Source organism: Dyadobacter sp. AC419, assembly GCF_979253085.1.
In genome coordinates this window covers 72,501-130,047 of record NZ_CEEDCD010000029.1, presented here as the reverse complement: position 1 = coordinate 130,047, position 57,547 = coordinate 72,501, and the positions used below count along the sequence as shown (strand labels likewise).

General features: G+C 44.4%; 56 protein-coding genes, 2 rRNA genes and 2 pseudogenes (2 of these 60 only partly in view). 35 read left to right on the top strand and 25 right to left on the bottom strand.

Annotated features, from left to right (window positions below; translation table 11 throughout):
* Positions 1-265 carry the start of an ABC transporter permease gene (locus AC0IYG_RS28585; RefSeq protein WP_471714475.1) on the bottom strand. The gene continues 2,144 nt to the left of window position 1, outside the view, so only the first 265 of its 2,409 coding nucleotides appear in the window; it begins with the start codon at positions 263-265; its stop codon lies off the left edge, out of view.
* Positions 266-277: 12 nt separating this feature from the next.
* Positions 278-2,662 (bottom strand): ABC transporter permease, encoded by a 2,385-nt coding sequence (locus tag AC0IYG_RS28580; protein WP_471714474.1) that lies wholly within the window; start codon positions 2,660-2,662, stop codon positions 278-280.
* Positions 2,663-2,947: 285 nt separating this feature from the next.
* Here AC0IYG_RS28580 and AC0IYG_RS28575 point away from each other — a divergent pair, with 285 nt between their 5' ends.
* The 5 genes from AC0IYG_RS28575 (at position 2,948) to AC0IYG_RS28555 (ending at position 10,841) form a co-directional block, all read left to right on the top strand.
* Entirely contained in the window at positions 2,948-3,556 is a 609-nt protein-coding gene (locus AC0IYG_RS28575; RefSeq protein WP_471714473.1) for an RNA polymerase sigma factor, read from the top strand.
* Positions 3,557-3,651: 95 nt separating this feature from the next.
* Entirely contained in the window at positions 3,652-4,758 is a 1,107-nt protein-coding gene (locus tag AC0IYG_RS28570; protein ID WP_471714472.1) for a FecR family protein, read from the top strand.
* Positions 4,759-4,883: 125 nt separating this feature from the next.
* The gene (locus tag AC0IYG_RS28565; RefSeq protein WP_471714471.1) at positions 4,884-8,228 is read left to right on the top strand and encodes a TonB-dependent receptor; all 3,345 of its coding nucleotides are present in this window, start codon (positions 4,884-4,886) and stop codon (positions 8,226-8,228) included.
* Between the two features lie 25 nt (positions 8,229-8,253).
* On the top strand, positions 8,254-9,774 hold the full coding sequence (locus AC0IYG_RS28560) for a RagB/SusD family nutrient uptake outer membrane protein (protein WP_471714470.1): 1,521 nt from the start codon (positions 8,254-8,256) through the stop codon (positions 9,772-9,774).
* Between the two features lie 470 nt (positions 9,775-10,244).
* Positions 10,245-10,841: a hypothetical protein gene (locus AC0IYG_RS28555; protein WP_471714469.1), complete on the top strand. Its 597-nt coding sequence runs from the start codon at positions 10,245-10,247 to the stop codon at positions 10,839-10,841.
* A gap of 1 nt (position 10,842) precedes the next feature.
* Here AC0IYG_RS28555 and AC0IYG_RS28550 read toward each other — a convergent pair whose 3' ends face one another.
* The 4 genes from AC0IYG_RS28550 to AC0IYG_RS28535 form a co-directional block, all read right to left on the bottom strand.
* Complete coding sequence (locus AC0IYG_RS28550) at positions 10,843-11,313, bottom strand: hypothetical protein (RefSeq protein ID WP_471714468.1); 471 nt, start codon at positions 11,311-11,313, stop codon at positions 10,843-10,845.
* Positions 11,276-11,764 carry a Panacea domain-containing protein gene (locus tag AC0IYG_RS28545; RefSeq protein WP_471714467.1) on the bottom strand — a complete coding sequence of 163 codons (489 nt, stop codon included), beginning with the start codon at positions 11,762-11,764 and terminating at the stop codon, positions 11,276-11,278. Before AC0IYG_RS28545 ends, AC0IYG_RS28550 begins: the two co-directional genes overlap by 38 nt.
* A gap of 134 nt (positions 11,765-11,898) precedes the next feature.
* Positions 11,899-12,786, bottom strand: a complete 888-nt coding sequence (locus AC0IYG_RS28540) for a hypothetical protein (protein ID WP_471714466.1) — start codon at positions 12,784-12,786, stop codon at positions 11,899-11,901.
* Between the two features lies 1 nt (position 12,787).
* The gene (locus tag AC0IYG_RS28535; protein WP_471714465.1) at positions 12,788-13,102 is read right to left on the bottom strand and encodes a hypothetical protein; all 315 of its coding nucleotides are present in this window, start codon (positions 13,100-13,102) and stop codon (positions 12,788-12,790) included.
* 109 nt (positions 13,103-13,211) lie between these two features.
* Between AC0IYG_RS28535 and rpmH the strand changes: the two genes are divergently transcribed.
* The 5 genes from rpmH (at position 13,212) to AC0IYG_RS28510 (ending at position 16,916) form a co-directional block, all read left to right on the top strand.
* Positions 13,212-13,370 (top strand): 50S ribosomal protein L34, encoded by a 159-nt coding sequence (gene rpmH / locus AC0IYG_RS28530; protein WP_015813300.1) that lies wholly within the window; start codon positions 13,212-13,214, stop codon positions 13,368-13,370.
* Between the two features lie 208 nt (positions 13,371-13,578).
* Positions 13,579-13,872: a ribonuclease P protein component gene (locus tag AC0IYG_RS28525; protein ID WP_471714464.1), complete on the top strand. Its 294-nt coding sequence runs from the start codon at positions 13,579-13,581 to the stop codon at positions 13,870-13,872.
* Positions 13,873-13,891: 19 nt separating this feature from the next.
* On the top strand, positions 13,892-15,544 hold the full coding sequence (locus AC0IYG_RS28520; protein WP_471714463.1) for a S41 family peptidase: 1,653 nt from the start codon (positions 13,892-13,894) through the stop codon (positions 15,542-15,544).
* A 64-nt stretch (positions 15,545-15,608) separates the two neighbouring features.
* Positions 15,609-16,301, top strand: coding sequence for a tRNA (adenosine(37)-N6)-threonylcarbamoyltransferase complex dimerization subunit type 1 TsaB (gene tsaB / locus AC0IYG_RS28515; RefSeq protein WP_471714462.1), 693 nt, complete (start codon positions 15,609-15,611; stop codon positions 16,299-16,301).
* Between the two features lie 78 nt (positions 16,302-16,379).
* On the top strand, positions 16,380-16,916 hold the full coding sequence (locus AC0IYG_RS28510) for a DUF2480 family protein (protein ID WP_471714607.1): 537 nt from the start codon (positions 16,380-16,382) through the stop codon (positions 16,914-16,916).
* Here the strand turns inward: AC0IYG_RS28510 and AC0IYG_RS28505 are convergent.
* Genes AC0IYG_RS28505 through AC0IYG_RS28490 form a run of 4 tightly spaced genes read right to left on the bottom strand, consistent with a single transcriptional unit; the run spans position 16,874 to position 20,329 of the window.
* Positions 16,874-17,503, bottom strand: a complete 630-nt coding sequence (locus tag AC0IYG_RS28505; protein ID WP_471714461.1) for a ribonuclease HII — start codon at positions 17,501-17,503, stop codon at positions 16,874-16,876. The genes AC0IYG_RS28510 and AC0IYG_RS28505 overlap by 43 nt on opposite strands.
* Positions 17,503-18,522 carry a VWA domain-containing protein gene (locus AC0IYG_RS28500; RefSeq protein ID WP_471714606.1) on the bottom strand — a complete coding sequence of 340 codons (1,020 nt, stop codon included), beginning with the start codon at positions 18,520-18,522 and terminating at the stop codon, positions 17,503-17,505. Before AC0IYG_RS28500 ends, AC0IYG_RS28505 begins: the two co-directional genes overlap by 1 nt.
* Positions 18,523-18,528: 6 nt before the next feature.
* Positions 18,529-19,440 (bottom strand): hypothetical protein, encoded by a 912-nt coding sequence (locus AC0IYG_RS28495; protein WP_471714460.1) that lies wholly within the window; start codon positions 19,438-19,440, stop codon positions 18,529-18,531.
* Position 19,441: 1 nt separating this feature from the next.
* Positions 19,442-20,329: a DUF58 domain-containing protein gene (locus AC0IYG_RS28490; RefSeq protein WP_235127167.1), complete on the bottom strand. Its 888-nt coding sequence runs from the start codon at positions 20,327-20,329 to the stop codon at positions 19,442-19,444.
* 69 nt (positions 20,330-20,398) lie between these two features.
* On the opposite strand from AC0IYG_RS28490, the gene AC0IYG_RS28485 reads away from it, so the two are divergent.
* Both AC0IYG_RS28485 and AC0IYG_RS28480 read left to right on the top strand, forming a co-directional pair.
* Complete coding sequence (locus tag AC0IYG_RS28485; protein ID WP_471714459.1) at positions 20,399-20,773, top strand: DUF4296 domain-containing protein; 375 nt, start codon at positions 20,399-20,401, stop codon at positions 20,771-20,773.
* Positions 20,774-20,807: 34 nt separating this feature from the next.
* Entirely contained in the window at positions 20,808-21,557 is a 750-nt protein-coding gene (locus AC0IYG_RS28480; RefSeq protein ID WP_471714458.1) for a polyprenol monophosphomannose synthase, read from the top strand.
* On the opposite strand, the pseudogene AC0IYG_RS28475 reads toward AC0IYG_RS28480, so the two are convergent.
* A pseudogene (locus AC0IYG_RS28475) lies at positions 21,520-22,726 on the bottom strand (M20 metallopeptidase family protein). The gene AC0IYG_RS28480 and the pseudogene AC0IYG_RS28475 sit on opposite strands and share 38 nt — an antisense overlap.
* Positions 22,727-22,889: 163 nt before the next feature.
* On the opposite strand from AC0IYG_RS28475, the gene AC0IYG_RS28470 reads away from it, so the two are divergent.
* From AC0IYG_RS28470 to AC0IYG_RS28440, 7 genes are all read left to right on the top strand, one after another.
* A complete protein-coding gene (locus AC0IYG_RS28470; RefSeq protein WP_082217466.1) occupies positions 22,890-23,771 on the top strand; it encodes a class I SAM-dependent methyltransferase in 882 nt (293 codons plus the stop codon).
* 19 nt (positions 23,772-23,790) lie between these two features.
* Complete coding sequence (locus tag AC0IYG_RS28465; protein WP_026629626.1) at positions 23,791-24,726, top strand: glycoside hydrolase family protein; 936 nt, start codon at positions 23,791-23,793, stop codon at positions 24,724-24,726.
* 136 nt (positions 24,727-24,862) lie between these two features.
* Positions 24,863-25,681, top strand: coding sequence for a phytanoyl-CoA dioxygenase family protein (locus AC0IYG_RS28460; RefSeq protein ID WP_082217464.1), 819 nt, complete (start codon positions 24,863-24,865; stop codon positions 25,679-25,681).
* Between the two features lie 19 nt (positions 25,682-25,700).
* Positions 25,701-25,940, top strand: coding sequence for a hypothetical protein (locus AC0IYG_RS28455; RefSeq protein WP_471714457.1), 240 nt, complete (start codon positions 25,701-25,703; stop codon positions 25,938-25,940).
* A 2-nt stretch (positions 25,941-25,942) separates the two neighbouring features.
* Positions 25,943-26,167 carry a DUF2283 domain-containing protein gene (locus AC0IYG_RS28450; protein ID WP_026629629.1) on the top strand — a complete coding sequence of 75 codons (225 nt, stop codon included), beginning with the start codon at positions 25,943-25,945 and terminating at the stop codon, positions 26,165-26,167.
* 15 nt (positions 26,168-26,182) lie between these two features.
* Positions 26,183-27,007 carry a glycosyltransferase family 2 protein gene (locus AC0IYG_RS28445; RefSeq protein ID WP_471714456.1) on the top strand — a complete coding sequence of 275 codons (825 nt, stop codon included), beginning with the start codon at positions 26,183-26,185 and terminating at the stop codon, positions 27,005-27,007.
* A 44-nt stretch (positions 27,008-27,051) separates the two neighbouring features.
* A complete protein-coding gene (locus AC0IYG_RS28440; protein ID WP_471714455.1) occupies positions 27,052-27,816 on the top strand; it encodes a glycosyltransferase family 2 protein in 765 nt (254 codons plus the stop codon).
* Between the two features lie 42 nt (positions 27,817-27,858).
* On the opposite strand, the gene AC0IYG_RS28435 is transcribed toward AC0IYG_RS28440, so the two are convergent.
* Genes AC0IYG_RS28435 through AC0IYG_RS28425 form a run of 3 tightly spaced genes read right to left on the bottom strand, consistent with a single transcriptional unit; the run spans position 27,859 to position 30,997 of the window.
* Positions 27,859-28,308 carry a hypothetical protein gene (locus AC0IYG_RS28435; protein ID WP_471714454.1) on the bottom strand — a complete coding sequence of 150 codons (450 nt, stop codon included), beginning with the start codon at positions 28,306-28,308 and terminating at the stop codon, positions 27,859-27,861.
* The gene (locus tag AC0IYG_RS28430; RefSeq protein WP_471714453.1) at positions 28,308-29,468 is read right to left on the bottom strand and encodes a 1-deoxy-D-xylulose-5-phosphate reductoisomerase; all 1,161 of its coding nucleotides are present in this window, start codon (positions 29,466-29,468) and stop codon (positions 28,308-28,310) included. Before AC0IYG_RS28430 ends, AC0IYG_RS28435 begins: the two co-directional genes overlap by 1 nt.
* A gap of 26 nt (positions 29,469-29,494) precedes the next feature.
* A complete protein-coding gene (locus AC0IYG_RS28425; protein ID WP_471714452.1) occupies positions 29,495-30,997 on the bottom strand; it encodes a GH3 auxin-responsive promoter family protein in 1,503 nt (500 codons plus the stop codon).
* Positions 30,998-31,172: 175 nt separating this feature from the next.
* On the opposite strand from AC0IYG_RS28425, the gene AC0IYG_RS28420 reads away from it, so the two are divergent.
* The 8 genes and pseudogenes from AC0IYG_RS28420 (at position 31,173) to nadD (ending at position 35,917) form a co-directional block, all read left to right on the top strand.
* Complete coding sequence (locus AC0IYG_RS28420; RefSeq protein WP_019946014.1) at positions 31,173-32,198, top strand: rod shape-determining protein; 1,026 nt, start codon at positions 31,173-31,175, stop codon at positions 32,196-32,198.
* A gap of 135 nt (positions 32,199-32,333) precedes the next feature.
* Complete coding sequence (gene mreC / locus AC0IYG_RS28415) at positions 32,334-32,879, top strand: rod shape-determining protein MreC (RefSeq protein ID WP_471714451.1); 546 nt, start codon at positions 32,334-32,336, stop codon at positions 32,877-32,879.
* Positions 32,866-33,075 carry a rod shape-determining protein MreC gene (locus tag AC0IYG_RS28410; protein ID WP_471714605.1) on the top strand — a complete coding sequence of 70 codons (210 nt, stop codon included), beginning with the start codon at positions 32,866-32,868 and terminating at the stop codon, positions 33,073-33,075. Before mreC ends, AC0IYG_RS28410 begins: the two co-directional genes overlap by 14 nt.
* 29 nt (positions 33,076-33,104) lie before the next feature.
* Positions 33,105-33,575, top strand: a complete 471-nt coding sequence (locus tag AC0IYG_RS28405) for a hypothetical protein (protein WP_471714450.1) — start codon at positions 33,105-33,107, stop codon at positions 33,573-33,575.
* 232 nt (positions 33,576-33,807) lie between these two features.
* Positions 33,808-34,397 (top strand): annotated as a pseudogene (locus tag AC0IYG_RS28400) (sigma-70 family RNA polymerase sigma factor).
* Between the two features lie 84 nt (positions 34,398-34,481).
* Positions 34,482-34,772, top strand: coding sequence for a phosphohydrolase (locus tag AC0IYG_RS28395; RefSeq protein ID WP_471714449.1), 291 nt, complete (start codon positions 34,482-34,484; stop codon positions 34,770-34,772).
* Between the two features lie 9 nt (positions 34,773-34,781).
* Positions 34,782-35,348, top strand: coding sequence for a guanylate kinase (gene gmk / locus AC0IYG_RS28390; protein ID WP_471714448.1), 567 nt, complete (start codon positions 34,782-34,784; stop codon positions 35,346-35,348).
* A complete protein-coding gene (nadD, locus tag AC0IYG_RS28385) occupies positions 35,345-35,917 on the top strand; it encodes a nicotinate (nicotinamide) nucleotide adenylyltransferase (protein WP_471714447.1) in 573 nt (190 codons plus the stop codon). Before gmk ends, nadD begins: the two co-directional genes overlap by 4 nt.
* Here the strand turns inward: nadD and AC0IYG_RS28380 are convergent, their stop codons facing one another.
* Positions 35,918-36,283 carry a hypothetical protein gene (locus AC0IYG_RS28380; RefSeq protein WP_471714446.1) on the bottom strand — a complete coding sequence of 122 codons (366 nt, stop codon included), beginning with the start codon at positions 36,281-36,283 and terminating at the stop codon, positions 35,918-35,920. It lies immediately after the preceding gene.
* Between the two features lie 180 nt (positions 36,284-36,463).
* On the opposite strand from AC0IYG_RS28380, the gene AC0IYG_RS28375 reads away from it, so the two are divergent.
* On the top strand, positions 36,464-36,853 hold the full coding sequence (locus AC0IYG_RS28375) for a nuclear transport factor 2 family protein (RefSeq protein ID WP_471714445.1): 390 nt from the start codon (positions 36,464-36,466) through the stop codon (positions 36,851-36,853).
* 68 nt (positions 36,854-36,921) lie between these two features.
* On the opposite strand, the gene AC0IYG_RS28370 is transcribed toward AC0IYG_RS28375, so the two are convergent.
* The gene (locus tag AC0IYG_RS28370; protein ID WP_233854952.1) at positions 36,922-37,851 is read right to left on the bottom strand and encodes a helix-turn-helix domain-containing protein; all 930 of its coding nucleotides are present in this window, start codon (positions 37,849-37,851) and stop codon (positions 36,922-36,924) included.
* A 172-nt stretch (positions 37,852-38,023) separates the two neighbouring features.
* Positions 38,024-39,163 carry an acyl-CoA dehydrogenase gene (locus AC0IYG_RS28365; RefSeq protein WP_471714604.1) on the bottom strand — a complete coding sequence of 380 codons (1,140 nt, stop codon included), beginning with the start codon at positions 39,161-39,163 and terminating at the stop codon, positions 38,024-38,026.
* Between the two features lie 81 nt (positions 39,164-39,244).
* Here AC0IYG_RS28365 and AC0IYG_RS28360 point away from each other — a divergent pair, with 81 nt between their 5' ends.
* Together AC0IYG_RS28360 and AC0IYG_RS28355 are read left to right on the top strand one after the other, a co-directional pair.
* Positions 39,245-40,513, top strand: coding sequence for a hypothetical protein (locus tag AC0IYG_RS28360; protein ID WP_471714444.1), 1,269 nt, complete (start codon positions 39,245-39,247; stop codon positions 40,511-40,513).
* 45 nt (positions 40,514-40,558) lie between these two features.
* A complete protein-coding gene (locus AC0IYG_RS28355) occupies positions 40,559-41,770 on the top strand; it encodes a hypothetical protein (protein ID WP_471714443.1) in 1,212 nt (403 codons plus the stop codon).
* 70 nt (positions 41,771-41,840) lie between these two features.
* On the opposite strand, the gene serS is transcribed toward AC0IYG_RS28355, so the two are convergent.
* From serS to AC0IYG_RS28330, 5 genes are all read right to left on the bottom strand, one after another.
* Positions 41,841-43,133, bottom strand: a complete 1,293-nt coding sequence (gene serS, locus AC0IYG_RS28350) for a serine--tRNA ligase (protein ID WP_471714442.1) — start codon at positions 43,131-43,133, stop codon at positions 41,841-41,843.
* Between the two features lies 1 nt (position 43,134).
* Positions 43,135-44,493: an aspartate kinase gene (locus AC0IYG_RS28345; protein WP_471714441.1), complete on the bottom strand. Its 1,359-nt coding sequence runs from the start codon at positions 44,491-44,493 to the stop codon at positions 43,135-43,137.
* 71 nt (positions 44,494-44,564) lie between these two features.
* A complete protein-coding gene (ribH, locus tag AC0IYG_RS28340; RefSeq protein ID WP_471714440.1) occupies positions 44,565-45,068 on the bottom strand; it encodes a 6,7-dimethyl-8-ribityllumazine synthase in 504 nt (167 codons plus the stop codon).
* A 105-nt stretch (positions 45,069-45,173) separates the two neighbouring features.
* Complete coding sequence (locus tag AC0IYG_RS28335; protein ID WP_471714439.1) at positions 45,174-45,875, bottom strand: tetratricopeptide repeat protein; 702 nt, start codon at positions 45,873-45,875, stop codon at positions 45,174-45,176.
* 132 nt (positions 45,876-46,007) lie between these two features.
* Positions 46,008-47,312, bottom strand: coding sequence for a serine hydroxymethyltransferase (locus tag AC0IYG_RS28330; RefSeq protein ID WP_471714438.1), 1,305 nt, complete (start codon positions 47,310-47,312; stop codon positions 46,008-46,010).
* A gap of 218 nt (positions 47,313-47,530) precedes the next feature.
* Between AC0IYG_RS28330 and nagB the strand changes: the two genes are divergently transcribed.
* A complete protein-coding gene (gene nagB, locus AC0IYG_RS28325) occupies positions 47,531-49,471 on the top strand; it encodes a glucosamine-6-phosphate deaminase (protein WP_471714437.1) in 1,941 nt (646 codons plus the stop codon).
* 68 nt (positions 49,472-49,539) lie between these two features.
* Here nagB and AC0IYG_RS28320 read toward each other — a convergent pair whose 3' ends face one another.
* On the bottom strand, positions 49,540-49,704 hold the full coding sequence (locus tag AC0IYG_RS28320) for a hypothetical protein (protein WP_471714436.1): 165 nt from the start codon (positions 49,702-49,704) through the stop codon (positions 49,540-49,542).
* Between the two features lie 240 nt (positions 49,705-49,944).
* On the opposite strand from AC0IYG_RS28320, the gene mutL reads away from it, so the two are divergent.
* The 4 genes from mutL (at position 49,945) to dxs (ending at position 55,616) form a co-directional block, all read left to right on the top strand.
* Entirely contained in the window at positions 49,945-51,831 is a 1,887-nt protein-coding gene (gene mutL, locus AC0IYG_RS28315; RefSeq protein WP_471714435.1) for a DNA mismatch repair endonuclease MutL, read from the top strand.
* Between the two features lie 56 nt (positions 51,832-51,887).
* Positions 51,888-52,673, top strand: coding sequence for a rhomboid family intramembrane serine protease (locus tag AC0IYG_RS28310; RefSeq protein ID WP_471714434.1), 786 nt, complete (start codon positions 51,888-51,890; stop codon positions 52,671-52,673).
* 3 nt (positions 52,674-52,676) lie between these two features.
* On the top strand, positions 52,677-53,594 hold the full coding sequence (locus tag AC0IYG_RS28305; protein ID WP_471714433.1) for a rhomboid family intramembrane serine protease: 918 nt from the start codon (positions 52,677-52,679) through the stop codon (positions 53,592-53,594).
* Positions 53,595-53,669: 75 nt separating this feature from the next.
* Positions 53,670-55,616, top strand: coding sequence for a 1-deoxy-D-xylulose-5-phosphate synthase (gene dxs, locus AC0IYG_RS28300; RefSeq protein ID WP_471714432.1), 1,947 nt, complete (start codon positions 53,670-53,672; stop codon positions 55,614-55,616).
* A gap of 655 nt (positions 55,617-56,271) precedes the next feature.
* On the opposite strand, the gene rrf is transcribed toward dxs, so the two are convergent.
* Positions 56,272-56,383: ribosomal RNA gene (rrf, locus tag AC0IYG_RS28295) — 5S ribosomal RNA — on the bottom strand.
* Between the two features lie 90 nt (positions 56,384-56,473).
* Positions 56,474-57,547: ribosomal RNA gene (locus AC0IYG_RS28290) — 23S ribosomal RNA — on the bottom strand (it continues 1,751 nt past the right edge of the window).

The following is a 57,547-nucleotide window of genomic DNA, read 5'->3' as shown; positions in this document are numbered from 1 at the left end:
GAAAGCTGTTTTTAAGCTCGGCAGCAAGTGGAATGGGCACATTGCTGCCTATTACGACCTCACCATCAAGCGTTTGTTGCTGCATGAGCTGTGCTATGCGGTCGTAGTTTTGATGATATTTATTGAATGTCAATTCATCATAAACCCACAGACCCATCAGCATTGCAGCCGCCATCCCTATGGCCAACCCGCCAATGTTGATCGCAGAATATCCTCTGTTCTTAATGAGACTGCGAAAGGCGATTTTTATATAATTTCTGAGCATAAAAACTTGTGTTTATTCACTCTTCAAAGCCTTCACCGGATCCAGCAGCGCTGCCCTGCTTGCCTGAAAAATCACTGTTAATGTGGCAATGATGAATGTTGATCCGATGGCGGTCAGGAAAATCCATGCGCCGATTTCGATGTGGAATTGAAAGCCTTGCAGCCAATGGTTCATCGCCCACCACGCGAGCGGCGAGGCAATGGCGAACGAGATTAGAATCAATGTGCTGAATTCTTTTCCGAAAATCCATAAGATCTGCGGAATGTTGCTTCCCAGCACTTTCCGGATGCCAATTTCCTTGGTTTTTTGCGCAGCCATAAACGACACCAATCCATACAAACCCAGACAGCCAATAAAGATCGCAATCACAGAAAATGCCTGGATCAGACTGAACATTAAAGCCTCTGTTTCATAAAACGCTGCAACCTGTTCGTCCAAAAACTCATATTCATAAAGTTGGTCGGGATGCATTGCACTCCACGTTTTTTCAATGGAAGCCAATGTTGCCGGGACATTATTTGTGTTGATTTTGACCGCATAACTATTGTAATTTTCACTCGCCGAAGGAATGCAAACGGCGCTGATCTCTTCGTGAAAAGACTGGTCATGGAAGTCTTTAATGATGCCCACAATCGGGCCGACCATGTTGCCATTAACACGCAGATTTTTACCTAACATTTCCATTGGCGACGCCAGATTTAGCTTTTTCGCAAATGTCTCATTTACAAGGAATTCCTTGGTTGTATCGGAAGGAAACAAGTTTCGGCCAGCGACCAGTTTAAGGTCGAATGTGGAAAGATAATCGTTATCGGCAGCCCGCATGGAAACCCGGAATGCTTCTTCCTCCGAGCGGTTGTCGTAAAATGGCGTTGCGCCCCAGTTATTATGAGAAGATGGCGCCGAAAAACAAAGGGAAACGCTTTCGACACCCGCGATCTGCCGGAATTTTTCTTTAACTGTTTTGGCCTGATCCGGCGACGAAACGATCGGCACCATCACAATTGCATCTTTATTAAAACCGAGGTCCGATTGCTGTGCGAAATGCATTTGCCGCGCAATGACGATCATGCCAATGATCAGGATTTGAGAAATGGCGAATTGTGTGACAATTAAAGCCCTGCGGGTGTTAAAACCACCGATATGCTGCTGAGATAATCTCCCTTTCAGCGCTGTAACTGGTTGAAAACGTGCGAGGATCATGCCCGGATATGAGCCGGAAAGGAAAGTTACGATCAGGACGATGCCTGTTAAAAACAGCCACAACTGCCAGTTAGAAAACAGGTTAATACTAATTTGGGACGAAAACAAAGCATTGACATAGGGCAATGCAAGCGCAGTTAACACCATTGCCAATGCGCTGGCAATGACCGTAATCAAACTCGTTTGTGCGATAAACTGCCAGAATAATTGTCCGCGCAAACTGCCCAGCACTTTTCTCACGCCCACTTCTTTCGAAAGCTTCAATGCCTGCGCCGTGGCCAGATTGATGAAATTAACACAAGCCGTAACAATCAGAAAAAGCCCGATCATGGACAGCACCCATAGGTTTTTCTTTTCCATTGCGCCGCCATAACGCGCATCAAAGTGCACATCGGCCAGCGGCTGCAACTTGTAATGATGCACATTCTTGCTTGTAGGCCTGTATTTTTTGACGTAGGCAGGGAAAACTTTTTCGACTTCACTGGTGGAAACGCCGGGCCGGAGCAAGGCATAACAATTCATCGAGCTCTGAATGCCGCCCCAGGAATCTTCACTGGCCAGCCATTCATTATATTGTTTCAGTGTATTATAGGACACGTAAATCTCTGTCCTGCGGTCTGTGTTAACGGGCAAATCTTTCAAAACACCTTTGACCGTAACATCAATTCTGTTTTCAAAGCGGAAAGTCTGATTGATCGGATTTTGATTGCCGAAATATTTTTTGGCCAGCCGTTCTGTAATAATCCCGGTGTTGGGCTCTTTTAAAGCTGTGCGAATGTCCCCTTCGATGAGCGGATACTTAAAAATTTGAAAAAATTCTTCCTCAGCAAACGCAACCCCATCCGGCTCGCTGAACTTTTTAACATCTTTCCCCTGCTTCACAGTCACCAGCAATTCTTCAAATGTTGCTATGCGCGCCACTTTTTCTGCGAAAGTGTAATCGTTCCGAAAAGCTTTCCCCAACGGACTGGGCACGCCGGCGGTGTAGGAAATATTGTCGCGGTGCTGCTCGGTTACAATCCGATAAATGCGGTCTGCATTCGCGTGAAAATTGTCAAAGCCGAGGTGATATTTAACCAGCAAAAAGATGAGCAAACCGCAGGTCATGCCTAACATTAAACCCGAAACATTGAGGATTGCATAAGCTTTGTTGCGGTTCAAATGTCTGAACGCGATTTTAATGTAGTTACGGATCATAAGATTAAGCCTGGTTAGCGAACAGGTGAGTGAAGTGGTTACAAAAATAGCGGCAGATCCAATAAGGTGACAAATTGCACGCCAAGCGCATTTTTTAAAATTACTGACCTGACTGTCAATATCCTACTATCCGATTCTGACACCGGATTGTCCGTAATCGAACACAGTGCGTTCGTTATAGAACGGAAAAAATCAGGGTTAAATGAGCAGAAAAAAGCATTGTGCGGCTTATATCATTAATCAGGGATTAAACAACATTATCTCGGCCTGAGGGGATTTCCTTCAATGAAAATGATTGGCAGTAACATTCAGAAAGAACAGCAGGAGATTGCATTGTGGCAGGAAATGCTGGCTGGGAATGTTGCGTCTTTTGAATCGCTGATCGATGTTACTTATGATTTGTTATTTCAATATGGCAACAAATTTTGCCGCGACCGCGAGCTGATCAAAGACTGCATCCAGGACGTGTTTCTGGAAATTTGGGAGAAAAAAGGGAGTCTTAACCAAAACATTCCGCCCAAAGCTTACCTGCTCGCCTCGCTTCGCCGCCGACTGCACCGGATGATGCAGAAAAACCGGATGCTCTTTCTCGATCATTTGCTGCCGGACGAAGGTTTTGACATTGCATTCCACGCGGAACACCAGTTTATCCAAACTGAAAACGACCAGCAAATCGCTTCGCGCATTACGCACATGCTCAACGGCTTGCCCAAGAGGCAAAGAGAAGCCATTTATCTCAAATTCTTCCAGGATATGGACCGGGATGAGATCGCGGCCATTATGGAAATCCACCCGCAGTCGGTTTCCAATTTGCTTCAGACCGCATTCAAACTCCTCAAAACCCAATGGCGGTCGATTGTGTCGCTGTTACTTTTCCTCCGGTTTATCGCCTGACAACGGAATCTTCCCAAATTTTTAAAAAAAGACAAAAAAATACAGTATCCGTTTTGGGGTCGTGTCTAATGGTATTTAAATGATAACATTTTGACATGGATCAATACCATAATTTTTCTTTGGAGGATTTTCTTTGGGACCCATTTTTCAGGAATTGGGTGCTGAAACCGACCAGAGAAGATGAAGAATATTGGCAAAACTGGCTGACGGCAAACCCCGAAAAGACGGAAACCATCCGAAGTGCCCGCGAACTTGTGCTGTCCATTGCGCCGCTGCAAATGCCTTTGCCACAAACTGAAAAAGACAATGCGATCCGACAGATTATCGGCAACATTAAAAGTGAAGAAGAGCTCAATGAAGCTGCTTCCAAACTTCGCCTTTTTCAACCCTTAATGAGCATTGCGGCAGTGCTCATCGTGATAGCAGGATTAAGCTGGACGTTTTGGACCGTTAACCACAAACAGGAAATCAACTACGAAGCGCTCGTTTCCTCCGCCGCGTCTCCACTCATTGAAAAAACAAATCAGGACAAAGAACCTTTATTGATCAAACTCGCCGATGGCAGCATTGTGAAACTCGATCCGGGCAGCAAAGTGAGTTATCCGGCAAAGTTCGAACTGGGAAAAAGAGAGGTTTATCTTTCAGGAAAGGCATTTTTTGACATTGCTAAGGATCCTTCGCGGCCATTTTTTGTGTATGCCAATGAGGTTATTACCAAAGTGTTAGGGACAAGTTTCACCGTCCGCTCTTTCACAAATGAAAAGGAGGTTTCCGTGGCTGTAAAAACGGGTAGAGTCGCGGTTTTTACACGAAAAGATCCTGAGATGAATGAGAAAAAGGATTCGAGGGAACTGACCGGCGTCGTGATTGAGCCTAATCAGCAGATTGTCTTTGTCCGGGAGTCAATTAAGATGACTAAAAGCCTGATTCCCAGCCCGGAGCTTATCGATAACAATGTTGCGAATTACGATTTTGAATTTGACGAAACGCCCGTTTCGGATGTGTTTTCAGAACTGCAAAAGGCCTATGGCATTGAGATCATTTTTGACAAAAACATCATGAATGAATGTCCGATTACGGCCAGACTTTCGGAAATGACACTTTATGAGAAGTTAGACCTTATTTGTAAGGCAGTTGGCGCCCGTTATGAGCTGATCGACGGCCGCATTATCGTGGAAGGAAAAGGTTGTAAAAATATTTGAAACAATGGCCGGTAATGGTGGAACATTACCGGCCGGGGAAATAAGCTTTTGCCAATAATCAATTAACAAAACTGTTCAAAACTATGAAAATACCAGTACAGTTCAATCGTAAACTGTTAGTTCTTATGCGGATAAGTTTGGTTCAGCTCGTCATTGCAATGTGGTTCATGGGAACGGCTGCGGCTGTTGACGTGCGCGCCCAGGAGCTGCTGAGTAAGAAGATCAGTTTGCAGGCGCAGGAACAGGAAGTCAAAAAAGTGCTCAGCCTCATCGAAAAGCAGGCTGGCGTGCGGTTTATTTTCAGCTCCAAGCTCATTCAGTCGGGCAGGAAGGTGAGCATTCAGCAATCCAATCAGGAATTGTCGAAGGTGCTCAATGATTTTCTGGTGCCACTGGGCCTTACTTATGAGGTTTCAGGGAAAAATATTGTGATCCGGCCTTCGGAAACAAAATCGGCGACGGATAATGCTGAGGCATCCATTAAGCCAGATCTGATCCGGTCCACGGAAATCACAATTAAGGGCAAAATCACAGATTCCGAGACAAAAGAGCCGCTTCCTGGCGTAAACATTCTCGTTAAGGGAACACAATCGGGAACGTCCACGGACGCAACGGGCAGTTATACATTGTCGGTGCCGGATGCGAACACAGTGCTTGTGCTGAGCTTTGTAGGTTACGAGCCGCAGGAAGTCAAAGTGGGTAACCGTACGGAAATTGACATTCTGCTGAAAACCGATCAGAAGTCATTGGAAGAAGTGCTTGTGGTGGGTTATGGAACGGTGAAAAAGAGTGATGTGACGGGTTCGGTTTCCTCTGTAAAATCGCAGGAATTGACTGCATATCCAGCATTAGGAACGGTTCAGGCGTTGCAGGGACGTGCGGCGGGGGTTCAGATCCAGTCTAACAATGGTGAGCCGGGATCCAATTTCAAAGTGCGGATCAGGGGCGGAACTTCTATTAATGCCAGCAGCGATCCGATTTACGTGGTGGACGGTTTTGTCGGCGGCGCTATTCTACCTCCGGAAGACATTGAGTCCATCGAAATCCTGAAAGATGCCTCGGCAACAGCTATTTACGGTTCAAGAGGTGCGAACGGGGTGATTATGGTGACGACCAAAAAAGGACAGTCGGGCAAGCCAAGAATTGAATTCAACACATCCTTTTCCACACAAAGAGAAATCAACAGGCTCGATTTGCTGAATGCAAGTCAGTTTTTGGATTATGTAAAAGAGGCCAGGCCTAATGTGGTTTCGCAAGGAGCAGACACCGATTGGCAAGATCTGATTTTCCGTAAAGGTGCCATTCAAAACCACCAGGTTTCGGTTGCCGGCGGCAGCGATGCGGTCAAATATTATGTGTCGGGAGCTTATTATGATCAAAAAGGCGTGATCCTGAACTCGGATTATAATCGATTTTCGATCACTAGCAACATTGACATTCAGGCTGCGAAACGTTTAAAACTGGGCCTTAATCTGTTTGCACAACGCGTTTCCCGCAATCAGGCGAGAACGCAGGAAGGATCCAGCGGACTTACGCCGGGTGTCACTTCTTCTGCATTCAAATTTGAACCAGATCAGCCGATTGTAGGCGCTAATGGCCGTTTTACAGTGGCCCGATTGAATGACCCAATCGACAACCCGTATGCCATAGCAACCCAATTACAAAACGAATCGCTGAATGACCGTGTACAAGGCAACTTTTATGCTGAATACAACATTTGGGACGATTTGAAATTCCGTATCACATTAGGCGCAACGACAAACAGCGGCAGAACAGGCGAATTCACGCCTACAACACTGAATGATGGGCGCAATGTGGGCGGCTCGGCGTCTGTGAGAGGAAACAAAAGCACATTGCTGCTAAACGAGAATTATTTGACATATGCCAAAAAAATTGGCACGAATCATGACATTTCTGCCATGCTGGGTTATTCCTATCAAACTTCTTCCAGCGAAAACTGGGGCGGAACAGGCCAATCCTTCATCACGGACGCGGTTTCTTACTGGAACCTGGGTGGCGCTTCTGTTTGGCAAAGTCCTAATTCGAGCCTTACGGAATGGCAGCTGGCTTCCTTCTATGCCCGGTTGACTTACGGTTTGCTGGATCGCTATCTGTTCACTGCCAACATTCGCCAGGATGGTTCTTCCAATTTTAGTAAAAATCACAAATGGGCGACATTTCCTTCCGGCGCGTTTGCGTGGAAACTTTCCAGTGAGCCATTTATGCAGAATGTAACGGCAATAAGTCAATGGAAATGGCGCGTGAGTTATGGATTGACTGGTAATCAGGCTATTGAGCCTTATCAAACCATGTCACGGTTCTCCAATGTTTACACCATTATCAACGGCGTTCCGGTAAATGCGGTAAGGCCTACGACGGTTGCAAACGACGATCTGACTTGGGAAACGACGCATCAATTGAACATTGGAACGGATTTCAGCATGCTGAACAACCGCCTGAACATTACGGCGGATTATTATCGCCGGGTTACGAAAGATCTGCTTTTCAGTGTGCAATTGCCTCAGTATTCAGGTTATAGCAATCAGTTGAAAAACATTGGTTCGGTTGAAAACAAAGGTTTTGAATTGACGGTTAACACGCGGAATTTGGTTGGCGAATTCAAATGGAATACGGACATTAACTTCTCGCTGAACCGCAACAAAGTTTTGTCGTTGCCAAACGGAACGGACATTCTTTATGCTTCCGGACCGGGACATTTGGTGGGATTGGGTCAAACGCAAATCCTGCGTGAAGGCCAGCCGGTGGGATCATTTTACGGCTGGATTTATGACGGCGTTTATCAGGAAGGCGACAGCTTTATTCCAGGCGGTGGTTTTGAAACGGCTGCGGGTGGTGAGAAATTCAGGGATATTGATGGTAAAAAAGATACGAACGGCCAGCTTACAGGCGAGCCTGACGGCATGCTCAACAGCGACGACCGCACGATCATTGGCAATCCGCACCCGAAATTCATCTGGGGATTAACCAACGATTTCAGCTGGAAAGGCATTGATCTCAATGTTTTCTTCCAGGCGTCGCAAGGCAATGATATGTTGAATTACACGCTGATGGAATTGAACCTGCTGTCCGGGATCAACAACGCTACTACAGAAGCATTGAACCGCTGGACACCGACCAACACCAACACGAATGTGCCGAAAGCAATGGCCGGACGCACACGCCGCGTTTCTACACGCTGGGTGGAGGATGGAAGTTTTATTCGTTTGAAAAACATTGCGTTGGGTTACAACATTCCAAAACCGGTTCTGGACAAGCTGCATATCAGCAAGTTGCGTATTTACGCTAGTGCACAGAACATTCTGACATTTACAAAATATAAAGGTTTTGATCCGGAAGTAAATTACTCTTCTGATGATAACAGCACGAACAGTAACCGTAACCTGGGGCTGGATTATGGCAGTTATCCAAACGCCAAATCCTACACCATCGGACTGAATGTTGGTTTCTAATTCCTGACTCTTAATTCGACTAAAAATGAAGCATTTAACAAATAGATTTTTACTTTTTATCACCATAGCCTGCTTCTCACTAGGCTGTGCCGATCTGGACGAAAAACCAGTGGGTTTACTCGCGCCCGAAACATTGTTCCGGACTGCAAAAGATGTTGAAACGGCGGTTTTTGGCGCTTACGGCTGGATTGCGACGGAGCGGCTTTATGGTAGGCAGTTTGTTTCAGCATTAATGTTGCGCAGCGATATGGTCGACATTGGTGACCGCGGAACGCCGGCTGAGCGGCAGCAGGTTAATGACTTCAATATGGATGATAATAACAATATGGTCAACCAGTTCTGGCCAACGTGGTATCAGGTGATCAGCGCTGCCAATGCGGCTATTTCGGGTGGAGAACAATTGGGATTGCCGGAAAATGAGATCAATCCATTGCTGGCAGAGGCGCGTTTTGTGCGTGCGTTTGCTTATTTTAATCTGGTGCAGGTTTTCGGCGATGTTCCTTACATTGATTATTTCATCAGTAATCCCGAGGCAGTGAAGGCCATTTCAAGAACACCAGCGGCAACGGTTTACGGCAGCATTATCTCAGATCTGGAATTTGCGAAACAATGGTTGCCCGAAAAACAACCTTCCGAAGTAAGAAGCCGTGCTTCCAAAGGAACGGCTGCTTCTTATCTGGCGTCGGTGCATCTGACATTGGGAGATTATGCAAAAGCTTATGCGGAGGCCAAATATGTGATTGATAACAAAGACAAATTCGGTTATGCATTAGAAGCGGATTTCCAGACATTGTTCGTTGCCCCACAAGCGCCAAACATGAAAGAGCACATTTTCGATGTAGACTTCCTGGGTTTGAAAAACGGTGAAGGTGGCGCAAATGACGACATTATGGCGCCTATGACTGGTGTGCGTGGTGGCGACGCACCTCGCAGCGGATGGAGCGTGCTTGTGCCTTCCATGAATGTGTTCAACGCCTGGGACAACCGCGATTATCGCAAACAAGTAAGCTTCGACGACTCGCTCCTCATCGGCGGCAAGCTCGTTCCTTACACCGAATTTCCCAACACAAAAAGGCCGCACATTGCTAAATACGCCCGTTTTGCAGGAACAGCTAACTCAGAAGGCCGTTACTCAGATCAGAATTATGCAGCGATGCGTTATGCCGAAATCCTGCTGATCGCAGCAGAAGCGTCGGTAGAAGTCAATGGCCCGAATGCAGAGGCGCTGACTTACATCAACGAAATCCGCGCAAGGGCTAGAAACTGGGCCGGCAAGCAAACCACCTTCCCAGCCAATGTCACAACCGGACTAAGCAAAGCCGCCCTAATCGACCTCATTTTGGAAGAAAGACGCATCGAGCTGGCCTTCGAATACAAACGCTGGTTCGACATCAAACGCCGCAAGCTGGGCGAAACCGCCTTTTTGGGACCCAAATCCTTAGAACCACATACGAGCTTCAACCCGGCAAGAGATTATCTCATGCCGATCCCACGGGTCGAGTTGCAAGTGAACCCGAACTTAGGCCCGCAGAACCCCGGATATTAAGGCCAAATCCCAGAGGGATGCAACATTGGTAGCCGCAGCGCGGTAGAAACCATGTGTGAATGAACATCAAAATCCCGGAGGGATGCAACAATGTGTAGGCCGTTGCATCCCTCCGGGATTTTAATGTATGACGAATGATTTTCTACCGATATTATATCCCTCCGGGATTGGAATTTGTATTCATGCATTTTACCGCTTCGCGGCTAATCTAAATCCCAGAGGGATGTATTATTGGTAGCCGCGGCGCGGTAGAAAACCATGCGTGAATGACCATCAAAATCCCGGAGGGATGCAACAATGTGTATGTCGTTGCATCCCTCCGGGATTTCCTTTGATCAACATCTGCCCTATTCTGCTACAAACCCAACGTATACACTCTGGGGAAATAGCTGCACGAGAAGTTACAAAAGTTGGCTTTACATGCTTGGAACAGCGTTTTTATAGTCTTTTTGTAACTAGAAAACAGAAAAATGGAAGAGCATCCTCGCAAAGGGAATATATTCAAATACATCGCTTACGTCTTAATCGCCGCGGCTGTCATTGGTTTCGGCTATTATTTTCTCACTCCTAAAAAGCTGACTGCCGCAGAAGGCAAGAATATGCTTTTATTCATTGATAACCAGATCATTGACATTGACCGGAACTTGAAAAGTGATATGTCTAAGCAGGACATTGCGACTCGGCTTTCCTGGCATAAATCGAATACATCGCTATTTAATGAAGTCAAAGGCAGTAAGGACAAGGTAATTAAGCCCAAAGTTGAAATCCTTGAAAAGAAGATCATTGAAGTGCAGACGAAGGAATTTCCCGAGTTAAGAACCGCTTATGTTGAATCTAAAAAAGAAGTGCTAGGCGGACAGAAAATTAACATTGCCGTTTCTGGGCCGAAACAGGATACATTGACTTTTACAGGCGAGCTGTTTGCCAACGAAAAAACCAAAGACGCTTTCCTGGCTAACATTAAGCCCATCATTCAGGACCTTCGTTTCAAGAAAGTCGTTTACAAATGGTCTGACAAAGATTCTTCGGACTTCAAGGTAAGGGCGAAAAAGGACGCTGAAATTTAATTTACTCCACTGGCGGATTGTCTTTTTCAGGCGTGTTCGGGAAAAGATATTTGGTAACGACGAGGAAGAATGTGGTAATGTTGACCGTCGCGGTGGTGATCAATGCGATGAGCACTGCATCGGAAAGCTGGAACTTGAAACTAATATATTTGACGCCTGTTCGCAGCAATGGATCGAGGAAATTGTAGCAATAGATCTCGCCAAGACCATTTAACCACACCAACATAATCACCATAACCAGCCACACCGAAACCATCCAGAAAATATATTCGGCGTATTTTTTCCTTTCCCGGATATTTTGGGACAAGCCTTCGAGACTTACCTGTTGAAGCAGCGTAAGGAAGGTTTTTTCACTAATGTCTTGTTCGGTTGATTCCGGCGATGCGGCGGTTACCCAGTTGCGTAAAGTATTTCTGTCGACTGACAGTTTTGACTCAGACAGCCGGGATTGGGGATTTGATTTGCTGCTCAAAATAATTTCTAATCAGGTTATCGTCAATTACACCATTCTCTCCAACCTTCTTATAAGTAACGTCCCAGGGCGAATTCGCTGCGTGGGACCAGTTTGATAACGTGATGGCATCAACGTCTTTTGTAATTTCCCAGGTGTTATTAATTGCCTCAATGGCCGAGGGAGTCAGTTCTGAAAAATTGGCCAGCGGCTGCGAATTAACGGTAATTGAAGTTTTCTCTATAATGGGCGAATTGCCCCATTTTTTGTAAAGCTGATAAATCGTCGGCACAACCGGCCCGAATTTCCACGCCAGGAACTTCTCCCGGATCAACGGATCTCCATTGTTTAATGCCAAATGCAGCCCGTGCGCAAAAAAGACCATTTTCTGCAACTTCATCTGCGTCACAGGATTATTTTCCTTTACGCCAAGGTTTACAAATTGCCCGGCTATTAAAACAGACGAATACATAGTGAATGTGAGGTTATTAAAATCATATTGAATATATGCAATGTACACAGTATCAGCACAAATAAACGCACCAAATTTCAAAAAAGTTTAAGAAGATTTGGCAACAGGCCCCGAAAAGCCTGTTTTCTATGCCATTATAAAAATTGCAGAAACGATGTTCCAAATTTCACTGTGATCATGCCGCCATATTCCGCCTTATTAAAGCTGTCCAGACCTTTGGTTCGAACACTCAAAAACGGCGATATCCCTATTTTAACATTCGGATTGTCGGTTATGGATGGATAAAAGAAAATCCAGGTTTCGAGCCTGAGACGGTTGAGATTGCCAAATGGTCCGTCTTCACCAATGTTTCCGGTGAAATCATAATAAATGGTGGGAGAATAACTGAAATTTCCTTTTCCCGGATAAATCTGCATTGAAAACGCCGGTGAAAATACGGGCTGCACACTCGGCGGATCCACAATAATGTCGGACGTAGTAACATATCCGGCCGGATTAGGCGCGCTGATCACACTGACTTCCGAGGCAGCATTCCAATTATAGGCATAACGCAACCGAAACTGCGGCGAAAACTGAGCTGCGCCGGATTGTCCTTTGGAGAAAAACCCTGCATATTTCACTTCAAACGCATAAGAATCCTCTCCATTGCTTACTTCCGCAGCTGGATTTGCACTTGGATAAAACGTAAAATTATCATGTCCGTATTCGAACTGGCCCGTAAAAGAATGCCTTGAAATCCGCCCCGACTCCTGCGTATTGTCCTTCGTAAACTGCGCCGCCAGCACGCTTTTCCAGGTGGACGTAAAGCGGTCAATTTGAAGCACATTTTCCGCTTCGTTTGTTAACGGCAAGCGGATGGATGGCCTTAATGTGAAAGTTTTGCCGCTTTCAACCTTTTCCCAATTCAGCTCCGGACCGGCTTCGATAAGCCCTTCTTTAATAGAAGTTGTGGCATTCACATATGGCGATACTTTTAATTTCACTTCCTGCGCCAGCGTCAGCAACGGGCATAGGAGCAGCATGCTACAATAGTATATCTGTCTCATAATAACCGTCCTGTAATTTTAATGTTAAACTTTGATCGTCCGCTGTGCCTGGCAAGTCTATTCCGAGGTTAAAAGAAGCATTGCCGATGCCGACAACACGCACTTTAATGCGCACTTGCGCAATGGAAATGGTGCCGTTCCAGGTGCGTTTGCTGGTGCCGTCGGCCTGGATTACCTTTACGCCATTGACGAATGCATAAAACAATGTGATGCCGCCGCTGACGGGCTCGAGCATGAGCGTGAAGTCCCTGGTGGCGTCCAGGGATAGCGAGAGTGCCTTTTTCTTAGTCATTAATTTTAGTTTTTGATGAAATGTTTACTAATATAATTTTTTTCTCTTACCTTTGCAAGCCCAAATTAGGGGTAGACAGAGATTTATAGCGCAATAATTTGATAATGAGATGAAACGTACCTTTCAACCATCGAATCGCAAGAGGAGAAACAAACACGGTTTCCGTGAAAGAATGTCCACTGCAAATGGGCGTAAAGTAGTAGCTGGCCGTCGCAAGAAAGGCCGTTGGAAACTGACAGTATCAGACGAAAAACGTCATAAGCAATAACAGAGGTTTGAAAGTTTGAGTAGAAGACGCACCGTCTTTTCATAGTCTGCTAAGTTCGATTTAACTCAAACTTAGCAGACACTTTTTTCTACAAGAGCTTGAAAAAAACATTTGGTAAAAATGAACGCTTATGCAGCCCCCGATTAATCGGACGGCTTTTTCAGAGAGGTAGCACGGAGGTCCAAACGTTCTACCTTTTTCCTTTAGGGTGCTTTATATTATTGAAAAAGAGTCGCCTCCCCCACTTCCGCAAGTCCTTTTTTCTGTTTCCAAAAAATCATTCAAACGCGCTGTCGACCGGAATCTCATCCGTCGCCGCTGCCGTGAAGCTTACCGTTTGAACAAGGAATCGCTCCTCGCATTATCCACGGAATCAAGACCTTCCTACATTGCTTTTTTGTATCTTGCAAAAGAAATAACCTCTTACGACGTTATTGAAACGGCCATGAAGCAATCGCTCAAAAGACTCGAAAAATTGCCCCGCGCCGCTCAAAAAAACTAAATCTATTTCCTGAACATACATGAAAAAGTATCTTCGCTCCTTCTGGCTGGCCATCCCGGTGGTTGCAGGGCTAACCTTCGTTTCGTTTAAACACGACGACCGTTTATTCGAAATCGCGCGGAACCTGGACATTTACGCCACTTTGTTCAAGGAATTGAACGCCTATTATGTGGATGAAATCAATCCTAACCAGCTCATAAAGACAAGCATAGACAATATGCTCCGCTCTCTGGATCCGTACACGGTTTATTATGCCGAGGACGACATTGAGGATTACATGACCATGACCACAGGTAAATACAACGGAATCGGCGCAATCATCAGTTCGGCCGAAGGCAAGCATACGGTGATGATGGTTTATGAAGACACACCCGCTCAGAAAGCCGGTTTGCAACTGGGTGACGAGATCGTTAAAATCAACGGAATCGATGTGTCAACTAGGGAAGATTTTGATACGGGTAAGCTTTTAAAAGGACAAACGCAATCCAATGTAACGCTTACATTAAAGCGCTACGGCAACACCAAACCCCTCGAAGTTTCCCTGAATCGCGACATTGTAAAAGTGACTAATGTGCCTTATTACGGCATGATCAGCGAAGATGTGGGTTACATTGACCTGAAAGATTTCACCGCAACTGCTTCGCGCGAAGTGCGCAATGCATTTCAGGAATTGAAAGGAAAAGGAATGAAATCGGTCGTGCTGGATTTGCGCGATAACCCGGGTGGTTTGCTAAATATGGCGATTGAAATCTCCAATATTTTTATTGCAAAAGGCGAAGAGATCGTTTCTACAAAAGGCAAAGTAAGCGAGTGGAACAAAACTTACACTGCATATAATCCCGCATTAGACACAGAAATTCCAGTTGTGGTTTTGACTAATAACCGCAGTGCTTCGGCGGCGGAGATCGTTTCGGGTGTAATTCAGGATTATGACCGTGGCGTGCTCATCGGACAGCGCACTTACGGAAAAGGGCTTGTGCAAACGACGCGTGATCTGTCATTCAACACCAAAATGAAGATCACAACAGCCAAATATTACATTCCAAGCGGCCGCTGCATTCAGGCGATCGATTACAGCCATAGAAATGATGATGGAAGCGTTGGTAAAATCGCTGATTCTTTAATGACAGAGTTCAAAACGAAAAACGGTCGTTCAGTCTTTGACGGCGGCGGGATTTTGCCAGACATTCAAACTGAAAAAGAAACTTACTCGCCATTGGCAACTTCACTGGGCAGAAATCGTCTTTTCTTCGATTATGCTGTGAAATTCCACTTCGAGCACCCAACCATCAAACCAGCCAAAGAATTCAGCCTTTCCGATGCGGATTATGCGGCTTTTACAAAATGGCTTGGTGACAAAGAATACGATTACACCACGCAGGTTGAAAGAGATTTGAATGATCTTGAAGCATCTGCTAAAAAAGAGAAATCTTTGGAAGTGATTGAAGATCAGCTTAAAGCATTGAAATCGAAACTTTCACACAGCAAGGATAATGATTTGCAAATCTTTAAACCGGAGATTAAAAAGATCCTGGAAGAAGAAATTATCAAGCATTACTATCTGGAAAAAGGTTTGAGAGAAGCTTCATTCAAGCAGGATCCGGAAGTCAAAGCGGCCTTGGCGCTGTTTAAAGAACCGGCTCGTTATAACGAGCTTTTGAAAAAGAAATAACTTACCCTTCCCTGTCAGCCTGAGCGGACCGGGCCAGTATCGATTCTGCTCCTTTTTTTATTATATGCTCCTACTAAGTATCGACACCTCCATTCGCGGCTGCTCGGTTGCGGTTCACGAAAATTCCGTTTTACTAGCCAGCTACGATCTCCATACCGACCGGTCGTCGTCGTCTATGCTTACTACGCTTATGGAAAGTGCCGTTAAGCATGCTGGATTTACATTAAATGATCTGGACGCCATTGCAGTTGCGAAGGGACCTGGCTCGTACACGGGTTTACGCGTGGGCGTTTCATCCGCGAAAGGACTGTGTTATGCATTGGATAAGCCAATGATCGCGATTAATACATTGGAAGCGATGGCCTTGCAATTAAACGCCTTTTATCCTGAACATTTGCTTTGTCCTATGATCGATGCGCGCAGGATGGAAGTTTATGCGGCAGTTTTTGACGCTACGAACAACTTCGTACAGTCAACACAAGCCGTTATTTTGGATGACAATTCTTTTCAGGAACTGCTTGCGGATAATAAGGTCGTGTTCTTTGGCGATGGCGCTGTTAAATGCCAGAAGTTGCTAAGTGACCATCCTAATGCAATTTTTCCAAAAAAGGACATTCGTCCTTCGGCTGTAACGATTGGCGAACTGGCTGCTAAGGCTTTTCAAAATGAACATTTCGAGGATGTTGCTACATTCGAGCCTTACTATTTGAAAGACTTCATGTCGCCGCCTTCCAGGAAAGCAAGCTCTTTAGCTTGACGAAATTGGTTTTCTGCTTGATCAAATAAACAAACTGCGCCTTTTTCGTGTTAGCATTTCAAGTAAAGCAATATGAAGATGGAAACTGAAGAAATTGTAAACCGGGTTGCGGTTAGCGGCATTGTGTCGCTGGATTTGGAAGAGCTGTATCATCCCGGCGAGCGTGTTTTATACGATATCAAAGACAATTTGTGGCAGGGAATGATCCTGAAAGAAAAGGATTTCAGAGAATTCCTGAAAGCACATGACTGGACGCAATATCAAGGCAAAAATGTTGCGGTCACTTGCTCAGAAGACGCCATTGTGCCAACCTGGGCTTATATGTTGCTCGCGGTTCAACTCGAACCTTATGCGAATGCAATCGTTTTTGGCGACCTGAATGCATTGGAGGACAAATTGTTCGCAGATGCGATTAGCAAGCTTGACATTAGCGAATACGAAGGCAAACGCGTGGTTGTGAAAGGATGCAGTAAAGTGGCTGTTCCCATTTCTGCATATGTTGAAATCAGCCGGTTGCTTAAACCAATCGTGCAAAGCCTGATGTTTGGTGAGCCTTGCAGCACGGTTCCGCTTTATAAAAAGCCTAAATCTTCCATTTCCTCTTCCATCGCCTGATCGCATTCGGGCTTCAATAATTTGAAAGTCATGCGGTGATACGGGCACGGGCCGTGTAAGCCTATCGCTTTTCGGTGGTGAATGGTAGGGTAACCTACATTCGTTTCCCAGCCATAATGCGGGAACTGGCCGGAAAGTCTGGACATTAGTTCGTCCCGGTAATTTTTGGCCAAAACAGAAGCCGCCGCGATGGAAAAATAATGTGCGTCGCCTTTGATAATGCACGTGTGCGGGATCATTGGGTAAGGCGTGAAGCGGTTGCCATCTACGAGCAAATGTTCTGGTTTTGTGTGCATCTTATCCACGGCGCGATGCATAGCCAAAAAGCTGGCTTTCAATATATTAATCCTGTCAATTTCCAGATTATCGACTTCCGCAACTGCCCAGCAAATGGCTTCGCGAATGATGTCTTTTTCCAGTTCAAGCCTTTGAACTTTGGTCAGTTGCTTGGAATCTGTTAGATAGGAATGCGTAAAATCTCTTGGTAAAATTACCGCTGCAGCCACCACCGGGCCAGCCAGACAACCTCTGCCCACCTCATCCAGTCCAGCCTCAACCGCGTCGAAATTGTAATATGCTTTCAGCATTAATCTTCAAGAATATTTGCCATGAATGTACTTTTTGTTCCAATCGCAATCAGCAGGAACAACACTGCCCAATATAAATAGATCCGGTAAAAATCAGTGACATCACGGGAAACGACGTCCCTGGATTTGACTTTTTCCAGCTGATCGATCTGTTTAAAAACGCCTGCGAGCGCACTGTTATCCGATGCACGAAAATATTTCCCATTTCCCAAACCTGCAATATTTTTCAGCTCTGTTTCATCTACTAACGCATTCGAAACGGCTGCACTGTCTGTACGTGTTGATTTTTTTTGCTTGCCCACCGAAATCGTGTAAACCTTCACGCCGAATGCATGCGCCAATTGCGCAGAAGTTGCAGGTCCAAGATTTCCGGACGTGTTGTCGCCGTCGCTGATCAAAATTGCCACTTTACTTTCCCCTGGCGTTTCACGCATCCGGTTTACGGCAACAGCAAGCGCACTGCCGATTGCTGTTCCGGCCGTAGGAACCATTGCAGGACTTATTTCATCCAAAAACCCGTAAAGCAGCTCGTAATCCGTGGTTAGCGGGCAAAGGGAAACAGCTTCTCCTGCAAAAACGATCAATCCGATCCGGTCTTGCAAGCGTCCTTTGATAAATTGCCGGGCAACCAGCTTTGCCGCTTCTAACCTGTTGGGACTCAAATCTTTTTCCATCATGGAATCCGAAATATCCAGCAGCAGCATAATGTCAATGCCTTCCGAATATTGATCGGTTCTTTCCGAAATCACCTGCGGACGTGCCAGTGCAACGAGGATCAATGCAATGCCAAGTCCTACGCAGACCGGCTGAACGAAACGCAGCAATGTCTGCCAGTCCCGCGCGCCTCTGACGGGATTATAAGTGATCACCAGGCGCTGCTTATGCTTCCTGTGCAAGGCATTACGGAGCCAAAAAAGAATCGGAACAAATGGCAGTAAATACAAAAAGTATGGATACACCCATTCGTAAGACCGAAAGGCCTCAAATCCAAACCATTGTAATGAAAACCACTTTTCCATCATTAATTACGACAAAGGTGTGTCCAGGATGAATCTTCTTTTATTGCGATAAATGCGCGTGGCACCGTTTTTCAGCACTTCAAGGGATTCGGCCATATTTTTGGAAATTACTTGACCGTATATAATGCTGTCCATGTTTTTCAATGCTTCTGCAAGCGCGTCGTCCGGCATGTTATCGACGATTTCCCGTGTTGTATAAGTTGCAAATGGCTTCTTTTCGAGCCTTTCCAAATAGTTTTTCCAAACAATAATCGCCTTTTCTGCGTCCTTAATGTTGTTCCGGTCACGCGCATTTCGCATAAGCCGGTTGAAGGAGCGCAGATATTCCAGATGTCGCCGCTGCAACTTGATCAGCTGCCATTGTTTGTAAATATCTTGTCCAAAAACCCAATAAATACTGCCCACAACGCCAACAATCAATGCAATGCTGCCCAGCAAAATAGAAAAATTGAACTCGCTGCTTAAAGGCAATAAGCTCGTTTCGGGTGTCAGGCTGGCCGTTGCCGTTTCAACAACATTGCTTTTTACCAAAAAAACTGAATCCGGTTGGGCAAAGACGGCCGTACAATCTTTTTTGTAAAAAACATAAACGGGCATTTTGAGCGTCTGGACTTCATCTACATCAAAAGAAATCAGCTGATATACGGCGCTGTCCAAGCTTCCGCGGTCGTCGGTGCTGGACGTGAACGACCTTTGGGAAATGATTTCGAAAGGAGAAAAATCGTACAATGTATCCGGGAAAAAGATCTCCGTTTTTGGATCGTGGCGAACGCTGAGCGAGAAATAGACGGGTTTGCCGACTTCAATGCTATCTGTCAGGAAAAGGCCCAACGGTTTTATTTTTTGACCAAAACCCTCTGTTTGAAAAAAGATATTGACCAAAAACAATGTAAACAGCAAGGCGAAGGATCTGACCATTTTACGACGATGCACTACTTTTTGTATAACGTCTCACCTTAAATAAATGGATGAGTGCAGGCACATAATCCTCTTGCGTGTTGATTGAAATGTAGTCGGCGCGATTCTGATGACAAAGCCTTTCGAGTTCGGAGCTTCGTTTTGAAAACCGGCTCGCCATTTCTTCCTTGTATTGTTTTGAAGATGTGTTGACCCAAACCGTGCTTTGCTTTTCAGCGTCGTAAAGCGGAATAATGCCCAAGCCGGGCAAATTTACTTCACGGGAATCGTACAAATGAATGACGATGAGGTCATGCTTGCGAGCTAATGCTTTGAGGTTATGCTGGTAATTATTGTCAATGAAATCGGAGATCAAAAAGATCAGGCTTCGTCTTTTAACAACATTTAACGTTACTAAAATCGCCTCAGCAATGTTCGTTTTTGTGGATTCCGGAACAAGCTTGTAAAGTTCAGAAATGACGCCGTAACCATGCTTCATGCCATCCGACGGCCGGATATAGCGTTCATTTTTATCAGAAAAACAAAGCAAACCAACACGCGAAGCTTCCTGAATGGCGGACAATGTTAACACGCCGCAGATTTCTTTGGCAATGTCAATTTTAAGCCTTTTCAGCTCTCCTACTTGCTGGGAAGCGCTCACATCGAGCATGAAGAAAGCGGTTTGCTCTTTATCCTCTTTGAAGATCTTGACAAATGTTCCGTGACCTTTTGCAGAAGTGTTCCAGTCAATGGCCCGCACATCGTCGCCATACTGATAAAGCCGGAGGTCGTCGAATTCGAGGCCTGATCCTTTGAAAACGGAATGAAAATTGCCATAGCGTTCGCTCGTCACCGCCTTCCGCATGCGAATTTCATACTTTCTTAGCTTTCCAAGGAACTGTTCAAACATTAGTTTTGCGAAAAAATTATCACCTTTGTTACCCGGCGTATCTAAACAAAGATATACAATTTGCGTTTTATGAGGTGTCCGACACTTAATTTCCCGAACGGTTTAATCCATTTTCTGACGGTTGCGTTTCTGTTTATCGGCTGCGTAAGCGACGAAAAGCCGCCTAAGGACACGATGAGTGAGGAGCAAATGGCCGCCGTTCTCACTGACATTCATTTGGCGGAGTCGCGGGTGAACCGTTTGCAGCTCCGGTCGCTGGATTCATCGCTAATGATCTTCAACAAGCTGAAAAGCGACATTTGGAAAAAGCACAAAGTTGATACAACGGCTTACCGCAAAAGTTACGATTACTATATGACGCGCCCGGAAATGATGACGCGGATCTATGAAAAAGTGAACAAGAAAATTGAGATCCGGGAGAAAACCAATAATATTAAGCTCTGAAAATCACACATTTAACTTAACCCTGTCCCAAGTTGTGAATAATAGTATTGTAGTAATCCCTACCTACAACGAGATTGAAAATGTTGAAGCGATCATACGCAAAGTATTTAGCTTGAACCAAGCTTTTGACTTGCTGATCATTGATGACGGATCTCCTGACGGCACTGCCGCAGTGGTGAAAGAGCTTATGAAAGAATATGCAGGAAATCTCCATTTGGTTGAAAGAAAGGGAAAGTTGGGATTGGGCACAGCGTATATACATGGCTTCAAATGGGCGATGGAGCGGGGTTACGAGTATATTTTCGAGATGGATGCCGACTTCTCACATCCACCCGAAGACCTTGTCCGGTTACACCATGCATGCGCTGTAGAAGGTCACGACGTGGCCATCGGCTCGCGTTACATTACTGGGGTTAATGTGGTTAACTGGCCAATTAACAGGGTGTTAATGTCCTATTTTGCAGGATATTATGTGAGAATGATCACAGGAATGCAGATCATGGACCCTACGGCCGGCTTTATCTGCTACACGAGCAAGGTATTGAAAACCATCAACCTGGACAACATTCGCTTCATCGGTTATGCCTTCCAGATTGAGATGAAATTCAACTCCTGGAAATACGGTTTCGACATTGTGGAAGTGCCCATCATTTTCACGGACAGGACCAAAGGCGCTTCCAAAATGTCAAAAGGCATTTTTAAAGAAGCGATCCTTGGTGTGATCACATTGAAAGTCAACAGCTTTTTTAAGCGCTATATCCCGCATGGCCAAGCTCAGAAATAGCCAGCCAGGACATTAATCCGGTTGAAATTTCCAATGCGCTTTCGTCAATGTCAAATGTGGGCGTGTGCACGCCGGAAATAATGCCGCGTTCTTCATTGCGGGTTCCTAATCTGTAAAAACAGGAATCTACAACCTGTGAGTAAAACGCAAAATCTTCGCCAGCCATCCAAAGATCGAGGTCAATGACGTTTTCTGCTCCCATATAATCTGTGGCTGAACTTCTGACACGTCTGGTAAGCTCAGGATGGTTTTTCAGGAATGGATAACCGTGTACAATTTCAAATTCACAGCTTCCGCCCATGGCTTCGGCGATGCCTTCTGCCATTTTTTTCATTCTTTTCAAACCATCTGCCCGCCATTCTTCATCCATGCAACGCCACGTTCCCTGAATGGTCACTTCATTTGGAATAACATTGGTAACGCCGTCCGCAATGAATCTTCCGAATGATAGCACGGCTGGATTGGCAGGATTTCTGTTTCGACTGATAATTTGCTGCAATGCAACAATGATATGCGAGGCCATTAAAACCGGATCCACCAACTGGTGCGGAGCCGCTGCATGGCCGCCTTTTCCTTTTACAGTCAAGTAAAGTTCGTCGGTGCTGGCCATATACATGCCTTCGCGGAAGCCGATTTTTCCAACCGGAATGTTCGGTGCAACGTGCTGACCAACCATGCTCGCCGGTTTTGGGTTTTCCAAAACACCTTCTTTAATCATTAACGAAGCGCCACCCGGCGCTTTTTCCTGCAGGCTGAAAAACCAGCTTTATAGTCCCTTCAAACTCTTCGTTTAATTGATTTAAAATCCTTGCAGTTCCCAGCAAAGAAGAAGTATGCACATCATGCCCGCAAGCATGCATTACGCCCGGAACGGTTGATTTGTATGGAACATCATTGGCCTCAAAAATCGGCAGCGCATCCATGTCCGCACGCAAGCCAACCACACGTTTTTCAGGATTTCTGCCTTCAATGATCGCGACAACGCCCGTTCCCGCAACGCCTTCCTCGGGTTGCAGGCCAATTGCAGTTAGCTCTGCCGCAACATATTTCGCCGTTTTATATTCTTCAAAAGACAATTCGGGATTGCTGTGCAAATGACGGCGGTGCGCTATAATATCGGCGGATTGATCTTTGGCGAGGGCTTTTATTTTTTCTTGCAGCTGAGACATAATTCAATTAAAATCTATTCTGAGAGACTGATATCGATACAAATCATTCAAAGGTAACAATAAATATTGTGCAGCCCTTTTGCTAATAAGCGGCTTGATATTGAATGTTGTTCCAAAGAAAAAAGTAATTTTGACCAGATATATATCAATCAGCCAAGCACAAATGAATCAAAAGGAATTTCTAGAATCGTTGGTTTGTCCGCTTACAGGAACCGCACTAACAATCGCAGAAGACGGAAAATCACTGAAAAGTGAAGACGGAACAATATATGAAGTAGGCGACACAGGCATTGTTAACATGCTTTATCCCAAAGAGTTATTGCCAGAAGATGCGCGTGAGCAATATTTGTACGATCAGGCAGTCCTTCGTTATGACAAAGGCGTTTCCTGGGTTTTTGAAACATTAAACCATTCGGACGAAGCGGCGACAAGACAATTCTTTATCGACCTTATGGAATTGAAACCGGGGATGAAAGCGCTCGAAGTCGGTGCTGGAACGGGTAAAGATTCTGCATTGATTTTGGACCGCGTAAGACCAGGCGGAACGGCAGTTTTGTCAGATCTTTCTCCTAATATGCTGAAAAGAGCACAGGAAAAACTGTCGACCGAAGATGTAAATGTGCATTATTTCCTTGGAAACGGCTCTTACCTGCCATTCCCTGACGACACTTTTGATGCGGTGTTCCATTTTGGAGGCATTAATACATTCTCTGAAAGAAAACGTGCATTCGACGAGCTTACACGCGTGGTTCGCCCGGGTGGCAAAGTGGTTGTGGGTGACGAAAGCGTTGCGCCCTGGTTACGGAACACGCCTACTTACGCTACATTGTTAAAAGCCAATCCGCTTTTCCGTGCCGAAGTGCCGCTGGAAGACGTTCCTGCCAACATTGAGAATTTTAAGCTGCATTATGTGTTTGGAAATGCTTTTTATGTGATGGAATACAGGGTGACTGCGAAGGCTCCGGAAGTGGACATTGACCTGCCGATCCCGGGCAAAGATTTCGTGGATAACTGGCGTTTGCGCGCTGAAAAGGCGGTTGATTAATCAATAACATTATCATTACATGTGGGTTAAAAAAGGAGTTATATATAAGCCGGACGGAACATTGCCGCATAGTTTGTCGCACGCACAGGTTCCGTTTGCATATAAGCACGAAGATTTTTTACGCATATATTTTTCGTCCAGAGACAAAGACGGCCAATCGCGCCCGACGTTCATTGATGTAGATTACGACGATCCCAAAAAGATCCTTTACATCCACGACAAGCCAATTTTAGAATTAGGCGGCCCGGGCGAGTATGATGAAACCGGTGCTATGCCTTCCTGGTTTGTAAACCGTCCGAATGGCGACATCTGGCTTTATTACACCGGCTGGAACCGCACCTGGAATTCTTACAGACTGTCCATGGGACTGGCTGTCAGCACAGACGGCGGCATATCATTCAAAAAAATGTTCGTAGGCCCGATCATGGATCGCAGCATTCAAAACCCGCTTTGGGCAGCACAGCCTTCGGTAATGATTGATGAAGACGGAACCTGGCGGATGTGGTATATTTCCGGCCATAAATGCGAATACATTCACGATTATCCCGAGCCTTTTTACAGAGGTCAGTCTGCCACGAGCAAAGACGGGATTCACTGGGATATCAGTGACATTCCAGCATTGGATTTTGACGATTTTCTGCATGCAGTGGGCCGTCCGAGCGTCTTCAAAGAGGATGGCATTTACAAAATGTACTATTCTTACCGCCACACGCGTGATTACCGCACGGACCGTAACCAGAGTTACAGACTTGGTTATGCGGAATCTGTGGATGGCACGAACTGGGAACGTAAGGATAATTTGGTAGGAATCGCTAAATCTGAGAATCCGGAGGATTTTGATTATCAAATGATCGATTATGCTAACTTTTACCAGCATAACGGCAAGAAATATCTGCTTTATAATGGCAATGGCTTTGGCGCTGCCGGATTTGCTTATGCGGTCTGGGAAGACTAAGATCTTATTAAAAGGCAACAAAAGTCAGTTATTCGATTTCAACAGAAACATAAATTTGAGAACTTATTCAGAGCCGGTTACATTATCAGACTGATTAGGTTCTCAATTTTTTTCAAACCACATAAAGTGTCATACAATGAGCACACTTCAAGAGCAATTCAATAATGACGGCTATGTCCTTTTAAGAGATTTTTTGGACAAAGACGTTGTCAATAACATTTACACGGACGCCAGAAAAATATTCGCAACCCAAATCAAGCACGTCACTGGCAAAACGCCGGACATTGACAACCGCGATGAGTTTGAAAATGCAATGTTTGAGTTTTTTGAAAAAGACTTCAATGCATTCGTAAACACAGGCAAGACCGTTCAGCATACATTCTCGCTGCATAGACTTGGCCTTGATCCAAAAATTGAAGACATTCTGAAACAAGTTGGTCTTTCCAGCCCGATCATCGGTGCACGTGCTGCGATGCAATTCAACAGCCGTTTCTTGTCAAAAGACGGCAGCAAACACTGGAAACTGGACGCACACCAGGACTGGCGCACTGGCCAGGGCTCATTGGATAGCACCGTAATCTGGTTCCCAATGGTTGACGCAGGCGCGGATATTGGTGCTTTGCAGGTTATTCCAGGCAGCCACAAAATTGGTTTGCAGGAATCAAATACATCGGGTTACCAAGGCGGGATCACCACCACGTTGAAAGAAGAAGATTTCGTTCAAACCGAATTCAAAGTCGGCGACATTCTCGTCTTCTCCGCCTTCCTGATCCACCAATCCGGCAACAACATTACCAACAACATTCGCTGGTCTGTACAACTCCGCTACAACAACCTCGACGAGCCAACATTCATCGAAAGAGGCTATCCAATGGCATACATTTACAAGCCGGAAACGGAACTGGTAACGCCTAATTTCCCAAGCGTGGAGCAATTGAAAGAGGTTTTTAGCTGAAATTTTAGCTAGAATCTTCATGAAACACACACAGTATTTCTTGTTCACAAGAGAGCGAAGCGATCGCCTGGGAATAAAAGATGAATGGATTGAACAAGTCTTTCATTTTCCGGAAAAAGAGGAAATACAGGCAGACGGTCGGATAAGGCGCTGGGCAAAAATCGAGGAGAACCAAAAATATTTACGCATTGTTCTGCTCGACGACGGTGAAACCGTCCACAACGCCTTTTTCGACCGCTCATTTAAAACCGAAAGCTAGTTATGGATATCAGGTATTTTCAGGACACGGACACGCTTTTACTGGTTTTTAATCAAAATGAAGTTGTGTCTACTGACGATGTAAATGAGAATATGCTTGTCGATTTAGATGCAAACGGCAATCCTGTTTCACTGACTATCGAACATGCGCAGCATATGACAAATGTGCATGGGTTATCCTTCCAGCAGATCAGCCAAGGTTCTGTTAAACAACTCGTTAATATCTAATTCTTTCCATTTCCTTTGAAACTTTCCGTTTGCGTTCCGACCTATAATCATGAGCGATACATTGGGCAGATGCTTGATGGGGCTTTGATGCAGGTGACGGATTTTGAATTTGAGATTGTGATTGGCGATGATGCTTCTACGGATGCTACGCCTGACATTATTCGATCATATCAGGAAAGAAACCCGGGAAGGATTCGGGCATTTTTACATTCGGAAAACCAGGGACCTAAGGAGCCCAGGGAATTTGCAGGGCGGAATAATGTGCTGCAATTGCTGAAAGCTTGCAAAGGCGAATTTGTGGCGATGTGCGAGGGGGATGACTATTGGACTGATCCGCTTAAATTACAGAAGCAAGTCGATTTCCTGAATGCCAATCCGGATTTTGCTTTATCCCACCATAATGTTCTGGTGACCTACGAAGACGGGTCGTCAGAACATTTTTTTAATACGCCGGATCAGAAGATGGTTTCATCTATTGAAGACATTCTGGAAGATAAGTGGTTTATGGCCACAGCAAGCTGGGTTTACAGAAACCATTTTCTTCAAAATGAGTTTGCAGACTGGCATGCAAAAGCCGCTGCCGGCGACTGGGCTGTGATCATTCAATTGGCTGCGCAGGGTAAGATTGGTTATTTTCCAGAGCCTATGGGCGTCTATCGCAAGCATAGCGCGGGGCTGAGTAATGTTCACGCAAATACGAATCAAAAGTTTTGGCAGAACCGACGCGATATGTTTCAGAATGTTGGTAAATGGTTGGGTAACAGATATGATGCAGTGATTACAAAGACATTGGCGCGCTACGACGAGCAACTTTCCTTATTTGAAAAAATTGGCAGTTAAAATTAATAATCTTTAATTTGTACTGTTTTCAACATCAGCAATCCATGAAGCTAAGCGTCGTAATACCAGCATATAATGAGGAGGAATCAATTACACACACTCTGACATCGCTGCACCAAACATTAAATAAATACAATATTCCTCACGAAATATGCGTCACAAACGATAATTCCAAAGACGGAACACTTCGTGTGCTGGACGAGCTTTCGCTTCAAATTCCAACATTGGTTTACTACACAAATCCCGGCCCGAACGGCTTTGGATATGCGGTAAGATATGGTTTGGAGCGTTTTAAAGGTGATTGCGTGGCCGTGTTTATGGCCGATATGTCAGATGATCCGGAGGATTTGGTAAAATATTATTATAAAATGCTGGATGGCGATTATGACTGCGTTTTTGGATCGCGTTGGGAAAAAGGCGGCAAAGTCGTCGATTATCCAGCATTGAAAAAAGTGATCAATCGCGTTGCCAATTTTATTGTTAAAATGGTAATGGGGATCAAATACAATGATACAACCAACGCATTTAAGCTCTATAAAAGAGAAACTATTGAAGGAATTAAGCCGTTTCTCGCTCCACATTTTAACCTGACCATTGAACTTCCTTTAAAAGCAATGGTGCGCGGCTATAATTACGCTGTGGTGCCAAATAGCTGGACAAACCGTAAATACGGCGAATCAAAGCTTAAAATCAAGGAAATGGGAAGCCGCTATTTCTTCATCTTAATGTATTGCCTGATCGAAAAATACTTCTCGCAAGGTGATTTTATGAAAAAATCAACTGCTCCTAAAAAAGAAGTCAGCCGCTGAGGAACAGCCGCTGATCGTCAGCCGCTGAGGTCAGCTCCTAGCCTATTTTATCCATTCCTGAATAAAAGTCATTTTATGGGCGATGTAAGAAATCGCAAGCCCCCATACGATGGCGCTCGTGGACATCCACAGGAATATTGAAGGACGCGGCACTTTAAACGCAACTGCCAGGATAGGCCCGAAAAGTGGCGTAAACAATGGCGGCGTCAGAAATGCAATGCCGATGATTCCAAACCGCTTCCAAATGTTAACCGCAATGCGATTCGTACGGCTGAATTTTTTTGGCGGTGTTTTTCTGCGTTTTTTAATGAAATCCTGAATTGCTCCGCCTACATATGTCAGCACTAATACGCTGAACATCATGCCTATTGCGGAACAAATGGCTGTTTCAATCCAGGTTAATTTCAAAACAACGCCTGCAATGGGTCCGCCGAAAAATTTGAGCGTGCTGGCAAGCGCTACTGACAGATATTTTAGAAAGGTGGTTTTCATTAAACTTTAACCTGTATCAATTCGGAAGCAAAACGCCTTGTCGCCTCATTTGTTTGAACGTAGTCGGAATACGTTGGACTGGAAATGTAAGATATTTTTGAGAGGCTTTCTACGATAATGTCCGAGATGTCAAGAAATCCGATCTTTTCCTGTAAAAATGCTTCCACTGCAATTTCATTAGCAGCATTGACAATACAAGCTGCATTTCCGCCTTTTTCCAAAACTTCATAGGCAATCGCAAGATTCCTGAATGTGTCAAGATCCGGTTTTTCGAAGGTTAAGGAAGGATAATCCATGAAATTGAACCTGGGGAATGACGATTTCAGGCGAGCCGGATAATGCAATGCATACTGAATCGGCAGCTTCATATCAGGAAGTCCCATCTGCGCTTTAATGCTCCCGTCCTCAAATTGAACGAGCGAGTGAATGATGCTTTGCGGATGAACGATCACGTCTATTTGCGAAGCATTCAGATCAAATAACCACTTCGCCTCGATCACTTCCAGACCTTTGTTCATCAGCGTCGCCGAATCGATCGTGATTTTTGCGCCCATGCTCCAGTTCGGATGCTTTAAGGCCTGTGCGCGCGTTACACCTTCCAAAAATGCTTTATTTTTCCCTCTAAAAGGACCACCTGAGGCTGTAAGGATAATTTTTTCCACCTTATTTTCCTCTTCACCCACCAGACATTGAAAGATAGCGGAGTGCTCCGAATCAACTGGGTAAATGCTGACATTGTATTCCCTGGCAAGTGCAGTTATCAATTCGCCGGCAACAACGAGCGTTTCCTTATTTGCCAATGCTATATTTTTCCCGGCTTTTATGGCATGAATGGTCGGCAAAAGTCCGGCGTAACCCACCATTGCGGTGAGCACCGTATCAATGTCTTCGGATTCTACAACGGAAACCAGTGCGTCAATGCCGCTGTAAACCTTGATCCCGAGCGGAGAAAGTGCTGATTTTACTTTATCAAAATGCTTTTCATTGCCTATAACAACCTCTTTGGGGCGAAACTTAGCTGCCTGCTCAATCAACAAATCTGCATTATCCTGTGCGGTAAGCAGCGTCACCGAGAAAACTTCCGGATTGGCTTCCATCACTTCCAATGCCTGCGTTCCTATTGAACCCGTTGATCCGAGAATCGCTATATTTTTTTTCATCCTAATGCTTACGTTAAGTGTCCGGCTTATGACCGGTTAATTTTAATCAGCTCGTCCGCAATTTTCCGGTCGTTTGACAATCTTGGCACTTTGTTTTGCCCGCCCAATTTTCCGTTGGCCCGCATGTAATCTATGAAGGTATTTTTCCGCAAAGGCACCAGTTCAAGTGTCCGCAGAATATTTCCTTTGATCAGATCCTGGTAATAAATGTTGAGTTCCGTCAGTCTTCTGTCAATGTCTGCCACAAACTGCTGCGGATTATTGGGCTGGACGCCGAATTCGACAAGCCATTCATGATAAGGAAGTCCGCCGGATTCCGAATTTACCATTGGCGCCACCGTAAATTCAATAACCTCCACTTCCGGATGGCGTTCCATGGCATAGCGCAATGCTTTTTCAATTTCCTCCCCGATCACATGTTCGCCAAAAGCAGAAATGAAATGTTTAATTCTGCCCGTAACAAGAATTTTATAAGGCTTAATGGACACAAAACGCACCGTATCACCTAGTGAATAGCCCCAAAGGCCAGCATTGTTATTGACAACAACCGCATAATTTTTGCCAATCTCAACTTCTCCGATAGATAATCGCACTGGTTTTTCGTCGAAGTAATTCTCCACCGGAATAAATTCATAGAAGATGCCCGTGTCCAAAAGCAGCAGTAAACCTTCATCCTGCTGCGAATCCTGATAAGCGAAAAACCCTTCCGACGCGGGATATAACTCGATGGAATCGATACGCTTACCAATCGATTCGTATAGCTTAGCCCGGTAAGGCTCGAAGTTTACACCACCATAAATGAAAAGAGAAAATTCCGGGAAAACGTCTTTGATCTTTTTGCCCGTGCGTTCCGTGATTTTATCAAAATACATTTGGACCCAGGGCGGAATGCCTGAAATCAGCGACATAGGCTGATCAATGGTTTCATCAATGATCTTGTCAAGTTTCGTTTCCCAATCCTCTATACAATTAGTTTCATAGCTCGGCATCTGGTTGGACCTAAGATAACCTGGTATGTGGTGATTGGAAATGCCTGACAAGCGGCCTGTCAGCACGCCACCGGTTTCTGTCAGGACAGGGCTTCCGGATAAAAAAATGAGCTTATTGTCCAGGAATTGGGCTTTTCCGGTTTCTGCTATATACGTCAAAATGGCATTGCGAGCCGAGTTGATGTGGTTTGAAATGGAATCTTTGGAAATCGGAATGTACTTCGTTCCGGAGGTTGTGCCTGACGTTTTGGCAAAATATAATGGCTTCCCTGGCCAGAGGACATTGCTGTCGCCCTTTTTAACTTGTGCAATGTATGTGCTGAGGTCCTCATAATCGTGAACCGGAACCGCTTCTTTAAAATCGGCATAAGACTGGATATCCTTGAAAAAATGGTCTTTCCCAAATGTTGTTTCAGAAGCTTTTTTTACCAAATCCTTCCTCCACTTTTCCTGCACTTCAATGCTTCTGGAGATCCATTCTTGTTGTTGTCGTACGATGTATCGAGCCAGTGGCTCACTCAATAGTGATTTGATTCCCATAGTGAAAACAAAGGTACGCAGGTTTTGTAAATTCTATTCTACAAGGGCGTTCCAGAGGCGTTTTCAGGCCTAAAATGGCCATATGCTGAAATTTTTTAAATGCCTTTGTTTGTGGTTATTTATCTGTAATTTTGCCATCCTGAAATCAAAGTGAGCGAAAATTTTAAAAAAATATATGGGATTGTTTGATTTTTTGACTAGCGATATAGCGATCGATTTGGGGACTGCTAATACCCTGATCATCCATAAAGATACAGTAGTTGTTGATGAGCCTTCGATCATTGCCATGGATAAAACCACCGGCAAAGTTTTAGCAATCGGACACACAGCTATGCAGATGCATGAGAAGACCAACGAGAATATCAAGACGATCCGCCCACTTAAAGATGGTGTAATTGCTGACTTTACTGCTGCCGAAATGATGATCCGCGGGATGATCAAAATGATCGATACGGGCAGCCGTTTTTTTACACCTTCACACCGCATGGTGGTTTGCATTCCTTCCGGGATTACAGAAGTTGAGAAACGCGCCGTAAAAGATTCTTGTGAGCACGCAGGTGCAAAAGAAGTTTACATGGTTCATGAGCCGATCGCAGCTGCCATCGGGATTGGAATTGACATTACGCAGCCAAATGGTGTAATGATCGTGGACATTGGCGGTGGAACAACGGAAATCGCGGTTATCGCATTGTCAGGGATTGTTTGCGAGCAGTCTGTCCGCATTGCAGGCGACGTTTTCACGAGAGACATTGTAGATTATATGCGTCGCGAACACAACCTTTTGATTGGCGAGCGTTCTGCTGAATTGATCAAAATGGCCATCGGATCCGCTTCTCCTGAACTTGAAATTCCATTAGACGATTATCAAATCCGCGGTCGTGACTTGATGACGGGGATTCCAAAAGAGATTCGCGTTACATATAGTGAGATCGCTTATTCTCTTGATAAATCTATTTCAAAAATTGAAGAGGGCGTTATGAAAGCCCTTGAAATCTCTCCTCCTGAGCTTTCAGCTGACATTTTCAAAAACGGAATCTATCTTACTGGCGGCGGGGCACTTATTCATGGCCTTGACCGACGCATTGCTCAAAAAACAAAACTTCCCGTTCACATTGCAGACGATCCGTTAAAGGCTGTTGTAAAAGGAACAGGCGAAGTCCTTAAAAATCTTGAATTATATAAGCCGGTACTGATTTCGTAGTATTGGATCGTTCACGATGTGAACATTCTAGCCCATGCTCCAACTCGTTGATTTCGTTGTCCGGAATCGTTTCTTTTTGGTTTTCGTCTTGCTGGAAGTTCTCAGTATCTGGTTGGTTGTGCGCAGCAATACATATTGGGGGCGCCACTCTATTTCAACACTTCCAACCATTACGTTGCGAAGACGTTGGCATTTTCTAATTCAGCAAAGGAATATACAAAGCTGGACGAGGTTAATTCAGCATTAGCCGCCGAAAATGCCAAGCTTCGGGCCGCTGTAACGGCATTAAGTCAGAAAAAGCCTTCTGACTCGCCGGCTGGTTATGTTCCGGATTCGACATTTGCGTCACGGTTTACATTTACCGTTGCCAAAGTAGTCGATAATGAGACCAACAAGAGCAACAATGTCCTTACCATAGACAAAGGGCTGAGCGACGGCGTAAAGCCGGGCATGGGCGTGATTTCGGCCACTGGAGTTGTGGGAAAGGTCCGCTTCTGTTCTGAGAATTATTCTGTTGTGACGTCCATTCTGCATTCGCAGTTTATGGTTTCGTCCAAGCTGATCCGCAGCAATGAGATCGGCTATGCCAAATGGGCTGGAAAGGATCCGAATTTGATCGATATGATCGACGTTTCGAAATACACGAAAATCTTCAAAGGCGACTCGGCTGTCACTTCCTGATCAGAATTCCGTTTTCCCTCCGGGCATTATGGTTGGTCGCGTTGAAACCGTTGCTGTGCACCCTAATCAAACGTTTTATAACATTACATTAAGACTTTCGACTGATTTTCGAAACCTTTCCTACGTTTATGTGGTACAAAATCAACAACTTGGGGAGCAGGACAGTCTGAAACTTCGTACTATAAATACCAAATGAGTTTACGAGAGGCGATACAATATTCCCTGATGATCCTGCTGTATCTGCTTTTGCAGATCTTCTTTATGCGGAATGTCGTATTGTTCAATTATGCGTTCTGCTTCATCTACATTGCAGGAGTTTTGCTGTTGCCGGCAGATGTTGACAGGTTGTATCTTTTGCTTATTGCTTTCGGCATAGGCTTCACGGTGGACGTATTTTCGAATACTTTCGGGATGCATGCCGCAGCCACCGTTTTGATCGCCTACTTCCGACCGTTCCTCATCCATTATCAGATGAAATCCCGTGGAGCAGAGCGGGCCGAGGTCGGTCTGCGTGCGCAGGGGCTGGGGGCTTTCCTGGGTTATATTTTTCCGCTTATCCTCGTCCACCATTCCGTATTGTTCCTCATCGAGATCAATCATTTTGGAATGATCCTTTATACCCTCATCCGCATTGGTGCCAGCGCACTGTTTACTACATTATTAATTATCCTCCTGGAACTTTTTTCCAAACGTTAATATGACATTTTGACACGAAAGTTTCGTGGCTCGAAATTTGATGTTGATACATCAAATACGGCAGGAGGCAATTCAATTTGGAATATTTTAGGAAGCTGTTCCGATTGATTTAATTTTTATCGTGAAATAATGGCTATTAAGTAGCTTCAATAAGCCATTCATCAAATTTTAATTTGTACGATTTGGAGCTGTTGTTAATCTTTGTAAATTCAGCATTCCTATGTTAGTTGCCATGTCAGAAACGCTCACGACTAATGAATACACGGATGACCTTCGTTATGAAGTTTTTAACCGTGAGTTCATGCCACACATTGACTCCATGTACAACTTCGCTTTTCGCCTTACAATGGACGAAGACGATGCCAACGACCTGGTTCAAGATACATATTTAAAGGCTTTTCGTTTTATTTCTTCTTTTGAACAAGGCACTAATGCAAAGGCGTGGCTTTTCCGCATTCTAAAGAACAGTTTCATTAACGATTACCGCAAAAAAAGTAAAGAACCTTCCAAAGTAGATTATCAGGAAGTCGAAACGACTTACAACTCTGTAAAGAGCTTCTGATACAACATATACGGTCGATCTTCGTGCTGATGCGGTTCAGGAATTAATTGGTGATGAAGTGGCAAATGCATTGAATGCACTGCCGGTTGACTTCCGTACGGTCATTATTCTTTGCGATATTGAAGGCTTCACTTATGAAGAAATGGCGAAGATTCTTGACATTCCAATAGGCACTGTAAGGTCCAGATTACACCGTGCGCGTAACTTATTGAAAGAAAAACTTGAAGAGTTACGCAAGTTCAATGGGATATGATTCATAGGTTGTGAAACTTTTTTTGTAACCTCTTCGGTTATAGTGTACAACTGTACATATATTCCATTATTCTATATTTTTCATTTTAATAATGAATGCATCCCTTACAACGCCTTCAGTATCTGACGAGGCGCAAAAACAACCCATGAAGCAGAAATGCGAGCATCACGCTGAGTGCATGAAGGTAATTCAGGCAATCCTTGATGATGAAGCAACCGAAGCGGAGAAGGATCACTTTCGTGAGAACATGGACAAATGTTTACCTTGTATTGAGTCATACAGACTCGAAAAATGCATCAAAGACTCCCTTAGTCTGAAAATCGAAAAAAAGCCGTGCCCTGAGAGCATCCTTAAAACAATTATTTCAAAAATAAACAGTTAATCTGTTCGTGTGAAAGGTAAGCTTATCATATTCTCCGCGCCATCAGGCTCAGGAAAAACTACAATAGTAAGGCATCTTTTAAAAACATATCCAAATCTTCTGGCTTTCTCTGTCTCCGCATCAACCCGGGAACGGCGTGACCATGAAGTTGACGGAAAAGACTATTATTTCCTGCCAAAGCGAGAATTTCGCGAGCGCATTGCAAATAATGAGTTTGCCGAGTGGGAAGAGGTTTATGCGGGGAATTACTACGGCACTTTTAAGACTGAAATCGAGCGCCTTTGGTCGGAAGGAAAACATGTTTTGTTTGATGTTGACGTAAAAGGCGGACTCAAACTCAAAGAAATTTATCGAGAAGATGCATTGGCTGTTTTCGTGAAAGTTTCGTCCGAAGCTGAAATTATCCGGAGGCTGAGCGAGCGGGGCACCGAAACAGAAAAATCACTTGAAACGCGCCTGGGCAAGGTTCGTTATGAACTTAGTTTTGAGGATAAATTTGACGTTGTGCTCGTGAATGATGATCTTGAAGAAACACTCAGAAAAGCTGAAAAGCTGGTTCTGGATTTTATTCAATGAAAATAGGCCTCTTTTTCGGATCATTCAATCCCATCCATATTGGTCATCTGATCATTGCCAATACAATGGCTACTTCGACAGATCTTGAGCAGGTTTGGTTTGTAGTCAGTCCGCAAAACCCTTTCAAGAAAAACAGCAGCTTATTGCACGAGTTCGACCGCTTTGACCTTGTTCAGCGGGCAATTTCAGACAATGTTGCATTTCGTGCGTCAGACGTCGAATTTCGGATGCCTAAGCCCAGCTATACAATCGACACGCTGGTGCGCATGCAAGAGAAATTTCCGCAGCATGAGTTTAAGCTAATCATGGGAGAAGACAATTTGGCACAGTTTCCGAATTGGAAAAACTACGAGAAAATACTCGAATACACAGGCCTTTACGTATATCCCCGCCCGAATTCAAAGCCACATACATTTGCCAGTCACCCGAATGTCAGGTTTGTAGAAGCGCCGCTTTTGGACATTTCTGCAACTTACATCCGGTCTTGTCTGCAAAAAGGGAATTCGATCCATTATCTTGTTCCTGAGCCGGTTGAGCAGCTTATTAAGATCAAGAAATTTTATCTCTGATCAAAGTGGGCGCGTCTGATAAGTAATCTCGCTCAAAAGTCCCACTGCATTGAATTTCAGGATCACCTTAGGCGCTGTTGACTTGGCTTGAATGTTCGTGCATTGCGGACCTTTTGAAAGGAAATAAACGTAATATTTCAGGTTTCTTTCGCCTAATTGTTGAATGTCAGGTCTGCCGAGCAATTCACCGATATTGTCTGCAAATTTCCCTTTGAGCTCACCTTCCGCTTTTTTGAAATCCTTTGCAAGTCCCGCCCGCACATTGTCACACCCACCACGATCACTGCGCCATTTTTTAAGATCGCAGGCCGCCCAAATTGTCCGGAGCTGATGAGCACGCAGCGATGCCGAACAGGGACAATCCAAGGCATATTCTTGCAATCAATCTATTCATTTAAGTATTCGTCATTAGATTCAAATCAAAGACGAATCTAATCATATAATTTCAGCAGGTGAATTTGTTTTGATACTTTTAAGCGTATCACAAATGCTCTTCTGCTATGAAAAGCTTCATATTGCTCGTTTTCGGATTGATTTTCTGCATAAATGCGCAAGCTCAAACAAGCAATGTTCAGCCCATCGACGGAACCGATTGCTCAAACCTGTTTTTTCAAAGCATTATTGGAAAAAGATGCAAATGCATTATCGAACCTGATTTCAAATGATTTCAGCGTGATCGGATTGCAGGGCCAGCCCATACAAGGAAATCAGCTGGTGCAGGCCATTTCGCAAGGCATTATAGTCGTGGAATCGGGAATGCTTTCAGGGGCAAGAACGCGGACATATGGAGATGTGGCAGTCGTAACCGGACTTTGGAATGTAAGGGCCCGGATCGAAAACAATGGCTTCAACGGAGAATTGTCTTATATGTCGGTTTGTGTTAAAGCCGGCGGCCGCTGGAAAATAGTGGCGGTGCAGTTTACGCCGGTTCAATGATCGTATTGCCTATAAAAAGAAAGAGGACCGCTTGGCCCTCTTTCTCTTTTTATAGGCTGTTTCTCAGTCTAAACATTCATCAGCGACTCACGACGACGCATTTTACCAGCTGGAATTCCGAACATCATTTTGAAACGACGGCAGAAATAAGCTGTGTCTTTGTAACCCACATCTGAACCGATTGCACGAATGCTTTTCTTAGATGTACGAAGCAAGTCAACGGCTTTTTCCATACGCTGATATTCAATGTAATCCTGTGGGTTAATGCCCGTCAGCATTTTGAAATATTGCCCTACATAATCCTCTGACACATTGGCAACATTAGCTAAAACCTTATTGGAAAGATCTCCGCCCAAATTGTCTTTAATGTAAGCGAAGATGTCGATCAAACGCGGATCTTTGAAATATGTGCTGTTGGTTACTAATTGCTCAACAAACAATTTATTTTTCAGGATGTAACGAATGATTTCGATGACAACCTCCTCTGTTTTAATTTTAATGATACGGCCTTTTCCAGGCGTATCAAGCATATCTTCCGTCAGGATCTGATTGATTGTAATCGCGATCTGATCATCTCTCTTGATCAAAAACGGCGGAACGTCCAGAGAGGTGAAGAAGTTAACTGTATCGAAAACCTTTGCTTCAAATGAAATCAATCCGAATGAATTAGGCAGTTTTCCGATCAATGCCGGATCGTGGCCTGCCTCAATATAATTGTCACGGTTGGTCATGAACTCCTCATTGGAAACGGTCTTGGCAGTCTGCGTGTTACCATAAGTAACCGTAGCATGCTTGCCACCAGGAATGAAAAGCATATCACCTTCTTCAACCTTCTGCGATTCCTCTGAACCAAAAGAAACTTCGCCGTCGTATAAGATTGTTAACGAATTCTGAACGTCGTAAAAGTTCTTGATGGTTATCGGTTGCAAAATTCTGATGTGACGCGCTTTCACAAACTTTACCCCCAGCGACTCAATAATCTTATTATAGTCTTCCATACTTGATATATTTAAGGGCCCTTCTGACCGCTGTTTCAATTTTTGTACAAATCTAATAAATTGTACAAAACTAATACAAGTATATATTGACAAAAAACTGAAAAAAAGTGATATTTCTGTATCATTTTAATCCAACATTTAGAATAAAACGATCCGGATAGTAAATTTCAAGTTATTTCAGAAGCTCGCGAGCGATTACAAGTTTTTGTATTTCAGAGGTACCCTCATAAATCTCCGTGATTTTTGCATCGCGCATTAGACGTTCAACGTGATATTCTTTTATGTAACCATAGCCTCCGTGAACCTGGACGGCTTCGGTTGTCACCCACATGGCTGTTTCAGATGCATAAAGCTTTGCCATTGCAGATGCTTGTATGTAATCTTTCCCCTCATCTTTGAGCCGGGCCGCCTTATAGACGAGCAACCTCGCAGCTTCCACCTTTGTTGCCATTTCTGACAACTTGAACTGGATTGCCTGGTGTTCACTGATGGGTTTACCAAATGTCTTCCTCTCTTTTGAATATTTCAGAGAAAGCTCAAATGCGCCGGATGCAATTCCAAGCGCCTGGGCCGCAATGCCGATCCTGCCGCCGTTCAGTGTGCTCATTGCGAATTTGAAACCAAAACCATCTTCTCCAATTCTGTTTTCCTTCGGCACTTTTACATCCGCAAACATTAATGAATGTGTGTCAGAGGCCCTTATGCCCATCTTGTCTTCCTTTTTGCCAACAACAAATCCCTCCAATCCTTTCTCTACAATAAACACATTGATGCCCTTATGTTTCAATTCCGGATGGGTTTGCGCGATGACCAGGCAAATGCCCGCTGTGTCGCCGCTTGTGATCCAGTTTTTCGTTCCGTTTAATAAGTAATGATCTCCCTTATCAATGGCCGTCGTTTGCTGCGAAGTTGCATCCGAACCAGCCTCAGGCTCCGACAAGCAAAATGCGCCGACAGTCTGCCCCGAAGCAAGCTTAGTCAAATATTTTTCCTTCTGTTCCGGCGTTCCAAAGCGTTCAAGGCCCCAGCAGACCAATGAATTATTTACTGACATGATCACGCCGGCAGAAGCATCCACTTTTGAAATTTCTTCCATGGCAATCACATATGACAGCGTATCCATGCCGCCACCGCCATATTCGGGCGACACCATCATGCCTAAAAAACCCAGCTCACCCATCTCCCGCAGCAGATCTTTGTCAAACTTTTGCACATTGTCCCGTTCGAGAACGCCCGGTAACAAACGTTTTTGAGCAAAATCACGGGCTGCCTCACGGACACTCTCATGTTCTTCACTGAGGTTGAAATCCATTCCAATTAATTGTGAACGATATGGCATGATATGATTGTTTAAAAACTTGTCTTAAGTTTGCGCTCAAATTTTGCTGCAAAAATGCCAGTTCTTACTGTTTTTTATATAAAACTTCTCATCAATCTGCTGCTGACGATTGGCATAATCTGGACGATCAGCAAAACAAGTCTTTTCGCCAAATGGCAAAGGGAAAATGAAAAACTTGTTCTGGGACTTGCATTCATATTGCTTCGACTGATCCCGTGGATAGGCATTTTCCTCATCATTAACGAAGATCCGCGGGGAGACATTCCATTCTTTTTTTATAAAGCCGAAGCTGCAAAGCGCGGCGGATTCGTTTACAGAGACTTTTGGTCTTACCACGCGCCGCTTTATGCCTACATCATTAGTTTACCGGTGTGGCTTTGGCACAATTCCCGTGCCATTGTGTTGTTCATGGTCCTGATGGAAAGTTTCATTCTCTGGCTTACTTACAGCACTTATAAGGTCCGGATTTCCAACGCATTGCAACTGGCAGTAATCTATTATATGCTTCCCGCAGGATTCATGTATATTCTGGTTGATGGCCAGGAAGAAGTCTGGTTTTGGGGCGCGGCGTTGATCATCTGGCGCTTTACCATTAAAAAACCGGTTAACTACGAAGTCGGCATTGGTCTGCTTTATGCATTGGCGCTTCTTACGATCAAGGTAACCTTTATTTTCTTATTGCCTGCACTTTTGGTGGTGGTTAAAAAGCCGGTTAAAATGCTTTTGGTTATGGCGGCTGTTGGGCTGCCTGCTGTTGGATTTTTATACTGGCAAATCGGGGATTTGTTTTTGATGCCTATCCAGCATACGGAGCAATTAATGACGCCTAATCTGTTCTCGATAAGCAGACCATTTGTCGAGCTGATTTTCACGGTTAATGAGAAAAAATCGACCTTAATTAACTGGATCGGCCTGTTATTCACCGTTTTTGTTCCTGCATTTATGGCATATAAAGCGCGTCACAGACACATTAACGAAATCCTTCCGGGGATTTTCATCGCATGTTTTGTTTGCATGATGATCTTCCAGGCCAGTGCAATGGGTGCTTATCTTATAGCTTATCTGATGGCGGTGCTTTTTGAAATTATCGACGTTCGCAAAACATTTCACGTTGTTGTGCTTTTGGCTGTAAACTGGCTTACGGTTGTCCAGCCTTTTGTTTGGGTTTATATCAAACAACCTGCCTACACTTCATTAGGCATGTTCGGCAACACGTCTTATCTGTTCGAATATTTGTTGCAAATACTGAATGTGCTATGCTTTTTCTGGATTTTGCGTGAAACTTACCGTAAGGTTGTTTTTGGAAAACTGATTACTGCATGAGCATTGTCCTCGCCAAATTCGGCATCAGCCTGATCTCCATATTACTTGCTGGAATCGTCATTTTACAGAAAGAACGCACTCACAGAGTGGTTTGAAAATAAACCTGCCGGTTCTGCGATTGCAATCGGCTGGGTTATTTTTCGGCTTGCTCCATTTGTGCTGATATATGTAGTCGCGGGAATGGAACCAACTTCCGATGTAAATGGATTTTGGGACGAAGGGAGTAAAGCATCATTAGGCCAAGTCGTTTACCGCGATTTCTGGTCGCCATATTCGCCATTATACGCCTATTTTTTAGGGCTATTTTTGAAATTCTGGTATAGCCCCAAAATGATCGTTTTGGTGATGGCCATTATGGATGGCGCCGCACTTTGGGCTTCCTATCATTTCTTCCGCCCATTTCAATCGCGTGGCGCATTTTTGTTCAAATCGCTTTTATATTATTTGCTTCCGGGAGCGCTTGTGCTTTGCATTGTCGGCGCGCAGGAAGATGTCTGGATGTGGCTGTTTGTCATTCTGGCTTATCTCGTTCGCGAGAGAACATTGCGTGTCGAATGGTATGCATTGATCCTCGCTTTTGGATTGCTTATGACAAAAGCGATTTTCGTTCTGATCCTGGTGCCCTTATTTATTCTGGAAAAGGAAAAAGTTAGAATGCTTATCCCAATGATCATTGTCGGCATTCTCTCGCTGGCCGTGCTGTATCCGTTGGTTGGCTGGGAATTTATGCAACCGCTGGACGAAGCCAAAACATTGCGCGCACCGAACATTCCTTCCATTCTCAACCCGTGGTTTTTTAATCAAATCGGTGTTGGAGAAAAATTCTGGAACTGGATTGGTCTCGTAATCTCGGTCGGCTTGGCGTGTCTGGCCGCATTGAGGCTCAAAAACGCGGATTTCAGGATCATGCTTTCACGTGTGTGGATTGTGCTTTATGCGACAATGATGATCGTGCAGCAAAGCGCTTATAGTAATTACATTTTCCTGTTTCTGATCCCGCTTGTCTTTTATGTGATTGATTGGAAAAACTGGGTTCAGGTAACGCTGCTACTGATATTTAATGTGTTATGCGTTGTGCATCCGTCATTCTGGTGGCGGCTTGGCATGCCTTGTTATATGACGCCGCTGGATACTTTTTCTTCATTGCAGCTATTTATCGACTATGCTATGCAGGTTTGCATTGTGTTACTTACGGGATATTTTATCTGGCTCGCTTTCCCTAAAAAAGTCATCGCTATTTCAAGTTCAAGATCTTAACTTGTCCTTTATCCAATAAAAAATGCCTTCGCGACTAAGTGAAGGCATTTTTTATCGAATCAAATTATTTTTACTCTATTATTTCAAATCCACAATAAGGGACTAGAACTGCCGGAATCTTAACCGTTCCGTCTGCTTGCTGATTGTTTTCCAGTAATGCGGCAACAATGCGAGGCAATGCTAATGCTGATCCGTTTAATGTATGAAGCAATTGCGTTTTCTTATCGGCAGTTTTATATCTCAACTTCAATCGGTTAGCCTGATAAGTCTCAAAATTCGAAACCGAACTGCATTCAAGCCAGCGCTCTTGACCAGCGGACCAAACCTCGAAATCGTAAGTTAATGCGGATGTAAAGCCCATATCACCGCCGCAAAGCCGCAGAATGCGGAAAGGCAATTCAAGCTTGGTTAGCAGGCTTTTGACGTGCTCAACCATTTCATCCAGCGCTTTGTAAGAATCCTCGGCTTTATTGATCTGAACAATCTCAACTTTATCAAACTGGTGCAAACGGTTCAAACCTCTCACGTGAGCGCCCCAGCTGCCCGCCTCACGACGAAAGCAAGGCGTATAAGCCACATTTTTGACGGGCAATTCACTTTCCGCAACAATTACATCGCGATATAAATTGGTAACCGGAACCTCAGCCGTCGGAATCAGGTAAAGATCATCCTGCGCGTCATGATACATTTGGCCTTCTTTGTCAGGCAACTGGCCCGTAGCAAAACCGGAATCTGCATTTACGACGATCGGCGGTTGCACTTCGTTATAACCCGCTTTTCCAGCCTCATCAAGGAAAAATGCGATCATTGCGCGTTGAAGCCTGGCCGCTTTTCCTTTGTAAACCGGAAATCCTGCGCCTGAAATCTTGTTTCCCAGCTCAAAATCAATGATCGGCGCCTGGTTTTTTCCAAGCTTTTTAATCAGCTCCCAATGCGGCAATGCACCTTGTGGTAAAACCGGTTTGTCACCCGCTTCAAGCACATTTACATTGTCCTCCGCTGTCCTGCCTTCCGGAACGCTTTCATGCGGCAAATTTGGCAGCTTAACGAGCTCTTGCAGCAATGACGCCTCCACTTCCTTGTGCGCTTCATCGAGACTTTTTGACTGCTCTTTTAATGCGGCTGTTTCTGCTTTTGCAGCATTGGCTTCATCCATCGCGCCTGCTTTCATCAGTCCACCAATTTCCTTCGCCTTCGCATTGGATTTCGCCAGCGTCTCGTCCAGATCCTGCTGTAACTGTCTGCGCTTTTTGTCAAGTTCTATAATGTGATCAACAACTTCCGCAGCGTCTTTAAAATGCTTTTTTGTCAATCCCGCAATGGTAAAATCCCTGTTATCGCGGATGAAATTCGTTTGTAACATATTATGGTGCTGTAAAAATGTCCTTCATTGCATCTTCGTAGTAAAATAACCGCTCATTAAGTACATTCAAGGCTTCTGCCTTGTATTTGGAGTGAATAAGCAGTGATAAATTGTGTTCCGAAGCACCATACGAAATCATTCGTATAGGAATGTTTTTCATCGCATCGAGCACTTTTAGTGCGATTCCTTCTTTGTCTGCACTGAAATTTCCTACAATGCAAATGATATTTTGATCGCGGTCATGCTCTTCTAAATCAGCGAACTCACGAAGCTCCGCGCTGATCTGTTCCAGGTTTTCTGAATTGTCAATGGTCACAGAAACCGAAACCTCGGAAGTTGTGATCATATCGACAGGTGTTTTATATTTTTCAAAAATCTCAAACACCCTACGAAGGAAGCCGTAGGCGTTCAGCATACGAGTCGAGTGGATGTAAATCGCTGTAATGTTATCCTTTGCAGCAATCGCCTTAATGTCGCGATCAGAAGTCTGATTCGCAATCAATGTTCCCGGCGCTTCAGGCTGCATGGTGTTTTTCAATCTTACCGGAACACCTCTCAACTTAGCTGGAGTGATGGTGCTCGGATGAAGAATTTTCGCACCGAAATAGGCCAGTTCAGCAGCTTCCTCGAATGTCAATTCTCTAATCGGGAAAGTGCGTTTTACAATGCGCGGGTCATTGTTATGCATGCCGTCAATGTCGGTCCAGATCTGAATTTCGTCTGCCCTGATCGCGCCGCCAATGAGCGATGCAGTGTAATCAGAGCCGCCTCTTTTCAAATTGTCAACCTCTTCACGTGGATTTCTGCAAATGAATCCTTGCGTAATAATGGTCTGCTTGTCTGTATATTGATTTAAAATCGTAACCAGCTTTTCTTCAATGGTCGCAAGCTCCGGTTCGCCGTCTGCATCAATGCGCATGAAATCCAATGCCGGTAACAACACTGAATTCTCACCTTTTTCTTCAAGATAGGCCTGGAACATTTTCGTGCTCAGAATTTCACCTTCAGCAACGAGTTCTTTTTCCTGCTTAATGGTAAAAGGCTTTATGCCAATCAGCGATTTGATGAACCCAAACTCTGTTTCAACGATTTTTGTGCCTTCTGCCAAGCCTGATTCTGTTGCATATAATTCTTTGATAAAAAGATTATAATGCGTTTTAAGATCCTCGGTTAAAGCATTTGCTTTGGCATCATCATAAGCTTTGGCCGCCTCTCCTATTGCAATAAGCGAATTAGTAGAACCAGACAATGCGGATAAAACCACTATTTTACGATTTGGATCGCCATTAAGGAGTTCGCGGATCGAATGCATGCGTTCCGGTTTTCCTACCGAAGTGCCGCCAAATTTCCAGACTTGCATGGAGTTAATGTTGAATTTTGAATGACTGAATGAGTGAATGGTTGCTGGTGCGTTGAACGCGGAGTAATTTTTTAGGATTGTGCGACTGCGATTTGATGCCAGAGTCCTAGCATTTTGATCGCGGTCATAGCAGCTTCATCTCCCTTATTTCCGTGAATGCCACCTGCACGATCCAATGCTTGTTCCATTGTATTAGGCGTTAGCACACCAAAAATGACCGGTTTCCCTGATTTTAAACTTACATTGGTTATGCCCTGCGCCACGGCATGATTGATATAATCATTGTGTTTGGTTTCTCCCTGGATTACCACGCCTAATGCGATTACGGCATCAATGTCACGTCGTTCCGAAAACCATTGTGCGCCTAATGTCAGCTCGAAGCTTCCGGGAACATTGCCTCTTTCGATATTTGCAGGCTTTGCACCATATTGGATCAATGTTTGATAAGCTCCTTCAAAAAGCCTTTCCGTGACCTCACTATTCCACTCAGCGACCAGGATTCCGAACCGCTTTGCGCTGATGTCCGGCAAACCGTCCGTATTGAACACACTTAAATTCTTATCGGCACTTGACATAACTTATAATCAGAGGATTAGTGAATGAAATGATGATTTTGCAAATAAAAAAAGGATAAAACCTTTGTCGGCTTTATCCTTTTCAGAAACAGTAATGGTTAACCATTATTTGCCGACCTGTCCCTCTAACACACCCATGTATTTCTTCGCGTTAACCACTTCAGATGAAAGTGGAAACTCGTCAATAACACGTTTATATGTGGACACAGCGTCAGCTGGTTGATTTGCCTTTTCCTGTGCAACTGCTAATTTCATCAAATAAACCGGCGTGAAATACTCGTTCTTTTCGTAATCCGCAGCCTTCTTATAATGTGTAATTGCCTCAGCAGGTTGATTTTTTTCCAGATATGCGTCACCGATCAATGATTGTGCACGCGCGTGCAGCAAAAGATCTGATGAGCTGAATGATTGCAAATGATTGATTGCATCATCGTATTTTCCTTGTTTCAAAAGTGCAACTCCTGCGTAGAAGTTAGCAAGATTGCTCGCGTCCGTTCCTTTGTAAGAATCAGCAATAGATAAAAGTCCTTCGTTACCGCCGCTTCCATTCAATGCTTTTTGCAAAGAATCGGCCTCAAAATCGTAAACGACACTTGCAAGTGCATCCTGAGCCGTCCCCTCTTGTCCGTCAATGTAAAAACGATATCCTGCAAATGCAGCAACAGCCAATACAATTGCCCCCGCTATGCCTAAAACTATCTTGCGATTTTTAATAAAAAAAACCTCTGCTTTATTGATTTGGCCAGCTAGTGCTTCCGGAGTTTCAATAATTTCAAGCCCGGACTCGTCCGTGTTTTTCTTGCTCATATCAATTAATTCGATTTTGGAGTGCAAAGTTATGAAAAGTAAACGAAATTTTATTGCTAAAAAATACCGGAATAAACAAAAAAAGCAGCGCACCGGAAAACCGATGCGCTGTCGCTATTTGAAATCCTAATTTCAGATATATAAAGGGAATTGCTTCATCCAGTTATTGATCTCTGTTTTCACACCAGCGATTTTTGCATCCTGATCATGGTTAACAAGCACTGAATCAATGAAATCCACAATGCGCTCCATATCAGTTTCAACCATGCCGCGTGTTGTTACAGCAGCGGTTCCTACACGGATACCAGAAGTGATCATTGGCGACTTGTCATCAAAAGGAACCATGTTCTTGTTGATTGTAATGTCAGCCTTAATCAATGTGTTTTCTGCCAATTTCCCGGTTAAGCCTGGGTTTTGACCATTTTTCGTGCGCAGGTCGATCAGCATCAAGTGGTTGTCTGTTCCTCCTGAAATAATGCCGTAACCTTTGTCAACAAATGCTTTGGCCATTGCCTGCGCATTCTTTTTAACCTGAACTGCGTAATTATAGTAACCGTCGCTCAATGCTTCTCCAAATGCAATTGCCTTAGCAGCAATGATATGCTCCAACGGTCCGCCCTGAGTTCCTGGGAAAACGCCTGAATCCAAAAGCGATGACATTAAGCGCACCTGACCTTTTGGTGTTTTGATGCCGAACGGATTTTCAAAATCGTTACGCATCATAATGACACCGCCACGTGGCCCGCGAAGCGTTTTGTGTGTCGTTGTGGTTACAATGTGGCAATGATCGAACGGATCGTTCAGCAAACCTTTGGCAATTAAGCCTGCCGGGTGAGCGATATCCGCCATCAACAATGCGCCAACTTGGTCAGCGATCGCGCGAAGGCGTTCGTAATCCCAGTCACGGCTGTATGCAGAAGCGCCGCAGATCAAAAGCTTCGGACGCTCTCTAACAGCAGTTTCCTCCACTTTATCCCAATCGATCAATCCTGTTTCAGCTTCTACTCCGTAAAAAATAGGCTGAAAATATTTTCCTGAAATGTTAACCGGCGAGCCGTGTGTCAAGTGACCACCGTGCGCCAGGTTGAAACCCATAATTTTATCACCTGGATTAAGGCAAGCAACGAAAACGGCTGTGTTTGCCTGTGCACCCGAATGTGGCTGCACATTTGCCCAGGTTGCTCCAAAAAGTTCTTTTAAGCGATCAATAGCAATCTGCTCGATCTCATCTACAACTTCACATCCGCCATAATAGCGCTTTCCTGGCAATCCTTCCGCATATTTATTAGTCAAAACACTTCCAGAAGCTTCCATAACCTGTCTGGACGTGAAGTTTTCAGAAGCGATCAGTTCAATGCCTGATTCCTGCCGATGCTTTTCTCTATTGATAAGATCAAATATGGTGGTGTCACGTTCAACGCTTGTGAGTGTAGACATGGGTTGTATTGGGAAAATGGTGTGATGTTTTTGTAGATTCGGCTACAAAAATAAGAGTATATTTCTTAACATGTTCTTTTTAAATTTTTTTAATAATATTCGTTTTCAATCGTATTTTTGCCAAATACTTATTCTGCCCCTGATCTATTCATAAACCTTTGTAAAACAAATTCAAGCTTAACATGAGCCAGCAAACGGTGAATCCACAAACAATTTTAATGCAAGCTTCCAGTAACGGGAAAGGTACACCCGGAACGATTGGCCAGCCGATCACTTACGAAAAAATACCAACTCAGATTTTCGCAGACTCCAAGGAAGCATCTAATGCTGTTGCGAAAGAGATCGCCGATTTGATCCGTCAGAAGCAAAAGGAAGGTAAGAAATGTGTTTTGGGTTTGGCTACGGGATCTTCACCAAAGACGGTTTACGCGATTCTCGTGCGCATGCACAGAGAAGAAGGTTTGAGCTTCAATAATGTTATTTCTTTTAACCTGGACGAATACTATCAAATGGAGCCTGACTCCATTTACAGTTATCACCGGTTTATGAAAGAGCAGTTGTTTAATCACGTTGATATTCCGTCAGAAAACTATTTTATACCTGATGGAACAGTTCCTCCGGCTTTATTGCGTGATTACTGCACCTCGTATGAAAACAAAATAAATGCCGTTGGCGGATTGGATTTCCAGCTTTTGGGAATCGGGGGAAATGGTCACATTGGTTTTAACGAGCCGGGATCATTGATCAATTCTCGCACAAGGCTGATCACGCTTGACCATTCTACACGCGTTGCTGCGGGAATGGAGTTCGGCGGATTGCATAATGTGCCTCGCAAAGCAATTACACTTGGCGTTGCACCTATTTTGAATGCACGCCGCATTGTCCTGCTGGCCTGGGGAGAAAGAAAAGCGTCTGTAATTCGCGGCGCGGTTGAAGGTCCGGTTACTGAACTGAACCCGGCTTCTTACCTGCAAGCGCATCCGGACGTTTCGTTTGTGGTTGATGAAAGTGCTGCTTCTGAATTGACCCGCATTAAGACGCCTTGGGCTGTTGACTCGGTGATTTGGGACAATAAAATGATCAAAAAGGCGATCACGCATTTGTCGCGCACGCTTAGCAAGCCGATTTTGAAATTGACGGATAAAGATTACAATGATAATGGTATGAGTGATTTGCTGGCCCAATATGGTTCTGGCTATGAGATCAATATCAATGTATTTAACCAATTACAACATACAATTACAGGATGGCCAGGCGGCAAGCCAAATGCGGACGATACGCATCGTCCCGAAAGAGCGCAGCCTTCCAAAAAACGCGTGCTTATTTTCAGCCCGCACCCGGATGACGACATTATCTCGATGGGTGGAACATTCCAGCGTTTGGTAGACCAGGGTCATGAAGTGCACGTGGCTTACCAAACTTCGGGTAACATTGCCGTTGCGGACGACGAAGCATTGCGCTTTATTGATTTCGTAGTTGACTTTAACAAAGGCTTTGCCATTGACAGCCCAGCTGCAAATAAGTTGTTTTTGGATGCAAAGGAATTCTTGAAGCATACGAAGGACAGCGAAATTGATACGCCTGAGATCAGAAAAGTAAAAGGATTGCTTCGCCAGGGTGAGGCAAAGGCAACTTGCCGTTTTGTGGGCATTCCAACAAGCCAGGCGCATTTCCTCAACATGCCTTTTTACGAAACAGGAACGGTTCAGAAAAACCCGATCGGAGAGGAAGACATTAAGATCATTGAAAACCTGATTGAAGAGATCAAGCCGCATCAAATTTATGCAGCGGGTGACTTTGCCGATCCGCACGGAACGCATAAAGTGTGCTGGGATGCCATTGAAGCAGCATTGCAGCGCTCAAAACACAAGAATTTCATGAAAGACTGTTGGGTATGGTTATATCGCGGCGCCTGGGCTGAGTGGGATATTTATGAAATTGAAATGGCTGTTCCAATGAGTCCTGATCAGGTTTTGAAAAAACGCCAGGGAATTTTCAAACACCAGTCACAGAAAGACGGCGTTGTTTTCCAAGGCGAAGATTCCAGGGAATTCTGGCAGCGCGCTGAGGAACGCAACCGGGCAACGGCACATTTGTATGACGAGCTCGGCCTGGCCGAATACGAAGCAATGGAAGCCTTTGTAAGATGGAAATTTTAAGGTGACCCTGATAAATGCAAAAGCCCGGTGTGTGAACATCGGGCTTTTTATTTGCTATATATTGAAGATTACAATTCCATATCCATCCACATGCGATGGGCCATTTTCTCGACCATTTTAACGACGCCTTCCACGGCACCAAAGATTATACAAAGCGGCAAAATTATCGGCAGAAATATCAGCCATTGTAATGCCATCGTAAAATTAAATCGTTTCGAAACAGGCGTTTTCATATCAGGTTCAGGTTATTAACATAGGAGTTTGACATCCCAAGATAGAAACTTTATTTATTGCCAACAAAGTATTTCAATAAAAACGTTCGAAAAATGTAGAAAATTTCGATAAAGAATGTAATTATTCCCTTCCATTTTTCGGAAAAAACAATCTCCGCCAGCTTGCGAACCACCAATGTTGACCCGGCTGTAAAAAAAATTTTGTTTATTTGTTATAGCCAAATAAATTAAAATTCCGAAATGCCGTCTTCCGACATCATACAATTATTACCAGATTCCATAGCCAATCAAATTGCTGCCGGCGAGGTTGTTCAAAGACCTGCATCGGTTGTAAAAGAGCTTATGGAAAATGCCATTGATGCGAAGGCAAACCACGTTCAAGTCATTCTAAAAGAAGCTGGCCGAACATTAATTCAAATCATTGATGACGGTTCGGGCATGTCAGAAACGGACGCCCGAATGTGTTTTGAGCGGCACGCAACATCTAAAATCCGGCAATCAGAAGATCTTTTCAGAATTCGAACGATGGGTTTTCGGGGCGAGGCGCTTGCCTCCATTGCTGCCGTTGCGCAGGTTGAACTGAGAACGAGACAGGAGTCCGACGAGCTGGGCAGCATGATCCGGATCGATGGTTCTGAAATCAAAGCGCAGGAAGCAGTTGCGTGCTTAAAAGGGACCAATCTTTCGGTTAAGAACTTATTTTTTAACGTTCCGGCCCGACGGAATTTTCTCAAATCCAATTCCGTCGAAATGCGTCACGTGCTGGACGAATTTCAGCGTGTTGCGCTCGCGCACCCGCAAGTGGGTTTTACATTGCATCATAACGACACGGAGGTTTTCAACTTACAGTCCGGCAAACTGGTCAGGCGCATTGTTGACATTTACGGGAAAAGTTATCGGGAGCAGCTTGCATTTTGCCAGGAAGACACGTCCTACATTAGCGTGCGGGGTTACATTGGTAAACCTGAATTTGCCAGAAAAACACGTGGAGAGCAGTTTTTCTTTGTAAATGACCGCTATATCAAGCATAGTTACATGCATCATGCGGTGATCAGCGCATTTGACGGCACCATTCCCGAGGGAAGCCATCCGTTTTATGTCCTGTTCATCGAAATTGACCCGTCACACATTGACATTAACATTCACCCGACGAAAACAGAAATCAAATTTGATGATGAAAGGTCTGTTTACGCAATTGTAATGGCAGCTGTGAAAAAGGCTGTGGGTGTATACAATCTTTCTCAATCGATTGATTTTGACGATAACATTAACTTTTTGAATCCGACATCTTCGGATCAAAACCATAACCTGATTCCAAGAACTGTTATGCCTGACTGGGCTGCGCAGTCCAAAAAGAGTGAAGGCGGAGCGTCCAGATCAAATCTGACGAATTGGAACAAGCTGTTTGAAGGATTGCAAAATACAGAAGACCGCAACCGGGAGTTGGCCGCTTTTGAAACCAATGCGACAACTGTTTCCCGGCCTTCTTTTCAGGAGCATTCAAAAACTGTTGCGAGCAAGGTTAACCGGATGGCCTCGGAAGTTATCGCTGCGCCGGAAAGCGATGCCGTGATTTTCCAGCTGCATAACCGCTATATTCTTTCGCAGGTGAAGGACGGAATTATGCTGATTGACCAAAAGGCGGCTTATGAACGCATTTTGTACGAGCGATATCGAAAAATGCTTACCAACAGAAATGGCGCTTGCCAGCAGCTGCTTTTTCCAAAAACAATCCGGCTGACGCATTCTGATATGCAGCTCGTGAGTGAAACCAAAAAAGAGATCAGGAGCCTGGGATTTGAATTTGATGAGTTTGGATCAAATGAATTGATTATCCGCGGGATTCCGGCTGACTTGCCGGAGGAAAGTGAACAGGATCTTTTTGAGGAACTAATTGAGCAATTAAAGCAGAGTTATTCCGATTTGAAACTGAACAAACCGGAAAGTCTTTCGCGCTCTCTGGCCAAGCGTTTTTCTGTGCGTTATGCGGTTAAACTTTCCATGGTCGAAATTCACACATTAATAGACCAGCTTTTTGCGTCAACCGATCCAAACAGGACGCCGAGTGGCGAAGCGATCATTGTTCTCCTTACAATGGACAAGCTGACAAGCATTTTTAAAGCATGACGAACAAAAACAATGGGTGAAGAGTTATTGAATATAATCTTGATTAAACACAAAATATGTTATCTATAACGCCTACTGTCAAGAACTTACTGATTCTTAATATACTTTTTTTTATAGTTGATTCTTACGTTTTCAATCTTACAAATGTGTTTGCGCTGCGGTCAGTGTTTTCCCCAGCATTCTATCCTTTCCAGTTTGTAACCTACATGTTTTTGCACGGTGGCTTTGGGCATTTGTTCAGCAATATGTTTGGTTTATTCATGTTTGGGCCACTTTTAGAGCGTGTTTGGGGACCAAAGAAATTTTTATTCTTTTATTTCTTCACAGGCATAGGCGCGGGAATACTTTTTTCAGGAATTGATTATTTTGAAAATAGTCAGGTAAAAGCTGCTGTTGAAATATTTACTCAAAATCCGACGCCGGACAATCTGGTGGAATTCATGAGTAAGCATGCGGAAAGAATTTATGAAGCGAACCTTGATTTTTTGAACAAATTTGAGGGCAATCCGACAAATTCTGGCTACATTCAACAAAGCGTAGATTTTGTAAATTCCTATTACCAGACATTGATTAATACGCCTTTGGTTGGTGCTTCGGGAGCAATTTTCGGCATCCTAATGGCGTTTGGTTTATTGTTTCCTAATACTGAGCTTTTTCTTCTTTTTGTTCCATTTCCAATCAAGGCCAAATATTTCGTTGCTTTTTACGGCCTTTACGAATTGTACGCAGGATTTCAAAATGCTCAGTCGGACAATGTGGCGCATTTCGCCCACATAGGAGGAATGCTATTTGCATATATATTGTTGCGTTATTGGAACACGCGAAAAACAAATTTCTATTGAAAGATGAGCAATATTGTTGATGACGTAAAGAGAGAGTTCGCCAAATCAGAGAATGCACTCGTTAAGATAATTTTAGTTAATGTCGCAGTGTTCCTAATATTGCTGTTGCTGAAGATTATTCTGACACTCTCCCAATCTGCAAATGTCTATTACGCAGTGATTAACACACTGCAATTGCCTGCTGCAACCAATGAGTTTTTATACAAACCTTGGACATTAATCACTTACTTTTTTACACACGACGATATATTCCATATCCTGTTCAACATGCTTTTCCTTTATTGGTTTGGTAAGTTGGTGGATGAATATTTAGGAGCAAAACGGGTGATTGCGCTATATATGCTTGGTGGCATTGCCGGCGGGTTGATTTACATGGTGCTTTATAATGCGCTGCCTTATTTTCAGGCTCATGTGGAAGGATCCAGAATGTTGGGAGCTTCTGCCGCGGCTTTTTCCGTTGCAGTCGGTGCGTCAACGTTACTTCCGAATTATACTTTCAATCTGATATTTCTCGGGCCTATCAGAATTAAGTTTATAGCCCTGTTTTATATCATTCTTTCCTTGGCACAAACTGTCGGACCTAATGCAGGTGGAAATCTGGCACATTTAGGAGGAGCACTTGTCGGTTACGTATTTATCAAACTACTGCAAAGCGGCACTGATCTTGGAAAACCGCTTTATGCTGTAATGAATGGCTGGTCGAGGCTATTCCGCAAGCGGCCATCTATGCAAGTAACATATCGCGAAAGGCAAGTTTACAGAAGCACGAGTGTTTATTCGTCGGCTTCTGCTTCCGGAACGATTGAAATGCCTGATCAGACGGAAATTGATTCGATTTTGGACAAAATTTCAAAGTCGGGTTATGAGAGTTTGACAAGAGAAGAAAAGCAAAAGCTGTTCAAGGCGAGCCAGCAAAAATAAAGTCAGACTAATAGGCTTAAATGCTTAATTTTGTCTGCTTGAATGTCCCTCAATTTTGATCTCAAAAGCTTGAATATGCTTATAACGCCGGGAAAATTATTAGCTAAAATTAACTCTCCTGAGGACCTACGAAAGTTAGACAGTTCCCAGCTTCCGCAAGTTTGTAACGAATTACGCCAATTTATCATTGACAATGTTTCTGTATATGGAGGCCATTTTGGCGCCAGTTTAGGCGTTGTTGAGCTTAGCGTTGCGTTGCATTATGTTTTTAACACGCCCGATGATCAATTGGTCTGGGATGTAGGACATCAAGCTTATGGTCATAAAATTCTCACTGGCAGACGTGATAATTTTCATTCTAACCGAACATATGGTGGCCTTTCAGGCTTTCCACGTCGTAGCGAAAGCATTTATGATGCTTTTGGTGTAGGACATTCGTCAACATCAATTTCTTCGGCCCTTGGAATGGCCGTTGCTTCTGCATTAGAGAAAAACTTCGAAAGACAGCACATTGCGATTATAGGAGATGGTGCCATGACTGCGGGAATGGCATTTGAAGGCATGAATCACGCAGGTGCAACGGATTCGAACTTGTTGATTATTCTGAATGATAACTGCATGGCGATTGACCCAAATGTGGGAGCGCTTAAAGAGTATCTGACAGACATTACGACTTCCCAAACCTATAATAAGTTCAGAGATGAAGTCTGGAATTTGCTTGGTAAGATGAGCAATTTCGGCAAAAGTGCGCAGGAGATTGTTTCCAAAGTGGAGACGGTTATGAAAACTGCGATTCTTCGGCAGAGCAATCTGTTTGAGTCATTAGGATTAAGATATTTTGGTCCGATCGATGGCAATGATATCAGTCATTTAACGGAGGTTTTGAAAGACCTGAAAAGCATTCCCGGACCAAAGCTTCTGCATTGCCTTACTGTTAAGGGAAAAGGTTATGGACCTGCTGAAAAAGACCAAACAAAATGGCATTCTCCTGGTGTGTTTGATAAGATAACCGGAGAAATCAAAATCAAAGTTTACGATCAGCCTCAAGCACCGAAATATCAGGACGTGTTTGGTAACACGATTGTTGAGTTAGCTAAACTGAATCCTAAAATAGTCGGCGTAACACCAGCAATGCCTTCGGGATCCTCATTGAATATTATGATGGATAAAATGCCGGATCGCGCATTTGACGTTGGCATTGCGGAACAGCATGCAGTGACGTTTTCTGCGGGTATGGCTACCCGCGGCGAAGTGGTTTACTGCAACATTTATTCAACCTTCATGCAGCGCGCGTACGATCAGGTTATACATGATGTGTGCATACAAGAATTACCCGTTATTTTTTGCCTTGATAGAGCAGGATTAGTCGGAGCAGATGGCCCGACGCATCATGGGGTCTATGATATTGCTTACATGCGATGCATTCCAAATATGGTAATTGCATCTCCAATGAATGAACAAGAGCTCCGCAATTTGATGTACACAGCGCAACTCGACTCTTTTCAATCGGGCAAGCAAGCATTTACAATTCGTTACCCTCGCGGTTCTGGCGTTATGCCGGAATGGAGCACCCCATTTGAGGAAATCCAAATTGGAAAAGGGAAAAAGCTTAAATCCGGTGATGATTTAGCAATCCTGTCATTCGGCCCACTTGGAAACTATGCTATGAAAGCAAGTGAGCAATTAGAATTACAGGGCGTATCAGTTGCAGTTTATGACATGCGCTTCGCAAAGCCATTAGATGAGGCTATTTTACACGAAGTATTCGAAAAGTACCAAAGAGTTGTGACGATAGAAGATGGTTGCTTACAGGGCGGTTTTGGCAGTGCTGTTATCGAATTCATGGCAGACAACGGATATTCATCCATTATAAAACGACTCGGCATTCCAGACATGATCGTCGAGCACGGAGAACCAAACGAACTGTACCGAGAATGCGGCATCGATACAGCAGGCATAATAAAAACTGTTCATAAGTTTTTAGACACAAAACTTAGTGCGAAGGCGGTTGTTTTAAATTGACGATCTTACGTAAGATAAAAAGGAAACGAGGTGGTCAATGGTTGACCACCTCGTTTTTTGTTGGATCACGAAAATTAGATTTTACATTCTTCTGTTTAGGGAGTTAAACTTCACTTATGAGAAATGTTCACTTGATTCAATTAGCATCTAATTGAGATCCCGGCTGCCATTACTTGAAGTCTATGAGGCTTTTAACGAGACCTTTCTACGGTCTGCATTGAATGAAAAAGCGCCACATCTAGCATCATAGTTCTCCCACCACATTTTGTTATTAGAAGTCTATTTGGATGCTAACGCAACCTATTGAGAGTATGACCTAAGATGTAGATCATTCATTTAAGATGGTAGCACTTAAGTAATATAAGTGCAGTCGGCGCAGCAAGGCTTCCTTATAGTCTTTTTGCCGGAGTTGTACAGGCCACGCAATCGTATCTCTAATCAGGGTCCTGTTTCAACCGCTTGTGACTGTGGTCGCTTATTCAAGCATAATAAGATTTGTGATGGGGAGCACTGATTTCATCGGTAAAGCCCTTAAAAGTGCCTACCGCCGATTCAGAGAGCTAAGCATAAGTCTCTGTTTGGTTAATAAGAAGATCTACCAAGCCCTAGAGCAAAAAAAGCCTTACATTTCTGCAAGGCTTTTCGGTTGTTGGTATTGTGGCGGCTACCTACTTTACCAGGTTTGATCCAAGTATCATCGGCGGTTCTGGGCTTAACTTCTCTGTTCGGGATGGGAAGAGGTGAACACCAGGCCAATAGCCACCAACAAGCTCTTTGTTGGTTTTATCACTCAACAATATTTTTGAGTAATCAATGTCATATTGGAAGTAGAAGAGATCAAGTAAATTAAGATTTTAATGTGCAAGCTGTTGGGTAATTAGTACTGCTCAGCTGAATGTATTTCTACACGTACACCTGCAGCCTATCAACGTCGTAGTCTACAACGACCCTTATGTGGAAGATTCATCTTCGGGCTAGTTTCGCACTTAGATGCTTTCAGCGCTTATCTATTCCCCACATAGCTACCCGGCCATGCCACTGGCGTGACAACCGGTTCACCAGCGGTGGGTCCACCTCGGTCCTCTCGTACTAAAGGCAGCCCCCGTCAATCTTCCTACGCCCACCACAGATAGGGACCGAACTGTCTCACGACGTTCTGAACCCAGCTCGCGTGCCACTTTAATCGGCGAACAGCCGAACCCTTGGGACCTTCTCCAGCCCCAGGATGTGACGAGCCGACATCGAGGTGCCAAACCTCCCCGTCGATGTGAGCTCTTGGGGGAGATCAGCCTGTTATCCCCGGCGTACCTTTTATCCTTTGAGCGATGGCCCTTCCATACAGAACCACCGGATCACTATACCCTGGTTTCCCACCTGCTCGACCCGTCGGTCTCACAGTCAAGCCTGCTTGTACTATTGCACTCCACACACGGTTACCAAGCGTGTTGAGCAGACCTTTGGAAGCCTCCGTTACACTTTTGGAGGCGACCACCCCAGTCAAACTACCCACCATGCACGGTCTCCGACTTAGTCGGATTAGATCCCAGGCCAGCGAAGGGTGGTATTTCAACGTTGGCTCCATCACGCCTGGCGACGCAACTTCACAGCCTCCCACCTATCCTACACATCCCTGACCCGAAAACAATGCAAAGCTATAGTAAAGGTGCACGGGGTCTTTCCGTCCCGTGGCGGGTAAGCGGCATCTTCACCGCTACTACAATTTCACCGAGCTCACGGCCGAGACAGTGCCCAGATCGTTACACCATTCGTGCAGGTCGGAACTTACCCGACAAGGAATTTCGCTACCTTAGGACCGTTATAGTTACGGCCGCCGTTTACTGGGGCTTCGATTCAATGCTTCTCTTGCGATGACATCCCCTCTTAACCTTCCAGCACCGGGCAGGTGTCAGGCCCTATACGTCAACTTTCGT

Excerpts from the sequence above, each read along its gene's own strand:
- AC0IYG_RS28465 (WP_026629626.1), top strand. The coding sequence starts at position 23,791 with ATGTGGGTTAAAAAAGGAGTTATATATAAGCCGGACGGAACATTGCCG.
- AC0IYG_RS28535 (WP_471714465.1), bottom strand. The coding sequence starts at position 13,102 with ATGACTAAGAAAAAGGCACTCTCGCTATCCCTGGACGCCACCAGGGAC.
- AC0IYG_RS28425 (WP_471714452.1), bottom strand. The coding sequence starts at position 30,997 with ATGGGAATCAAATCACTATTGAGTGAGCCACTGGCTCGATACATCGTA.
- AC0IYG_RS28330 (WP_471714438.1), bottom strand. The coding sequence starts at position 47,312 with ATGTCTACACTCACAAGCGTTGAACGTGACACCACCATATTTGATCTT.
- AC0IYG_RS28455 (WP_471714457.1), top strand. The coding sequence starts at position 25,701 with ATGAAACACACACAGTATTTCTTGTTCACAAGAGAGCGAAGCGATCGC.
- AC0IYG_RS28505 (WP_471714461.1), bottom strand. The coding sequence starts at position 17,503 with ATGCTGAAAGCATATTACAATTTCGACGCGGTTGAGGCTGGACTGGAT.
- AC0IYG_RS28430 (WP_471714453.1), bottom strand. The coding sequence starts at position 29,468 with ATGAAAAAAAATATAGCGATTCTCGGATCAACGGGTTCAATAGGAACG.
- AC0IYG_RS28320 (WP_471714436.1), bottom strand. The coding sequence starts at position 49,704 with ATGAAAACGCCTGTTTCGAAACGATTTAATTTTACGATGGCATTACAA.
- AC0IYG_RS28570 (WP_471714472.1), top strand. The coding sequence starts at position 3,652 with ATGGATCAATACCATAATTTTTCTTTGGAGGATTTTCTTTGGGACCCA.
- AC0IYG_RS28485 (WP_471714459.1), top strand. The coding sequence starts at position 20,399 with ATGAGGTGTCCGACACTTAATTTCCCGAACGGTTTAATCCATTTTCTG.
- AC0IYG_RS28440 (WP_471714455.1), top strand. The coding sequence starts at position 27,052 with ATGAAGCTAAGCGTCGTAATACCAGCATATAATGAGGAGGAATCAATT.
- AC0IYG_RS28540 (WP_471714466.1), bottom strand. The coding sequence starts at position 12,786 with ATGCTGCTCCTATGCCCGTTGCTGACGCTGGCGCAGGAAGTGAAATTA.
- AC0IYG_RS28360 (WP_471714444.1), top strand. The coding sequence starts at position 39,245 with ATGCCAGTTCTTACTGTTTTTTATATAAAACTTCTCATCAATCTGCTG.
- AC0IYG_RS28365 (WP_471714604.1), bottom strand. The coding sequence starts at position 39,163 with ATGGATTTCAACCTCAGTGAAGAACATGAGAGTGTCCGTGAGGCAGCC.
- AC0IYG_RS28420 (WP_019946014.1), top strand. The coding sequence starts at position 31,173 with ATGGGATTGTTTGATTTTTTGACTAGCGATATAGCGATCGATTTGGGG.
- AC0IYG_RS28335 (WP_471714439.1), bottom strand. The coding sequence starts at position 45,875 with ATGAGCAAGAAAAACACGGACGAGTCCGGGCTTGAAATTATTGAAACT.
- AC0IYG_RS28460 (WP_082217464.1), top strand. The coding sequence starts at position 24,863 with ATGAGCACACTTCAAGAGCAATTCAATAATGACGGCTATGTCCTTTTA.
- serS (WP_471714442.1), bottom strand. The coding sequence starts at position 43,133 with ATGTTACAAACGAATTTCATCCGCGATAACAGGGATTTTACCATTGCG.
- AC0IYG_RS28490 (WP_235127167.1), bottom strand. The coding sequence starts at position 20,329 with ATGTTTGAACAGTTCCTTGGAAAGCTAAGAAAGTATGAAATTCGCATG.
- AC0IYG_RS28575 (WP_471714473.1), top strand. The coding sequence starts at position 2,948 with ATGAAAATGATTGGCAGTAACATTCAGAAAGAACAGCAGGAGATTGCA.
- AC0IYG_RS28305 (WP_471714433.1), top strand. The coding sequence starts at position 52,677 with ATGAGCAATATTGTTGATGACGTAAAGAGAGAGTTCGCCAAATCAGAG.
- AC0IYG_RS28370 (WP_233854952.1), bottom strand. The coding sequence starts at position 37,851 with ATGGAAGACTATAATAAGATTATTGAGTCGCTGGGGGTAAAGTTTGTG.
- rpmH (WP_015813300.1), top strand. The coding sequence starts at position 13,212 with ATGAAACGTACCTTTCAACCATCGAATCGCAAGAGGAGAAACAAACAC.
- nadD (WP_471714447.1), top strand. The coding sequence starts at position 35,345 with ATGAAAATAGGCCTCTTTTTCGGATCATTCAATCCCATCCATATTGGT.
- AC0IYG_RS28470 (WP_082217466.1), top strand. The coding sequence starts at position 22,890 with ATGAATCAAAAGGAATTTCTAGAATCGTTGGTTTGTCCGCTTACAGGA.
- AC0IYG_RS28520 (WP_471714463.1), top strand. The coding sequence starts at position 13,892 with ATGAAAAAGTATCTTCGCTCCTTCTGGCTGGCCATCCCGGTGGTTGCA.
- AC0IYG_RS28345 (WP_471714441.1), bottom strand. The coding sequence starts at position 44,493 with ATGCAAGTCTGGAAATTTGGCGGCACTTCGGTAGGAAAACCGGAACGC.
- AC0IYG_RS28375 (WP_471714445.1), top strand. The coding sequence starts at position 36,464 with ATGCGCAAGCTCAAACAAGCAATGTTCAGCCCATCGACGGAACCGATT.
- tsaB (WP_471714462.1), top strand. The coding sequence starts at position 15,609 with ATGCTCCTACTAAGTATCGACACCTCCATTCGCGGCTGCTCGGTTGCG.
- dxs (WP_471714432.1), top strand. The coding sequence starts at position 53,670 with ATGCTTATAACGCCGGGAAAATTATTAGCTAAAATTAACTCTCCTGAG.
- ribH (WP_471714440.1), bottom strand. The coding sequence starts at position 45,068 with ATGTCAAGTGCCGATAAGAATTTAAGTGTGTTCAATACGGACGGTTTG.
- mutL (WP_471714435.1), top strand. The coding sequence starts at position 49,945 with ATGCCGTCTTCCGACATCATACAATTATTACCAGATTCCATAGCCAAT.
- nagB (WP_471714437.1), top strand. The coding sequence starts at position 47,531 with ATGCAAGCTTCCAGTAACGGGAAAGGTACACCCGGAACGATTGGCCAG.
- AC0IYG_RS28555 (WP_471714469.1), top strand. The coding sequence starts at position 10,245 with ATGGAAGAGCATCCTCGCAAAGGGAATATATTCAAATACATCGCTTAC.
- AC0IYG_RS28495 (WP_471714460.1), bottom strand. The coding sequence starts at position 19,440 with ATGGTCAGATCCTTCGCCTTGCTGTTTACATTGTTTTTGGTCAATATC.
- AC0IYG_RS28565 (WP_471714471.1), top strand. The coding sequence starts at position 4,884 with ATGCGGATAAGTTTGGTTCAGCTCGTCATTGCAATGTGGTTCATGGGA.
- AC0IYG_RS28450 (WP_026629629.1), top strand. The coding sequence starts at position 25,943 with ATGGATATCAGGTATTTTCAGGACACGGACACGCTTTTACTGGTTTTT.
- AC0IYG_RS28545 (WP_471714467.1), bottom strand. The coding sequence starts at position 11,764 with ATGTATTCGTCTGTTTTAATAGCCGGGCAATTTGTAAACCTTGGCGTA.
- AC0IYG_RS28395 (WP_471714449.1), top strand. The coding sequence starts at position 34,482 with ATGAATGCATCCCTTACAACGCCTTCAGTATCTGACGAGGCGCAAAAA.
- AC0IYG_RS28405 (WP_471714450.1), top strand. The coding sequence starts at position 33,105 with ATGATCCTGCTGTATCTGCTTTTGCAGATCTTCTTTATGCGGAATGTC.
- AC0IYG_RS28435 (WP_471714454.1), bottom strand. The coding sequence starts at position 28,308 with ATGAAAACCACCTTTCTAAAATATCTGTCAGTAGCGCTTGCCAGCACG.
- AC0IYG_RS28310 (WP_471714434.1), top strand. The coding sequence starts at position 51,888 with ATGTTATCTATAACGCCTACTGTCAAGAACTTACTGATTCTTAATATA.
- AC0IYG_RS28500 (WP_471714606.1), bottom strand. The coding sequence starts at position 18,522 with ATGGAAAAGTGGTTTTCATTACAATGGTTTGGATTTGAGGCCTTTCGG.
- AC0IYG_RS28580 (WP_471714474.1), bottom strand. The coding sequence starts at position 2,662 with ATGATCCGTAACTACATTAAAATCGCGTTCAGACATTTGAACCGCAAC.
- AC0IYG_RS28510 (WP_471714607.1), top strand. The coding sequence starts at position 16,380 with ATGGAAACTGAAGAAATTGTAAACCGGGTTGCGGTTAGCGGCATTGTG.
- AC0IYG_RS28560 (WP_471714470.1), top strand. The coding sequence starts at position 8,254 with ATGAAGCATTTAACAAATAGATTTTTACTTTTTATCACCATAGCCTGC.